Below are 56,999 nucleotides of genomic sequence, written 5' to 3' on the forward strand. Positions count from 1 at the left end.
GCTTCGCCGGCCTGATCTGGAGCCACCCGTGACCGACACCGCTCGCCGCGACGAGCTCGCCGCCAACCTCGACGCCGTACGCCGTCGCATCGCCGACGCCTGCGCAGGGGCCGGGCGCGACGCCGACGAGGTGTCCCTGGTCGTGGTCACCAAGTTCTTCCCGGCCGCCGACGTCAGGCTGCTCGCCGGGCTCGGCATCACCGACGTGGGGGAGAACCGCCACCAGGAGGCCGAGGCCAAGGCCGCCGAGTGCGCCGACCTCGGCCTGCGCTGGCACTTCATCGGCGGCCTCCAGTCCAACAAGGCGGCCGCGGTCGCCCGCTACGCCGACGTGGTGGAGTCGGTCGACCGTGCCAAGCTGGTCGCCCCCCTGTCGCGGGGCGCGCACGAGCGCTCGCGCGAGGTCGAGGTGCTGCTGCAGGTCAGCCTCGACCCCCCGGGGTCGGACCATCGCTCCGGCGCCGACCCGGCGACGCTCCCCGACCTGGCGGCACGCGTGGTCGACGCCGGGATGCTGCAGCTGCGTGGGCTGATGGTCGTCGCACCCCTCGGGGCGGACCCCGATGCCGCCTTCGCGCGGCTCGCGGAGATCCGCGCCGACCTCGTGCGCGAGCACCCCGGTGCGACCGTCCTCTCGGCCGGTATGAGCGGCGACCTCGAGGCAGCCGTCGCCCGCGGCGCGACACACGTGCGTGTCGGCTCCGCGATACTCGGTCCGAGGCCTGCTGTCCAGTAATGTCGACAACATTCACCTGGTGTCCGGACCCGGCCACCTCGTCTAGCGGAGGATCTGTCTCATGAGCGGCGCGATGCGCAAGATCGGCGAGTACCTCGGCCTGCTCGAGGACACGGGTCACTACGACGACTACGACGTCGACACCGAGACCTCCACCCACGACGCCGTCGACCAGCGCCCGGTCGTCCGCGACCGTCGCCCGGCCCCGGTGTCCGACCTCGCCGAGCGCCGTCGTCCGACGCCGGTCCAGACAGGAGTCGTGGCCGAGTTGAGCCGCATCACCACCCTGCACCCCCGCAACTACAACGAGGCCCGCCTCGTCGGCGAGAACTACCGCGACGGCACGCCCGTGATCATGAACCTCAGCGAGATGGACGACAACGACGCCAAGCGCCTCGTCGACTTCGCCGCCGGCCTCATCTTCGCCACCCGTGGGACGATCGAGCGGGTGACCAACAAGGTCTTCCTGCTCTCGCCGCCCAACGTCGCGGTGTCGGCCGAGGACAAGGAGCGGATCGCCGAGGACGGCTTCTTCAACCAGAGCTGACAGATACTTCAGCTGTGCAGATCATCGGCCAAACGCTCTACATCATCCTGTTCGTCTTCATCGGCCTGCTCTGGGTCCGGTTCGTCGTGGACTGGGTCCAGGTCTTCGCCCGCCAGTGGGAGCCTCGGGGCCCGCTGCTCGTGGCCCTCGAAGGCGTCTACTCCGCGACCGACCCGCCGATCGTGGCGTTGCGCCGCGTGATCCCGCCGCTGCGGATCGGCTCCGTCGCCCTCGACCTGAGCTTCCTGCTCGTGATGGTGGCAGCATGGTTGCTGCTCAACGTCGTACGCACCATCTTCAATCTCTGAACCATCCGTCACACGGGTCACTGTGCCCCGCGCGACCACGGGCGCTATTGTCTCCTGACAGCAGAGCCACCATGTGTCAACGATCGTGAAAGTTTGGGTGAGGTCATGCCGCTGACGCCTGAGGACGTGAGCAACAAGCGCTTTACACCTGTCCGTCTCCGTGAGGGCTACGACATGGGCGAGGTGGACCAGTTCCTCGACGAGGTCGAGGCCGAGCTCGCACGCCTCACCAAGGAGAACGACGACCTCAGGTCGAAGCTCTCGGCTGCTCAGTCCGGTGGCGGGGCCGCACCTGCTGCTGCCTCCTTCGCGCCGGCGGCACGCGAGCCGGAGCCCGAGCCGGAGCCCGAGCCCGAGCCGGAGCCCCAGCCGGTCGCCGCGGCTGCGCCCGCCGCCCCCGTGCAGACGATGCGCGTCGAGACCATTGCCGACGCCTCCAACGCGGCCGCCCGGCTGCTGGAGATCGCGACCCGCAACGCAGACGAGCTCGTCGAGGACGCCAAGAACGAGGCCGACCGCATCGTGGGCGCCGCCCGCACCAAGGCCGAGCGTCTCGAGACCGAGGCCAAGACCAAGGCCGATCGCATGGAGGCCGACGCGCGCCAGCGTTCGCAGATGCTCGACTCCGAGACCGCCGAGCGCCGCCAGCAGATGTTCGGCGACCTGGAGAAGGAGCGCGACAAGCTCAACAGCGACGTCGAGACCCTCCGCCAGTTCGAGCGCGAGTACCGCTCGCGCCTGAAGACCTACTTCACCCAGCAGCTCGAGGCGCTGGCCAACGGCGCCGAGAGCCAGGCTCCCGTCGACAGCGGCAACGCGCCCAAGCGGCTGCGCTCCGTGCTCGGTGACGACGAGGGCTGAGCTTCGAACAGGCCTGTGAAAAGCGAGGACGACCGCCCGTGAGGGTGGTCGTTCTCGCATTTCGGCGAGCCGAGGTTGGGTTCGGTCGGTGCCAGCGGCTAACCTCCGTGCCACCGTGTGGTTCCCACCACACCCGATGCATGGCTGGAGGCCCTCGGAGATGGCTGGCACCACGCGCAAGTCCCTGGCCGGCACTGCCGCCGCAGCAGCGAAGCGAGTGATCGGCCGGCGCTCCGCCTCGGCCACGAAGGCCACCGCGAAGTCCACCGCGAAGTCCGAGGCGACGGGCACCACCACAGCGGCCGCGAAGAAGGCAGCGCCCGCCACGAAGACCGCGCCCGCGAAGAACGCTGCGGCGAAGAAGGCCGCGCCCGCCACGAAGAACGCTTCGGCGAAGAAGGCTCCGGCCACGAAGGCCGCGCCGGCGAAGGCCACCCCGAAGAAAGCCACCACGAAGAAGGCCGCGCCGGCCAAGAAGGCAGCGCCCGCGAAGAACGCTTCGGCGAAGAAGGCTCCGGCGACGAAGGCGGCTCCCGCGAAGAAGGCGCCCGCGACGAAGGCSGCTCCTGCGAAGAAGGCGCCCGCGACGAAGGCCGCTCCTGCGAAGAAGGCGCCCGCCACAAAGGCCGCTCCTGCGAAGAAGGCGCCCGCGACGAAGGCCGCTCCTGCGAAGAAGTCGCCTGCCAAGAAGTCGCCTGCGAAGAAGCCATCCGCGCAGGCGCCGGCTACGAAGGCCCCTGCGAAGAAGGCTCCAGCCGCGAAGAAGGCTTCGGCCGACACGTTGACCCCTGCACCTACTGCTCCCGCGAAGAAGGCACCTGTGACCAAGGCTCCTGCGAAGAAGGCCGCCGCAGCGACGGCGACTGCTCCCGCCCCCCGCACCGCGACGGTGGCGAAGGCGGCGGCCAAGAAGGCTCCGCGCAAGGCCACGCCTGCCACGCTCGTGGTGCTGGAGGGTGAAGACCCCTGGACCCGCGCCGAGCTCAACGAGGTCGTCAAGGAGCTCACCGAGCACCAGGAGCGCCTCGAGACGTCGGTCGGGGAGGCCGAGGCCGAGCTCGCCGGGCTGATGCGCGACGCCGGCGACGGCGCCGGGCAGGACCAGGCCGACGTCGGCGCGACCACCTTCGAGCGCGACCACGAGCTCACCGTGCTCGCCAAGGAGCGCGAGACCCTGGTCCAGATCGAGCGGGCGCTGGCCCACATCGACGACGGCACCTACGGCGTCTGCGACTCCTGCGGCAACCCCATCGGCAAGAATCGGTTGATGGCGGTGCCGCATGCCACACTGTGCATGTCATGCAAGCAGCGCGAGGAGCGTCGCTGAATCCCAGCGACCCGGTCGATCACGACCCAGCCCGCCGCGGTCTCGATGCGCGGCTGGTCTTCGTCGCGATGGCGGTCGTCGCCTACGCCCTCGACCTCGGTTCGAAGGAGTGGGCGCTGCGGGCGCTCGCCGACGGCGACGTCCCGCTCATCGGTGACGTGCTCGTGCTGCACCTGACGTTCAACCCCGGTGCGGCGTTCAGCACCGGCACCGACTTCACCATCGTCTTCACCTGCCTCGCCATGCTCGCCGTGGTCGTGGTGCTGTGGCTGAGCCGCCGGATCGGCAGCACCGGCTGGGGCCTCGCGCTCGGGCTGCTGCTCGGCGGCGTCGCCGGCAACCTCACCGACCGCATCGTGCGTGAGCCCGAGCCCTTCCACGGCCACGTCGTCGACTTCCTGATGCTGCCGAACTGGCCGGTCTTCAACATCGCCGACATGTGCATCAACATCGCGGCCGGTCTCATCATCCTGCAGACGTTCCGTGGGATCGCGCTCGACGGGTCCCGTGAGCGCGACGCGGCCGCGGACGCCGGGCAGTGAGCGGGCCGGCATGACCACCAACGCCGACCAGCGCACCGTCTTCGTCCCTGACGGCCTCGCCGGGGAGCGGGTCGACGCCGCCATGGCGCGGATGTTCGGCTTCTCCCGCACGAAGGCGGCCGACCTCATCACCGACGGCCTCGTCCAGCTCGACGGGACCACGGTCGGCAAGAGCGACCGGGTGCACGCCGGCTCGATGCTCGACGTCACCATCCCGGCCGAGACCGACCCGCTGGCGATCGTCCCCGAGATCGTCGAGGGCATCCGGATCATCCACGACGACGACGCCATCGTGGTGATCGACAAGCCCGTCGGGGTCGCGGTGCACCCGTCGCCGGGCTGGTCGGGCCCGACCGTGGTGGGCCACCTGGCCGGCGCCGGCTTCCGGATCTCCACCAGCGGAGCCAGCGAGCGGCAGGGGATCGTCCAGCGCCTCGACGTCGGCACCAGCGGCGTGATGGTCATCTGCAAGTCCGAGCACGCATACTCGGTCCTCAAGAACGCCTTCCGCCACCGCACCGTCGACAAGACCTACCACGCCCTCGTGCAGGGTCACCCCGACCCGCTCGCGGGCACGGTGGACGCGCCGATCGGCCGGCACCCCCACCACGACTACAAGTTCGCCGTGATGGCCGACGGCCGGCACAGCGTGACCCACTACGAGACGCTCGAGGCCCACCGCTTCGCGAGCCTGCTGGAGGTCCACCTCGAGACGGGTCGCACGCACCAGATCCGCGTCCACATGAGCGCGCTCAAGCACCCGTGCGTGGGTGACCTGACCTATGGCGCAGACCCCACGCTCGCCAAGCGGCTCGGGCTGCAGCGTCAGTGGCTGCACGCGATGCGCCTCGGCTTCGAGCACCCCGAGACCGGCGACTACGTCACCTACGAGTCGACCTACCCCGACGACCTCGCCCACGCGCTCGACATCATCCGCGATGAGCGCTGACCTCGTCCTTCGCACTGCCACGGACGACGACCTGCCGGTGCTCGCCGAGATCCACCTCGCCTCCCGGGCGGGCGCCGGCGACGCGTTCCCGCCGGGAGCGCACGCCGACGACGAGGTGCGGGCCTGGGTGGCCGGCTGGGACCTCAGCGCGTACGACGTCCGCGCGGCGGTGCTGCACGGCCGCACCGTCGGCTACTCGCGGTCCACGCCCACGTGGCTCGACGACCTCTACGTCCTGCCCGATGCCCAGGGGCACGGGGTCGGCACCGCCCTGCTGCGCCAGGTCCTCGACGAGCACCCGGACGGCGTCGGGCTCTGGGTCTTCGAGTCCAACCGTACGGCTCGGGACTTCTACGCCCGGCACGGTTTCGTCGCCCTCGAGCGCACCGACGGATGGGCCAACGAGGAGCGCGCGCCCGACATCAAGCTGGTCTGGCCGGGGCACGACCCGCTCGCCTGCTTCCGCACGATGATCGACGAGGTCGACCTGGTGCTCGGCGACGTGCTGGCCCGGCGCACGGCGCTCACGCGGGCCGTGCAGGGCATCAAGCCGACGAGCGAGCGCGACCCGCGCCGCGAGGTCGAGATCGCGCAGCGGATCGCTGCGATCGTGCCCGAGCTTGGCGAGGAGCGCGTCGCGCGCATCGTGGACGTGATCATCGCCGAGTCGCTCGACGCCGCCCGCGGTTCCACCGGCGACGGTGGAGCCGAGGGCCGATAGACAGGGCCTCCCGCTCCACCGTCCGTCGGCGGTGCGCGGTCCGGCGCACTGGTGACGAAGTCAGTGAACTCCGCGTCGCGCTGACGTCCGTCCTGCACGTGTCCCCTCTACTGCCCTCACCCTGTCCGAGTCACGGCCCGGCCGCAGGGCTGCACGTCGGCCGGCGGAAGTTCGGGGGTGGCGACGTGTCGTCCTTCCGACCGGGCAGGATGGCGTCGTGCTGCTCCACGACGACGTGATCGAGGAGTACCTCGACTTCGCGACCTACGCCGCGGGCGACTCGCCCTGCTTCGAGGCGTGGGCGCTCGGCGTCGCCGGCGACGAGGAGGTGCTCGCGTGGCTCGGCACCCTGCCGGCGATCAAGCGCCAGCCCAACCTCGTCTTCGCCGCCGCTCGTTGGCACGGCGCACCTGCGCCCGGGCCGTACGCCCGTCTCCGGCAGGTCCTGCTCGAGCAGGAGCCGGCGGTCCGCGAGACCGTCATGGCGCGCGCGACCCAGACCAACGAGGTCGGCCGGCTGGCCACCCTCGTGCCGCTGCTCGCCCTGGTCGAGGGCCCGCTCGCGCTGGTCGAGGTCGGCGCCAGCGCCGGGCTCTGCCTCTTCCCGGACCGCTACGACTACGCCTGGCCCGCGCTCGGCGAGCTGCGGGGGAGCGGCGGCCCGCTCCTGACCGCCCGGGCGACGGGGCCGCTGCCGGTGCCGTCGGCCCACCCCGAGGTCGCGTGGCGTGGCGGGGTCGACCTGCACCCGCTCGACGTGACCGACCCGGACGCCATGGCGTGGCTGCAGAACCTCGTCTGGCCCGAGCAGGACGAGCGGCGGGAGCGGCTGCGTGATGCCGTGGAGGTGGCGCGCCGCGAGCCACCCCGGCTGCGGACGGGTGACCTGTTCGACCACGTCGAGGACCTCGTCGACGAGGCGTCGGGGCACGGCCCGCCGGTCGTTCTCCACTCGGCCGTGGTCGCCTACCTCGAGGAGCCGGACCGCGAGCGGTTCCACGACCTGATGACCGGTCTCGTGGCGGCGGGACGGTGCCGGTGGGTCAGCAACGAGGGGCGGCGGGTGCTGCCGCGCGTGACCGGTGACCGGGAGGTCCCCACGGGGCGCTTCGTGACCGCGCTCGACGGCGTCCCGGTGGCCTGGAGCCACGGCCACGGCCACGCGATCCACTGGCTGTCGTGAGGTCGACACCGACGTGGCGCGTCCTGTCGGTGGGGTCCGGCACACTGACGTAGGCTGACGTCCTTCCCCCTGAAGCGCTGGTTGCGGGCTCGCACCGACGCTGCTGACCCGTCAGCACCACCCCAGATCCAGACACCGTCAGCGACCCCCGAAAGGTGCGGAAGTCTCCTCCATGTCGTCCGGCTCCTCCGTCAACCAAGCGGACAACTTCGTGCACCTGCACGTGCACACCGAGTACTCCATGCTCGACGGGGCGTCCCTGCTCGACGGCCTGTTCGCGCGCACCAGCGAGCTCGGCATGCCCGCGATCGCGATGACCGACCACGGCAACCTCCACGGTGCCTACGACTTCTACAGCAAGGCCAAGAGGGCCGGCGTCAAGCCGATCATCGGCATCGAGGCCTACGTCACGCCCGGCACGATGCGCGGCGAGCGCCGCCGCGTGCGGTGGGGCCAGGGCGACCTGGCCGAGGAGGGTGGCAACGACGTCGCCGGCGGCGGCGCGTACACCCACATGACGATGTGGGCCGAGACCACCGAGGGCATGCACAACCTCTTCCGGCTGTCCTCGCGGTCCAGCCTCGAGGGTTACTTCTACAAGCCCCGCATGGACAAGGAGATCCTCGCCGAGCACAGCAAGGGACTCATCGTCAGCACCGGCTGCCCGAGCGGCGCGATCCAGACGCGGCTGCGACTGGGCCAGTACGACGAGGCCGTGCGGGAGGCCGGTGAGCTCCAGGACATCTTCGGCCGCGACAGCGTGTTCCTCGAGCTGATGGACCACGGCATCGACATCGAGAAGCGGGTCCGCGACGACCTGCTGCGGCTCGGCAAGGAGATGGGGATCGCCCCCATCGCCACCAACGACTCCCACTACAACAACCCCGAGGACGCCGCGGCCCACGACGCCCTGATCTGCGTCGCGTCCGGCAAGCGGCTCTCCGACACCAACCGCCTCAAGTTCGACGGCGGCGGCTACTACATCAAGTCCGCCGCGGAGATGCGCGCGCTGTGGGCCGACCAGTTCGGCATGCCCGAGGCGTGCGACAACACCCTCGCGATCGCAGAGCGCTGCGAGGTCGAGTTCACCGAGTCGACCGGCGGCTACATGGCGCGCGCCGACGTGCCCGCGGGCGAGACCGAGGACTCCTGGTTCCGCAAGGAGGTCTGGCGCGGCATCGAGGCCCGCTACCCCGGTGAGAAGACCACCCAGGAGGTCCGCGACCGGGTGGACATGGAGCTCGCGATCATCTCCCAGAAGGGCTACTGCGGCTACTACCTCGTGGTCGCCGACTTCATCAACTGGGCCAAGGACAACGGCATCCGGGTCGGCCCCGGCCGCGGCTCGGGCGCGGGTTCGATCGCCGCCTACGCCTTGCGCATCACCGACCTGTGCCCCCTCGAGCACGGCCTGTTCTTCGAGCGCTTCCTCAACCCCGAGCGCCCCTCGATGCCCGACTTCGACATCGACTTCGACGACGCCCGCCGTGGCGAGGTGATCTCCTACGTCAGCCAGAAGTACGGCGCCGACCGCGTCGCGCAGATCGCCACGTTCGGCCGGCTCAAGGCGAAGGCCGCCATCAAGGACGCCGCCCGCGTCCTCGACCACGGCTTCGCGATCGGAGACCGGATCACCAAGGCGTACCCCGCCGACGTGATGGGCAAGGGCGTCGCGCTCAAGGACATCTTCAACGCCGACCACAAGCGCTACAACGACGGTGGTGAGTTCCGCGCCCTCCACGGCCAGGACCCCGACGTCCGCACCATCTACGAGACCGCGGTCGGCCTCGAGGGGCAGATCCGCAACTGGGGCGTGCACGCCGCCGGCGTGATCATGTCGAGCGAGCCGCTCATCGACATCGTGCCGATCATGTCCCGCCCGCAGGACGGCGCGGTCATCACCCAGTTCGACTACCCGATGTGCGAGTCGCTCGGCCTGGTCAAGATGGACTTCCTCGGCCTGTCCAACCTCCGCATCCTCGACGACGCGATCAGCAACATCCAGGCGAACCGGGGCGAGGAGGTCGTCCTGGAGGACCTCGGCTTCGAGGACCGCGCGACCTACGAGCTGATGGGTCGCGGTGACACCCTCGGCGTGTTCCAGCTCGACGGCTCGGGCATGCGGTCGCTGCTCCGCTCGCTGCAGCCCGACGCGTTCGCCGACATCACGGCCGTCAGCGCGCTCTACCGCCCCGGTCCCATGGGTGCCGACTCGCACAACAAGTACGCCCGCCGCAAGAACGGCCGCGAGGCGATCGAGCCGATCCACCCGGCGCTCGCAGAGGCGCTCGAGCCGGTGCTGGGGGAGACCTACGGCCTGATCGTCTACCAAGAGCAGGTGATGGCCATCGCCCAGGTGCTGGCCGGCTTCACCCTGGGCGCCGCCGACAACCTGCGCCGCGCGATGGGCAAGAAGAAGAAGGAGGAGCTCGACAAGCAGTACGCCGGCTTCCAGGCCGGCATGCTCGAGCGGGGCTTCCCGCAGGTGGCGATCGACAAGCTCTGGGAGATCCTGCTCCCGTTCTCCGACTACGCCTTCAACAAGTCGCACTCCGCCGCCTACGGCGTCATCACCTACTGGACCGCCTACCTCAAGGCCAACTACCCGACCGAGTACATGGCCGCGCTCCTCACGTCCGTCAAGGACGACAAGGACAAGATGGCGATCTACCTCAACGAGTGCCGCCGGATGAAGATCCAGGTCCTCCCGCCCGACGTCAACGAGTCCCACGCCAACTTCACGCCGGTCGGCAACGACATCCGCTTCGGCCTCACGGCCGTGCGCAACGTCGGCCACAACGTCGTCGCCGGCATCGTGGCCGCACGCGAGGAGAAGGGTCGCTACCTCGACTTCAACGACTTCATGGAGAAGGTTCCCGCGCTGGTGTGCAACAAGCGCGTCGTGGAGTCGTTGATCAAGGCCGGCGCCTTCGACGACATGAAGCACCGGCGGCGCGCGCTGGCCGCGGTCCACGAGACGGCCGTCGACCAGTTCGTGGACCTCAAGAAGAACGAGGCGATCGGCCAGGACTCGCTCTTCGGCGGCCTGAGCGAGGACGACGCCGGGTTCGGGGTGAGCGTGACGATCCCCGACATCGAGGACTGGGACAAGATGACCCTGCTCGGCCACGAGCGGGAGATGCTCGGCCTCTACGTCTCCGACCACCCGCTGCTCGGGCTCGAGCACGTGCTGTCCCAGGGCACGGACTGCACGATCGGCCAGCTCCTGCTCGACGAGGACCGCCCGCACGGGTCGACGCTCACCGTCAGCGGCCTGATCACCTCGGTCCAGCGCAAGATCACCAAGCGCGGCGACCCGTGGGCCACGATCACGCTCGAGGACCTCGACGGTGCTGTCGACGTGCTGCTGTTCCCCAGCGCCTACACGCTCGCCTCCACCTTGCTGGTGGAGGACCAGATCGTGCGGATCAAGGGCCAGCTCTCCCGCGACAAGGACCAGCCCGAGCTGCGTGCGCAGGAGGTCACCGCCCCCGACCTCACCCAGGGGCCGACCGGTCCCGTCGTGATCAGCCTGCCCTCCACGCGCTGCACCCCGCCGGTCGTGGCGCAGCTCCGCGACGTGCTCGGCACCCACCCCGGCATGACCGAGGTGCAGCTCAAGCTGCTGACCCGCAGCTCGACCAAGGTGCTCAAGCTCGACGACAACCTGCGGGTCAGCCCGAGCCCGGCGCTGTTCGCCGACCTCAAGCAGCTGCTGGGGCCCGGGTGCCTGGCGGGGTGACCCCGGAGGACACGGCCGAGCGGCGCCCGTCCTGGTCCCCGCTCGTGCGGCTGGCCGTCGTGGTCGTGGTGTTCCTGGTCGCCGGCGCCGTCGCCGGGGTGGTCTGGGAGCGCTGGTGGGACGCGCCGAGCGGCGTGACCTACCAGGGCCACTGGTACCTCGAGCCCGCCGGTCCCGACGTCTCGTTCCAGGGCGTCGCGCTCTTCGTGCTGATCGCCTTCCCGCTGGGGATCGTCCTGGGGCTGCTGGCCGGCCTCCGGCGAGGGCACGAGACGGCGACGGCGCTCACGGTGCTCGTCGCGGCGAGCCTCGCCGGGGTGGTGATGTACGCCGTCGGGAGCAGCCTGTCGCCGCCCGACCCGCAGCCGCTGGCGGCGGGACAGCCCGACTACTCCACCGACATCCCGGGGCACCTCGGTCTCACCGCCCCCGACCACGGCCGGGTGCCGTGGCACTCGTCCGCGCTGGTGGCCCTGCCGACCGGGGCGATGGCTGGTCTGGTCGGCACCTACCTCTTGGGCAGCAAGCGATTGACGAGGCGTCCGCGCGGGTAGGGTGACGCCGACATGATGGAGGCGGTCCCGGCGAGGCCGGGGCCCGTGCAACGGGGGATCTTGACGAGATGAGCACGACACCGGGTGGTCCGGAATACCTGGACACGACGGGCCCGGCTGACGCCGCGCCCACCAACGACAACCGCAAGCGACTGATCGCGCTCGGTGCGCTCGGCGCGACCGCCGTCGTGGTCGCCGGCGGCGCTTGGGCGGCCACCAGCTTCTTCGCGACCGGCTCCCAGCCGGCCGAGGCGCTGCCGGACTCGACCATCGCCTACGCCAGCATCGACCTCGACCCCAGCGGCGGGCAGAAGATCGAGGCCATCAAGACGCTCCGCAAGTTCCCGGGGTTCACCGACAAGATCGACCTCCAGACCGACGACGACCTGCGCGAGCGGCTCTTCGAGGAGATCACCAAGTCCGGCGCCTGCGAGGGCCTCGACTACGCCAAGGACGTCAAGCCGTGGCTCGGCTCGCGCGCCGCGATGGCGGCCGTCGACCTCGGTGAGGACGAGCCCGCTGCCGTGGGCGTCATCCAGGTCACCGACGGCGCCAAGGCCGAGGACGGCATGAGCAAGCTCGTCGACACGTGTGGCGGCGGCGAGGACGCCGGGGGCGAGGTCGGCGGCTGGGTCGTCGACGGTGACTGGATGGTCATCTCGGAGACCAAGGAGATCGCGACCGAGGTCGTTGACGCGGCCGACGGCGGCTCGCTCGCCGACGACTCGGCCTTCGGCACCTGGACCGGCGAGGCCGGCGACGACGGCTTCATGTCCTTCTACCTCGCCAAGGGCGTCACCAAGTACGCCGAGGACTTCGCCGGCATGGGCTCGATGATGGGCGGCCCGTCGATGATGTCCGGTGCGGACACCAGTGCCGGCCCCGACGAGGACTGCATCGCCGAGGCGACCACCTCGGAGGAGATGCAGGCGTGCTTCGACGAGGCCACCGACGAGAGCTCGGACGACACCGGCTCCGAGGAGGTCCCGCCGGAGCTCCAGCAGCTGATCGACGACTTCGACGGCGCGGCCGCGACGGTGCGCTTCGACGACGGCGCGGTCGAGATCGAGTACGCCATGTCCAACTACCAGGAGGACATGACCAAGTACATGGAGAGCGACGAGGGCGTCTCCATGGTCGGCGGGCTCCCCGACGACACCGTCGCCGCGTTCGGCCTCGCGCTGACCGACGGTTGGGGTGAGGCGATGCTCGACTACCTCAAGACCACGATGCCCGAGGAGTCCGACACGATCGACGAGCAGCTCGCGGAGCTCGAGAGCGAGACCGGGCTGTCCATCCCCGCCGACCTGGAGACCCTGATGGGCGACGGGATGACCCTGTCGCTGGGCAGCGGGATCGACCCCGACGCGATCGCCAACGGCGGTCCCGGCGAGGTGCCGGTCGGGCTCAAGATCAAGGGCGACGCCGACGAGATCCAGGCCGTGCTCGACAAGATCGCCGCGCAGGCGCCGCCGGAGATGGCCGAGCTCATGCAGGTCACCGAGGGTGACGGCTACGCCGTGCTCGCCCTCCAGGACGACTACCGCAGCAAGCTCGAGTCCGCCGGTGACCTCGGTGACTCCGAGGACTACGAGAAGGTCGTCGAGTCCGACGACGCCCAGTCGGTGCTCTACGTCAACTTCGACGCCGACGACGACTGGCTGGTCCGGGTCACCGAGGACATGCCCGAGGTCAGCGAGAACGTCGAGCCGCTGTCGGCGTTCGGCATCAGTGGCTGGGTCGACGGCGACGTCGCGCACGGACTGTTCAAGCTGACGACCGACTGACGACTCGTCAGCCTCAGCGCCCGATGGTGGCGGTCACCGCTCCGGTGGCCGCCACCAGGTCGTTCGGGGCCAGCTCGAGGTCGAAGCCGCGGCGTCCCCCGGAGACCAGGATCGTGTCGTGGGCCAGCGCGGACTCGTCCAGCACGGTGGGGTGCGCGCGCTTCTGGCCGATGGGGGAGATCCCACCGGCAACGTAGCCGGTGGCCCGCTCCGCAGCGGCGACCTCGGCCATGACCGCCTTGCTGCCGCCGAGAGCGCGCGCCAGTGCCTTGAGGTCGAGGTGACCGGAGACCGGGACGATGCCCACCACGAGCGCGCCGTCGAGGGAGACCATGAGGGTCTTGAACACCCGGGCGGGATCGACCCCGAGGGCCTCGGCTGCCTCGAGTCCGTAGGACGCCGCACGCGGGTCGTGGTCGTAGGCCCGCACCTCGAAGGCGATGCCGGCCGCGGTCAGTGCGACGGTCGCCGGGGTGCCGCCTGCTCCACGGGCCTTCTTCGCCACGGTCAGTCCTCACGGTTGTGGTGGGGGGATCTCGACGCGCTCGTGCTACGTCGTTCCTCAGTCGCGTCGCTTGCTCAATCTGGCCGCGCCCACGCGGCGCGCTCGTACCTCGCCCGCCACTGCGCGTCTCAGTTGGGGGACCAGGCCGTGCGGGCCACCTGGGTCGCCGGGAGCGAGGGGATGACGTTGATGGCGCGCAGCTCGGCGGTGAGCAGCCGGGTGACCAGCTTGAGGCGCTCGGTGGCGTCGTCGGCCTCGAGGAGCGACTGCCGCTCGGCCATCGGCAGCGGCGCCAGCGCGGACAGGGTCCACGCGAGGTAGTCGGGGTCGCGCGGGAGCGTCCCGCTGAAGGGGTCGCCCTGCAGCTCGGCCATCGCCACCCGGAACGCGGTGAAGGTGGCCCGCGCCCGCTCCAGCAGCTCCTGCGGCACGTCGACCTCCGGCTCGGTGAGCACCTCGGCCACGCCGTGGGGGAACTCGTCGCCGCGCTGCATCTCCTCGAGCAGGAGCCGTTCGCGGGCCACCGCCACGATGTCGAACGTGCCGTCGTCGCGGCGGTCGACCTCGGTCAGCTGGAGGACGCAGCCGATCCGGTAGACCGACTGGGCGCCGTGGTCGCCCACCTCGTAGCCCTCGCGGATCGCCACCGTGCCGAACACGCGCTGGGCAGGGTCCTCGACCGTCAGCAGGTGCCGTACGAGCATGCGGTAGCGGTCCTCGAAGACGTGGAGGGGCACGCTCATCCCCGGGAACACCACGGTGTTCAGGGGGAACATCGGCAGCGGATCGCTCACGCTCCCAACCTAGCCCCCGCGTCGGCCCGGGCTGTCCATCCCACGCGGCCGCTGTCCGGGCGCGCCACCCCGGAACCTAGAATCGGGGCATGTCCCTGATCCGTCGCATCGACCTGAGGGGCGCCGACGCGGCGTCCGTCGACTACCGCACGAGCGTGCCTCGCGCCGAGTTCGACGTCGAGGCCGCCACGCATCAGGTGCAGCCGATCATCGACGCCGTCCGCGCCCGCGGCGTGGAGGCGATCACCGAGCTCTCCGCCCGCTTCGACGGCGTCGAGAGCGACGAGATCGCCGTGCCGCGTGAGGCCCTGCAGCAGGCGCTGGCCGACCTCGACCCCGCCGTCCGCGCCGGGTTGGAGGAGTCGGTCCGCCGCCTGCGGGCGACCTGCGAGGCAGAGCTCGAGCACGACGTGACGACCCAGGTGGCGCCCGGCGCCACGGTGACGCACCGCAAGGTGCCGATCGACCGCGTCGGCCTCTACGTCCCCGGCGGCCTGGCGCCGCTGGTGAGCAGCGTCGTGATGAACGTGGTGCCTGCCCAGGTGGCCGGTGTGCGTTCGATCGCCCTGGCCAGCCCGCCGCAGAAGAACCGCGACGGCCTGCCCGAGCCGACGATCATGGCGGCGTGCGCCCTCCTCGGCGTCGACGAGGTGTACGCCGTCGGCGGCGCGCAGGCGATCGCGATGTTCGCCCACGGTGCCGGGCCGTGCCAGCGCGTCGACCTGGTGACCGGTCCCGGCAACATCTACGTCGCCGCGGCAAAGCGCCTGCTGCGGGGTGTCGTCGGCATCGACTCCGAGGCCGGACCCACCGAGATCGCGATCCTCGCCGACGACAGCGCGGACGCCGCCTACGTCGCGGCCGACCTGATCAGCCAGGCCGAGCACGACCCGATGGCGGCCTCGGTCCTGGTCACCGACTCCCTCGACCTCGCCGACGCGGTGGAGGCCGAGCTCGACAAGCAGGTCTTCGCGACCCGGCACACCGAGCGGATCACCACGGCCCTCGGCGGGCAGCAGTCCGCGATCGTGCTGGTCGACGACATGGACCAGGGGGTCGACGTGGTCGACGCCTACGCGGCCGAGCACCTCGAGATCCACACCCGCGACGCCGCGGCCCACGCCGCCCGGGTCCGCAACGCCGGTGCGATCTTCGTCGGACCCTGGGCGCCGGTGTCGCTCGGCGACTACTGCGCGGGCTCCAACCACGTGCTGCCCACGGCCGGTTGTGCCTGCCACTCCAGCGGCTTGTCGGTCCGCGCGTTCACCCGGTCGGTCCACGTCGTCGACTACACGCAGGCGGCGCTGGCGGAGGTCGCCGACCACGTCGTCACCCTCGCCGAGGCCGAGGACCTGCCCGGTCACGGCCAGGCCGTGACGGTTCGATTCGAGCCCGGACGGTGAGCGCGACGTTCCCACCTCTGCGCGAGGAGCTGCAGGGGATCGAGCCCTATGGCGCGCCGCAGCTGGACGTGCCGGTCCAGCTCAACGTCAACGAGAACCCCTACGGGCCCTCGCGGGCGGCTGCGGCCGACATCGCGGAGGCGGTGGGCGCGGCCGCGACGACGCTCAACCGCTACCCCGACCGCGAGTTCACCGAGCTGCGCGAGGGCCTGGCGGCGTACCTCAACACCTCGGGTGGCTCCGGCATCACCGCCGACATGGTGTGGGCGGCCAACGGGTCCAACGAGGTGATGCTCCAGCTGCTGCAGGCCTTCGGCGGGCCGGGACGGTGTGCGCTGTCGTTCGCGCCGACGTACTCGATGTATCCCGAGTACGCCCGCGACGCGATGACCGAGTGGGTGACCGGTCACCGGGCCGAGGACTTCTCGCTCGACCTCGAGGCAGCGCGCGACCTGGTGCTCGAGCGCCGGCCGTCGGTGGTGCTGCTGCCCAGCCCCAACAACCCCACCGGGACGGCCCTGCCGCCGGAGGCGGTGTCGATGCTGTGCGAGGCCGCGGCGTCCTACGAGCCGGGTGGCATCGTGGTCGTCGACGAGGCCTACGGTGAGTTCCGCCGCTCGGGCACCCCCAGCGCGCTGGAGCTGCTCCCGGCGCACCGCAACCTCGTGGTGAGCCGGACGATGAGCAAGGCGTTCGCGCTCGCCGGCGCGCGCCTCGGCTACCTCGCCGCCGACCCGGCGATCTGCGACGCGATCCGGGTGGTGCGCCTGCCCTACCACCTCTCCGCGGTCACTCAGGCCACGGCGCTCGCTGCGCTGCGGCACGCACCGGAGCTGCTCGGCAAGGTGGCCGACCTCCGTGCCGAGCGCGACCGCACGGTGGCGTGGCTGCGCGAGCAGGGCCTCGAGGTCGCCGACTCTGACGCCAACTTCGCGTTGTTCGGCCGCTTCGCCGACCGGCACGCGGTCTGGCAGGGACTCCTCGACCACGGGGTGCTGATCCGGGAGACGGGTCCCGACGGCTGGCTGCGCGTCTCGATCGGCACGGCCGACGAGATGGCAGCATTCAGGCAGGCTCTGCTCGCCACCATGGAGACCGAGAAAGTCACCGGAGACATCACGGAGGACCACAGATGAGCCGCACCGCGAAGATCGAGCGCACCACCAAGGAGTCCCGGGTCGAGGTGCAGGTCGACCTCGACGGCTCGGGCCGCTCCGACGTCTCGACGGGCGTCGGGTTCTACGACCACATGCTCGACGCGTTCGCCCGCCACTCGCTCGTCGACCTCGTCGTGCACACCAGCGGCGACACGCACATCGACGCCCACCACACCGTCGAGGACACCGCCATCGTGCTCGGCCAGGCGCTGCGGGAGGCGCTGGGCGACAAGTCGGGCATCCGTCGCTTCGGCGACGCCACGGTCCCGCTCGACGAGGCGCTCGTGCAGGCCGTCGTCGACGTGTCCGGGCGCCCGTTCTGCGTGCACAGCGGTGAGCCGGAGGGCCAGCAGTACGTCGCGATCGGCGGCACCGGCGCGGCCTACCTGGGATCGCTGACCCGTCACGTCTTCGAGTCGATCTCCTTCCACGCCCACCTGGCGCTGCACGTGCGCGTCCTCGGGGGCCGCGACCCGCACCACATCGTCGAGGCGCAGTTCAAGGCGTTCGCGCGCGCCTTCCGCGACGCCGTCGCGCACGACCCGCGGGAGACCGGTGTGCCGTCGACGAAGGGCGCCCTGTGACGGCAGAGGTCGTCGTCCTCGACTACGGCTCGGGCAACCTGCGCTCGGCCGTGCGTGCCGTCGAGCGCGCCGGGGCGTCGGTCACCCTCACCGACGACTTCGACACCGCGCTCGAGGCCGACGGCCTCGTCGTGCCGGGCGTCGGCGCCTACGCCGCCTGCATGGAGGGCCTGCGCGCCATCAAGGGCGACCGGATCATCGGACGCCGACTGGCCGGCGGCCGTCCGGTCCTGGGCATCTGCGTGGGCATGCAGATCCTCTTCGCCGGCGGCGTCGAGCACGGCGTCGAGACCGCAGGGTGCGACGAGTGGCCCGGGCTGGTCACCCGCCTCGAGGCCGACGTGGTGCCGCACATGGGCTGGAACACCGTCGAGGTGCCGGAGGGGTCCACGCTCTTCGCCGGCGTCGAGGACGAGCGGTTCTACTTCGTGCACTCCTACGCCGCCCGCAGCTGGGACCTCGTCACCAACGACCGCACGGCCGCGCCGCTGGTGACCTGGGCCGAGCACGGTGGCGACAGGTTCGTCGCGGCGGTCGAGAACGGGCCGCTGTCGGCCACCCAGTTCCACCCCGAGAAGTCCGGCGACGCCGGCGCCGCCCTGCTGCGCAACTGGGTGCGGTCGCTGCGGCGCTGACTCAGCGGCTGTGGCGCACCCGCGGGCCGAGGGGGCCGATCAGCGAGTCGGTGGGCTGCGGGTCCGGCACGTAGCGGCGCCAGCTGTCGTACCGGTAGCGCTTGCCGACTGTCCGCGCGGACTGCAGGCCGACCTTCACCCAACGCGGCGAGCCGAGGCAGGAGCGCGGGACCACGACCGCGACGTAGTCCTCGCGTGACGACGCGCTGGTCGTCAGGCCCTCGCAGGGGACGCCGAAGTTCAGCGTGCCGGTGCCCCCGCACTCGTCCGCCGGTTCGGGGACGTCGGAGGCGTCCATCAGCCAGACGTCCTCGGGGTGCTTCGCGGGGTTGCGCGGGATCGTGACCGAGTAGGGGCGCCGGTCCGTCTGGATCTCGAAGGTGATCCACCGATCGCCCCACCCGGTGAGGTTGCGCAGGTGCGCGCGCATCTCGACGGTGTCGCCCTCGTGCCTGACCGACAGCCCGACGATGTCGGTCGACGCGTCCTGGGGCGTCGTCTCCTCCGCGAAGGTGCCGCACGGCGGCGGTTCGGGGGAGTACGACCACTGCTTCACGTCGCCGGCCCGGTCGGCGCCCCACCAGCGGTCGGCGGACGCCGAGCCGGCGGACAGCGCGAGCAGGGTCGCGGCGAGTGCCACGGTCGTGAGCGTGTGGGCGGCAACGTGCCTCATGTGGGTCCCCCTGGGTCGTCGACCGGATCCTCCCGGGTGGCAACAGACTTGTCCTGCGAAACGCCGGGACGGTCGCGAGGTTCCCCAGAAACTGGGTCGAGGGGGCGCCTCCGCGGCGGCTAGCGTCCCGGCATGGCAGAGCTGAGCATGAACCAGATCATCCATGCCGCGGTGCGCCGCGACGTGGCCCGCACCGAGCAGGCGCTGCGCCGACTGGGCGACGGGGACGTCGCCCGGGCCCGCCAGGTCCAGGCAGCGTGGCAGAACCTGGTGCGCGAGCTGACCCACCACCACGAGGCGGAGGACGAGATCCTCTGGCCGTTCCTCCTCGAGCGCGGGGTCGACGCAGACCTGCTCCACGAGATGGAGTCCGAGCACGTGGCGATGAAGGAGGCGCTCGGTTCGGCCTCGGCGGCGATCGACGAGGTGGCCGCGACGCCGACGATGGCGGGCGCGAGGTCGGCCGCGGACGTGGTGGCGCGCTCCAGCGAGGTGATCAACCGCCACCTCGACCACGAGGAGCGAGACGTCGAGGCACCGATGGGCGACCTGGAGTCCGACCCGGAGTTCAAGGCGCTCGGCAAGAAGCTGCGACCGGCCAGCATCGTCGACGCCGCGAACGCGCTGGCGTGGATGCAGGACGGGGCTGGGGAGCGGGAGCGCAGCGCGCTGCGCGCGACCATCCCGGGGCCCGTCGTGTCGATCCTGACCCTGCTGCTCGCCCGGCGCTACCGGCGCGAGGTCGCACCCGCCTGGCGCTGATCGCCCTCCGCGAGCTGCTTCAGCGTCAGCAGCTGCTTGCGGGCCATCACCAGGTCGCCGACCGAGAGCGCGGGCGCCAGCCACCGGCGCGGCCGGGCCACCACCTTGAGCACCAGGCGGCAACCTGCGGCGTGCGGCAGGACGACGTACGACATGTGGGCCCCCATGATCGTCGCGGTGAGCTCGCGACCCGGATCGACGGCGACCACCCGTCCCTGGTCCCTGCCGAGCGCGCGCGTGAACGGGTCGCCGACGCCCGGGTCCGCGACGTGGCGCAGCTCGCGGGGTGACCGTCGGCCGAGGTTGTCGACCAGGTCGTAGGAGTAGGGAGCGAGGCGGACCTGGCACAGCCGCCGCCAGACGGCGTCGGGCTCGGCGTGGACGGTGACCCCGCGCCAGGCCGCCATCGTCGGGTCCGGCACGTGGGCGTGGCAGCCGAAGCGGAGCCGGGTCTCGGCAGGCGTTACGCCCCAACGGTCACCGATCATGGAGCCACGCTACCGAGCGCGTGACGTACCCCTGCTGGGGGATTGTCGCGCGCAGGGCGCGGGCCTACGTTCGGCTCACGGTTCGCGGCACCGCCGCCGCGCCGGGAGGGATCGCCATGACGCAGCGCCGAACCCGCACGTTCGCCCTCGCCACCGCTGCGGCGCTGGCCCTCTGCCTGGCCGGGACCCAGACGGGTGCCGAGGCCGGAGGGCGCGGCGGCGGCCACGACCACGGTCACGGGCAGGTCGACCGGCCGACGAAGGTCGTGGTCATCGTCGTCGACTCCCTGAGCAAGGAGATCGTCGAGAAGTACGGCATGGGCAACGTCGAGGCGCTGATGGACGAGGGCGTCGACTCCCCGCGCTCCTACGTCGGGCACACCGGCTCCGTCACCGTGGTGACGCACAACGTGATCACGTCGGGCCAGCTGCCCCAGCACATGGGCTGGACCGACGAGGGCTACCGCGACGTCGACGGCGTGCTGGGCGACCCGGAGCCGGCCAACCCCGACCAGCTCTACATCACGAGCAACATGACGTCGGACCTCCTCAAGCTCCAGCAGCACGCGGGCTACCCGAAGCTGGCCGACTACCTCGGCGCGGCGGACCCGACCGCGAAGACGTTCACGATCAGCCCGAAGGGCTACGCCGGCTACGCGTTCGGCGGCGCCGGGTCGGACTCGATCATCACCTTCGGCAGCGGCCCGGAGTGCACGACGGGCGGGTCGTGGCGCAAGCCGACCGGCATCAACGTGCCGTCCTACATCCTCGGGGCTCCCTGCAGCCGGTTCTGGGTGCACAGCGGCTACCCCGCCTACGCCTACGACACCGCGAAGCTGCCGGCGATCCTCTACCCGCTCGACAGCGACCGCTACGTCACCGGCAAGGACCTCGCCCACCAGGGCGGTGACGTCTGGGCCGCCGACGCGGCCATCGAGGTGATGCGCAACGAGGCCAGCTGGAACGGCATCTTCGTGACGCTGCCCGGCGTCGACAAGGCCGCGCACATGTGGGGCGGCACCGCCGACCTCGGACCGACCGGCGCCGACGGCGACCCGATGACGCACATGGTCGCCGCCACCGCCGAGGCCGACCGCCAGGTCGGCAGGATCATGGCCGAGCTCGAGGCGCAGGACGTCCTCGACGACACCCTCGTCGTGCTGACCGCGGACCACGGCTCCGTCGCCGGGAAGACGTTCTACGGCAAGGAGGTCGCGGAGCGCGACTACGGCTACAACAACTGGTACTACGGCGACCCGGAGAACGACGGCGTCTACGACAAGCCCCAGGACGCGCTGCTGCCGCTGGTCGCCACCGGCAACGTCGGCCTGTCCTACAGCGACTCCATGGTGCGGGTGTGGCTCAAGGACCAGTCGCCCGCCAGGGTGCAGGAGGCCGCCGCGGCGATGGGCACCATGCCGAGCGTGACCGCGGTGTGGAGCCGCCACGGCGACCACTTCGACCGCGTGTCGCCGGTGCGGTGGGACCTGATGACGAGCGGCGGCGAGCGGGCGTGGTTCGCCCGCAAGGCGCAGGAGCTCGTCGACACGCAGGCCGCGGACTACGGGCCCGACCTGATCGCGACGCTGCCCGACGACACGACGTACTCCGTCAAGGGTGACCACGGCGGCATCCAGCGTGCGGCCCAGCAGATCCCGATCGTCTTCGCCGGCGCGGGTCTCTCCAGCCGCGACCTCCACGCCGAGGTCCGCTCAGTCGACATCATGCCGACGATCCTGCGGGCGATGGGGATCCGCCCGACCTTCCCGATGGACGGCATCGCCTACGACCTCCCCATGGCTCGGCGGAGCCGGCACTAGGGCGCATCCGGCTCGTCCCGTCAGCGGGGGAGCGAGGTGCCCCAGTCGTGCTGGGCGTCCTCCGGGCGGTAGTCCTGCTCGTCGACGGCGTGCTCGAGGACGAGCACGGCCATGTCATCGGCTGCGTCGGTGCTGCCCCTGGAGTGGTCACGGGTCAGGTCGAGGAGGCGGTCCGCCGCGGCGTCGACGTCGAGCCCGACGAGGTGGGGTGCCAGCTCGACGAGGTCGAGGAACTCGCCCTGTGCGTCGCGGGCCTCGCTGAGCCCGTCGGTGTAGAGCAGGAGCCGGTCGCCGGGCTCCCAGGTGAAGTCGTGCCGCGCGTAGCCGAAGCCGAGACCGAGGGGGAGGTCGTTGTCGACCTCGACGAACTCGCTGGATCCGTCGGGGTGGATGAGCAGCGGCGGCGGGTGACCCGCGGTGACGATGTGCGGCCGACTGGCGTCGGTCGTGTCGAGGAGGATCGCGGTGACGAACTCCTCGGGGTCGAAGAAGGGAAGCAGATAGCTGTTCATGTCGTCGGCGACGGCCTCGAGGTCCTGCTGGAACGCAGCGGCCTGCCGGAAGGAGCGGATCACGCGCGCCGCCTGCTCGACGGCACCGAGTCCCTTCCCACGGACGTCGCCCACCAGGAAGCGGGTGTGGTTGCGGGAGTGGTAGCAGTCGTAGAGGTCGCCGCCGATGACGGCGTCCTCGGTGGCTGAGCGGTAGCGCACGGCGATGTCGACGCGGCGGGCATGGGCGGGCAGGACCGGCAGGACGGCGCGCTGGGCAACCTCGGCGAGCCGGCTCACGTGCTGGAGCTCGTGCTCGCGCCGCACCCGGATGTGGGCCACGACAGCCGCGGTCGCGGAGAAGGCGACGACGCCGGCGACGCGTACGACGTGCTGGGCGAGGTTCGAGTCGTCGGTCCACCAGTGCGACGCGACCGCGGCCGACAGTGCGGCGACGCCGAAGGCGGCGGTGGGCTTCGGCGGGAGGACCGCGCAGGCGACCATGGGGGACAGGGCGAACAGGACGGCCAGGGACACCTGCGGGAAGAGCACGTCGAGCAGGACGAGCGACAGCAACGTGGCGCCGGCCAGCTCGACTCCCCCCTTGCGAAGCTCCGCGTTCACCTGTGACTGCCTTCCGTCCACCCGAGGGGACCTGCTCCGTGATGCGTCGTCCCAGCGTCACTGGCTCCTGCCCGCACCGCCCCAAGTTCCCCGCGCTGCCGGTAGGCATACCCTCCCCGATCCGGTGGCGGCTCGTGGCCACATTGCGGTGATCGTGACCTACCTGGCGCGTCAGGAGGACCGCTCAGCCGCCGCCGACACCAGCTCCCGCTCCTCCTCGTCGGTGAGCCCGGAGCCGTGGGGCTGCTCCCGGCCCCCCTCCCACGCCAGCACGTCGGCCAGCGTCTCGACGAGCGGACGCGGGGAGAGCCCCGCAGCACGGGCGCGCGTGGTCGGGCGCGACGCCAGCCCCGGGCTGTCCTCCGGCCCGACCCAGAGCGGCAGGGACCGCGGGCCGTACCACTGCGCGACCCCGTGCCCCGCCAGCCACTCGGGACCGACCTCGACGACGGGCCCGGTGTGCCCGGCCACCTCGCGTGCGGTGGCGAGGTGGTCGGCCAGCGGCGCCGCGTTGGCGATCACGTCGTGGGCACCCGTCGCCCCGGTCCCGGCGCAGTGCACCAGCCAGGCAGCCAGGTCGCGCACGTCGATGAGGGCGGTACGACATCCCGGGTCGACCGGCACGAGCACGCTGCCGTCGTCGGTGGCGGGGTGCGCGAAGCGCCACGGCCAGTAGCCGGTGCGCCCGGACAGGTCGCCCGGGCCGCCGATCAGTCCGGCCCGGGCCAGCAGCGACCGGTCGGGACCGAGCGCCGCCGTCACCGCCTGCTCGCACGCGACCTTGGCGTGGCCGTAGTCCTCCATCGAGCCCATCTCGTCGGCTGCCAGGGGCTCGAGCAGCTCGGCGGTCTCGTCCGCACCCTCGACGGAGTGGTCGGCGTAGACGCTGATGGTCGACACGTGGAGCCAGTGGTCGGTGCTGCCCGACAGGGCCGCGACCGCGCTCCGGACGTGACCCGGCTGGGTCGCCACGTCGATGACCGCGTCCCAGCGCTCGCCCGCCACGTCGTCGTACGCCTCCGGGGTGGTGCGGTCGGCCACGACGTGGCGCGCCCCGTGCGGTGGGGACCGCTTCGTGCCCCGGGCCAGGCACGTGACGTCGTGACCGCGGGCGAGGGCGTCGGTCGCGGTGGCCCGGCCGACGAAGTTGGTGCCACCGAGGATCAGGAGTCGCATGCCGCAGTGAACCACTCCGGCCCGCCGCGGGTCGCGCCGTTCTGCTCCCGGCGGAGCACCCGACGGCGGTGACCGGCGTCTCGCGCCACCACCGCCGCGTCCGGGTGCGCAGGGCGCGCTCCTAGGATCGGGTCATGCCCAGCACCCCGGACGACCGCTACCTCGAGCTCCTGCCCGCCGTCGACATCAAGGGCGGCCAGGCCGTCCAGCTCGTGCAGGGCGTGGACGGCTCCGAGAAGCGCTTCGGTGACCCGATCGAGGCGGCGCTGCGCTGGCAGGAGGCGGGCGCCGAGTGGATCCACCTCGTCGACCTCGACGCGGCGTTCGGCCACGGGCACAACCGGGAGCTGCAGGCCCGCATCGTCGGCACCCTCGACATCCAGGTCGAGATGAGCGGCGGCATCCGCGACGACGAGTCGCTCGAGGCGGCGATGGCCGCAGGCTGCCGGCGGGTCAACATCGGCACCGCAGCGCTCGAGCAGCCCGAGTGGTGTGCCCGGGCGATCGCGACGTACGGCGACCGGGTGGCCGTCGGACTCGACGTGCGGGGGACGACGCTGGCCGCCCGCGGCTGGACCCGCGACGGCGGCGACCTCTACGAGACGCTCGCCCGCCTCGACTCCGAGGGCTGCGCCCGCTACGTCGTCACCGACGTCAACAAGGACGGCATGCTCCAGGGCCCCAACCTGCAGCTCCTGCGCGACGTGTGCGCGGCCACCGACAAGCCGGTCGTGGCCAGCGGCGGCGTCACCACCCTCGACGACATCCGCGCCCTGATGACCCTCGTGGACGAGGGCGTCGAGGGCGCCATCGCCGGCACCGCGCTCTACGAGGGTCGGTTCAGCCTCGAGGACGCGCTTGCGCTGACCAGGCCTGGCCGGCCATGAGCCTCGCGATCCGCGTCATCCCCTGCCTCGACGTCGACGGTGGCCGGGTCGTCAAGGGCGTCAACTTCCAGGAGCTGCGCGACGCCGGCGACCCGGTCGAGCTGGCCCGCCTCTACGACGCCGAGGGCGCCGACGAGCTGACCTTCCTCGACATCTCCGCCTCCCACGAGGGCCGGGCGACCACGATGGAGGTCGTCAGCCGGTGTGCCGAGGAGGTCTTCATCCCGCTGACGGTGGGCGGCGGCGTCGGCAGCGTCGACGACGTCGACCGGCTGCTGCGCGCCGGCGCGGACAAGGTCGCCGTCAACACCGCCGCGATCAGGCGGCCCGAGCTGGTCGCCGAGATCGCCGGCCGCTTCGGCAACCAGGTGCTGGTGCTCAGCGTCGACGCCCGCCGGGCGCCGGGGACCGACAGCGGCTTCGAGGTCACCACGCACGGCGGCCGCCAGAGCGCCGGCCTCGACGCGATCGAGTGGGCGGTCCGTGCCGCCGAGCTGGGAGCCGGCGAGATCCTGCTCAACGCCATGGACGCCGACGGCACGACCGACGGCTTCGACCTCGAGCTCATCCGAGCCGTGCGCCGTGAGGTGTCCATCCCGGTCATCGCGAGCGGGGGAGCGGGTGCCGTCGAGCACTTCCCACCTGCCGTCGACGCCGGTGCCGACGCGGTGCTGGCGGCCACGGTGTTCCACTTCGGCACCCTCAGCATCCGCGACGTCAAGGCCGGTCTGTCCAAGGCGGGTCATCCGGTCCGCTGACGTCGGACGCGGCCGTAGGATTCGGCCATGCTCACGACCTCCCGGCTGAAGACCTCCCGGCCCCTCGCCGTCGCCGCGCTCGCCGCGACGCTCGCCCTCACCGCCTGCGCACCCACCGACGAGGCCGACAGCGGCACCGACGCCGCGAGCGAGACGTCGGGCTCCGCGGCTCCCGACGCCGAGACCTGCACGCCGGACACGATGGAGACCGTCACCGACGGCACCCTGACCATCGCCACCGACGACCCGGCCTACGAGCCGTGGTTCGTCGACAACGACCCGGCCAACGGGAAGGGCTACGAGTCCGCGGTGGCCTACGCGATCGCCGAGCAGCTCGGCTACACCCAGGACCAGGTCGCGTGGGTCACGGTGCCCTTCAACAAGGTCGTCCAGCCCGGCCCGAAGGACTTCGACCTCGACGTCAACCAGGTCTCGATCACCGAGGCCCGCCGCAAGGCCGTCGACTTCTCGACCGGCTACTACGACGTGGTCCAGGCGGTCATCACCAACAAGGGCAGCGCCATCGACGGCGCGACCAGCGTGGCCGACCTCGCCGACGCCAAGCTCGGTGCGCAGGTCGGCACGACGAGCTACACCGCGATCACCGACCAGGTCCAGCCCTCGCAGGAGCCGGCGGTCTTCGACACCAACGACCAGGCGGTGCAGGCGCTCAAGAACGGCCAGATCGACGGCATCGTCGTCGACCTGCCCACCGCCTACTACATGACCGCGGTCCAGCTCGACGACGGCATGATCGTCGGCCAGCTCCCGCTGCCCGAGGGCGAGCCGGAGCAGTTCGGCGCCGTGCTGGCCAAGGGCAGCTCGCTCACCGACTGCATCTCCACCGCGGTCGACGCGCTGCGCGAGGACGGCATCCTCGACCAGATCAACCAGGAGTGGCTGGCCCAGCAGGGCGCTCCCGAGCTGTCCTGATGGCCGACCAGGTGGCCGACGCGGCCCCTGAGGCCGAGGCCTGGCGCCCATCGCCGGTCCAGCGCGAGCGCGACGAGTGGCGGCGGCGCCGCACGCTCCGCAGCGCGGTGATCGCGGCGGGCAGCACGCTACTGCTGCTCGGCGCGATCGGCGGCGCGGTCGTCAGCTCGCCGGGGTGGGACCGCGTCCAGGAGACGTACTTCTCCTGGGACAAGGCGGTGTCGTCGTTCCCGGCGGTGCTGGACGGGCTGTGGCTGAACATCCGGGTGATGGTGGTGTGCTGGCTGCTGATCCTGGTGCTCAGCCTCACCGTCGCGGTGGTGCGCACCCTGCGTGGCCCCGTCGCCTTCCCACTGCGCCTGCTCGGCACGGCGTACGTCGACGTGTTCCGCGGCCTGCCGCTGCTGCTGGTGATCTTCCTGCTGGGCTTCGGCGGGCCGGCGCTGAGCCTCCAGGGGCTGCCGACGTCGCCGCTGTTCTGGGGCGGCAGCGCGCTCGTGCTGTCCTACTCCGCCTACGTCGCCGAGGTGTTCCGCGCCGGCATCGAGTCGGTCCACCCGAGCCAGCGGCTGGCCGGCCGGTCGCTCGGGCTGTCCTACGGCCAGACGCTGCGCCACGTGGTGCTGCCGCAGGCCTGGCGACGCGTGATCCCGCCGCTGATGAACGACCTGGTGTCGCTCCAGAAGGACTCCGGCCTGATCGCGGTGCTCGGCGTGTCCGACGCGATCCGCAAGGCGCAGATCGAGACCGCCCTCGACTTCAACTACACGCCCTACGTCGTCGCCGGCGTGCTGTTCTGCTGCCTCACCATCCCGATGGCGCGACTCACCGACCGGTACGCCCGCAAGAAGGGCTACCACGGCGCCGGAGGACATCTGTGAGCACGAGAGAAGGCACCGAGCTGTTGCGCCTCGACGGGGTCCGCAAGTCCTTCGGGGACAACGTGGTGCTCCGCGACGTCGACCTCGCCATCGAGCCCGGCCAGTGCGTCGTGCTGATCGGGGCGTCCGGGTCGGGCAAGTCCACCCTCCTGCGTTGCGTGAACCTCCTCGAGGTCGTCGACGACGGCGTCATCACCTTCGACGGCCGCGACATCACCGACCCCCGCGTGGACGGCGACGAGGTGCGCTCCCGGATGGGGATGGTCTTCCAGGCCTACAACCTCTTCCCGCACCTCGACGTGGTCGGCAACGTCACGCTCGCGCTGCGCCTGGTGCACGGCGTGGGCGCGGACGAGGCGCGGACGCGCGGCCTGGCGATGCTCGACCGGGTGGGGCTGGCGGAGAAGGCCGACGCCCGCCCCGACGACCTCTCCGGTGGCCAGCAGCAGCGGGTGGCCATCGCCCGCGCCCTCGTGGCCAACCCGCGCCTGATGCTGCTCGACGAGGTCACCTCGGCGCTCGACCCGGAGCTGGTGGGGGAGGTGCTCGACCTGCTGACCGAGCTCAAGGGCGAGGGCGTCACGATGCTGCTCAACACCCACGAGATGGGCTTCGCCCGTGACGTCGCCGACCAGGTCTGCTTCCTCCACGACGGGCGGATCCACGAACAGGGCCGGCCCGAGCAGGTGCTCGGGGACCCGCAGCAGGAGCGCACCCGGGCGTTCCTGTCGCGGATCCGTGCTTGACCTTCAAACGATTCGTCCATCGTCGGTGCCGAGGAATAGCCTGACCCCGCTGGATGGTTGCGCTCGGCAACCGACGGGCTGAGACGGACGGACGAGGGGGCGGGCGACACAGGTGGCTGAGGACGCGGAGCTGCGGGGCACCACCACTCTCGACGGCTTCCGGGTCCTGTGGGTCGGCATCAAGCGCGAGCCCACGGTCTTCACCGTCGCCACGCTGGGCGCGGTCCTCTTCGGCGTGCTGACCGTCGCCGACGCGTGGGTCCTCGGCTGGTCCACCCAGCACGTCCTGATCCCCGCGTTCGACACCGGCGAGATCGGCACCGACATGCTGGTGTGGGTCGTCGCGCTGTTCATGGGCGTGGCGATCCTGCGTGCCGTCGGCATCGTCGCGCGCCGCCTGGGCGGCGGGATCATGTACTACCGGATGCAGTCCCACACGCGTCGCGGGGTGACCCGCCAGTACCTCTCCCTGCCCATGGAGTGGCACCAGCGCCACCCGACGGGGCAGCTGCTCTCCAACGCCTACTCCGACGTGGAGGCGGCCTGGGCGCCGATCATGCCGCTGCCCATGGCGCTCGGGACGATCGTGATGATGGTCGTCGCCGTGGTGCAGATGTTCCTCGCCGACGTGGTGATGGCGCTGGTCGGGCTGCTGGTGTTCCCGGCCGTGGTCGTGGCCAACCTGCTCTACCAGCACTACTCCTCACCGCTGATGACCCGCGCGCAGGGCCTGCGTGCCGAGGTCAGCGAGATCGCCCACGAGTCCTTCGACGGCGCGATGGTCGTCAAGACCCTCGGTCGTGAGGTCGAGGAGACCGACCGCTTCCGGGCCAAGGCCCACGAGCTGCGTGACGTCAACATCCGCGCCGGCCGGTTCCGCGCGATCTTCGACCCCACCCTCGCCAGCCTCCCCAACCTCGGGGTGCTCGTCGTGCTGGCAGTGGGCGTCTCCCGGGTCGCGAGCGGGGCGACGGAGGCGGGCGACGTGGTCACCGTGGCCTACCTGCTGACCATCGTCTCCTTCCCGATCCGCGCGATCGGCTGGCTGCTCGGCGAGTTCCCGCGCTCGGTCGTGGGCTACCGCCGCGCCAAGGCGGTGCTCGACGCCCGCGGCACGATGACCTACGGCGAGGACCGGCTGCCGCCGGCCAGCGGCGGTGCCCTGCTCGAGGTCGACGACCTCCACTACTCCTACGACGCCGACGCGCCGCTCCTGCGCGGCGTGGACTTCGACGTCCAGCCCGGTCGCACGGTCGCCCTCGTCGGCGCCACCGCGTCGGGCAAGAGCACGCTCACCAGCCTGATGACGCGGCTCGTCGACCCCGACGCGGGCACGATCCGCATCGACGGGCACGACCTCACCGGCCTGCGCAAGGGCGAGCTGCCCCGCGACGTGGCGCTCGTCCCGCAGACCGCCTTCATGTTCGACGACACCGTCCGCGGCAACGTGACGCTCGGCGCCGACGTGCCCGACGACGTCGTCTGGGGCGCCCTGCGCACCTCCCAGGCCGACGGCTTCGTCGCGGCGCTGCCCGACGGCCTCGACACCAAGCTGGGCGAGCGCGGCACCTCGCTCTCGGGCGGCCAGCGCCAGCGGCTGTCCCTGGCCCGAGCGCTCGTGCGGCGGCCGCGGCTGCTGATCCTCGACGACGCCACGTCCGCGGTCGACCCGGAGGTCGAGGCGCGGATCCTCGCCTCGCTGCGCGACGAGCACTCCGCCGGGTCCGCGACGTCGCTGGTGGTCGTGGCCTACCGCAAGGCCACGATCTCCCTGGCCGACGAGGTGCTCCACCTCGACGGCGGCCGCATCGTCGGGCGCGGCACGCACGCCGAGCTGCTGGCCTCCAGCCCCGCCTACGCCCAGCTGGTCAACGCCTACGAGAACGCCGCGGCGATCGACGCCGAGTCCGCGTCGGTCGTCGACGGGGGGAGCCGACAGTGAGCACCACCACCGCGACGTCCGGCACGAGGATGGACACCGGCGAGGACATCGGCGCCCTCGCCACCCTGCGCCTCGGCATGACGTACTCTCCCGAGCTCCGTGAGGGCATCGGGCTCACGCTCGTGCTCGCCGTCGTGGCCTCGTGCGGCCAGGTCGTGGTGCCCATCGCGGTCCAGCAGACGCTCGACCGCGGCCTCAACGGCCCCGGCGGTCCGCGCCTCGACTACGTCGCCTGGATGGGACTCCTCGCGGCGGTTGCGATCGGCGTGACGAGCTGGGCCTCCTACCTCATGACCAGGCGGCTCTTCACCACCTCCGAACGCGGCCTGGCCACGCTGCGCACCAAGGCCTTCCGCCACGTCCACGACCTGCCGCTGCTGACCCAGAACACCGAGCGCCGCGGCGCTCTCGTCTCGCGGGTGACCTCCGACGTCGACCAGGTCAGCCAGTTCCTCGTCTTCGGCGGCCTGATCTTCGTGGTCAGCATGGGCCAGGTTCTCGTGGCGACGGTGCTGATGGTGGTCTACAGCTGGGAGCTCGCGCTGGTCGTCTGGCTCGCCTTCGCGCCGCTGTTCTTGTCGATCCGCTGGTTCCAGAAGAAGCTCTCGGCCGCCTACACCGTCGTCCGCCACCAGGTGGGCGTGCTGCTCGGCGCCATCTCCGAGCCGGTGGTCGGCGCCGCAGTGGTCCGCTCCTACGGCGTCGAGGACCGCACCCAGGCGCGCATCGACACCGCCATCCAGGACTGGCAGGACGCCTACACGCACGCCCAGACCTACACCGTGACGTCGTTCTCCCTCGGCGGGCTCTCGGCCGGCCTCGCCAACGCCGGCGTCATCGTGGTGGGCGTCCTGCTCGGCTTCACCGGCGACATGACCCCCGGCAAAGTGCTGGCCTTCGCGTTCCTGGTCACGCTCTTCGTCGGGCCGGTCCAGATGGGCACCCAGATCCTCACCGACGCCCAGAACGCCATCGCCAGCTGGCGCCGCGTCCTCGGCATCCTGGAGACCCCGGCCGACCTCGTCGACCCCGGCCCCGAGGGCGAGCAGCTGCCGCGGGGGCCGATCGACGTCCGGTTCCGCGACGTCACCTTCAGCTACCCCGACGGCCCGCCCGTGCTGCGCGACATCGACCTGGCCATCGAGGCGGGCACCCGGGTCGCGATCGTGGGCGAGACGGGTTCGGGCAAGTCCACCTTCGCCAAGCTGCTGACCCGCCTGATGGACCCCGTCGAGGGTGCGGTGCTCCTCGACGGCGTCGACGTACGCCGCATCGACGCCCGGTCGCTGCGGCGCAGCGTCGTGCTGGTGCCGCAGGAGGGCTTCCTGTTCGACGACACGATCACGGCCAACGTGCGCTACGGCAAGCTCGACGCCACCGAGGACGAGATCCGCGCCTCGGCGGCCGAGCTCGGCGTCGACGACTGGCTGGCCGGGCTGCCGCGCGGCCTCGACACGCAGGTCGGCCAGCGCGGCGAGTCGCTGTCTGCCGGCGAGCGCCAGCTCGTCGCCCTGCTCCGCGCCCACCTGGCGGATCCCGACCTGCTCGTGCTCGACGAGGCCACCAGCGCCGTCGACCCGTCGCTGGAGATGCAGATCGGCCGCGCACTCGAGCGGCTCATGCAGTCGCGCACGTCGGTGACGATCGCGCACCGGCTCTCCACGGCGGAGGGTGCCGACGAGGTGATCGTGGTCGACAAGGGCCGGGTCGTGCAGCGCGGCCCGCACGCGGTGCTCGTCGCGCAGGCCGGCAGCGTCTACGCCGGGCTGCACGCCAGCTGGGTGGCCCAGCACTCGCGTCTCTAGGCGTGCCGGGGGCCCGCGGCCGCGGGTCAGCAGGCCAGGCTCAGGAGGCCAGGCTCAGGAGGCCAGGCTCAGGAGGCCAGGACCTGGCTGATCAGCATGTCGACGTCGAAGTGCTCGGACTCGGTGCCCGGGCTGACCACCGCCGAGGAGCGCGTCAGGAAGTCGTCGACGTCCGAGGTGCGCGCCAGCAGGACGAGGTGGCCGTCGGGCGAGCTGAGCTCGATGCTGACCATGGCCCGGCCGGTGAAGCTGACGGCCGGGGAGACGTGCACGTCGCCATCGCCGGTGGGGGAGTGGGCGCCGCGCATCAGCAGGTCGCGACCGAAGGTCCACACGAGGTTGCCCTCGCCGGTGACGAAGGTCATCGACACGGCGAACGGGTCGGTGCGCCGGTAGCCGAGCACGGTGTCGATCTCGTGGCGGATGCCACGGTCGTCCATGCACTCGACGGTGATGTCCAACGCGACATCGGCGAGCGTGTGCCCGCCACCGGACATGTTCATCAAGGCTCCTTCGGGGGTTCCCTGTGTGGATGCTCATGAGACGACACCGGGAGGTCTTCGTGATGCGGAATGGCGAAAAATGATCCGGGGCGGTCCAGACAGGCGGATCGCCCTCGCCCATGACAACGAGCGCGCGCCGCGTTGGGTACGACCGCTAGGGTCTCCCCATGACGGGGGCAGCCAAGCGCATCGGTCTCGAGGTCCTCGGCTGGGCGCTGCTGCTGCTCGGCATCGCCATGATCTTCCTCCCTGGCCCCGGCCTCCTCGGCATCTTCGCCGGTCTTGCGCTGCTCTCCCAGCAGTACGACTGGGCCGAGCGCCGCGTCGAGCCGGTCCGGCTGCGGGCGCTCAAGGGCGCCGCTGAGGGCGTCGAGACCTGGCCGCGGATCGTCGCCTCGTGCGTGGGCGCCCTCGTGCTCGCCGGCTTGGGTGTGCTGTGGATCATGAAGCCGCCGTCGCCGGGGTGGTGGCCGCTGTCCGACACGTGGTGGCTGCCCGGGGGCATGTGGACGGGCATCACCCAGGTCCTGTCCGCGATGATCGCCCTGGCCCTGATCGTCTACAGCTACCGGCGCTTCCACGGTGACGACGACGCCGTCGACCAGCTCAGCCGTGAGATCGAGGAGAACGACAAGGAGCGTTCGGGACGCACGTGACCCCTGATTCCCGGTCCGGTCCCGCCATGGGATATCGTTCCGGCGTCTCGGGCGATTGGCGCAGTGGTAGCGCGCTTCGTTCACACCGAAGAGGTCACTGGTTCGAACCCAGTATCGCCCACCGAGAAGAAGACCGCCCCTGACCTGCGAGGATCGCAGATCGGGGGCGGTTCCGATTTCGGCTCCTGCCGCTCCGTGACGTCGGCTCAGGACGGGAGATCGACGGTGAAGTGCGTGCCGCTGAACCCGCTGCGCCACTCGGTGACCTCGGGCGCGACCGCCGCGGCGGACTCGGCGCCGGCGAGCGCGCGGTCGACGAACGAGGCGAGGGTGGGCATGTCGGCCGGTGTCATCCCGAGTCGGGCGATCTCGGGGGTACCGATGCGCAGCCCGTTGGTGTCGCCCTCGACCGGCGCTGCCGGCAGCCCGATGCCGCACGCGAGCAGGTTCGCGAGCCGCAGGTCCTGGGAGGCGCGCTGCCCGCCCCCGTACTGATGCGCCAGGATGGCGAGCTGGTGCGACGTGGTCGCGCCGCGGTCGGCCGCGAACAGGGGTGTGCCGAGCGCGTGCAGGCTGTCGGCGAGGGCACGCGCGGTGTCGACCATTGCTCGGGCGTAGGCGGCGCCGGCGACCTCCCAGTCGGCCAGCGTCACGGCGAGAGCGGCGGTCTTGCCGGCATCGAAGTTGGCCGTGAGACCCGGGTAGGCAATGGCATCCAGCCGTTGGGCCAGGTCGGCCTCGTTGGTGACGATGAGGCCGCTGGGCGGTCCGCCGAGACTCTTGTAGGTGCTCATCGTCATCAGGTGGGCACCCTCGGTGAGGGGGTTGGGCCACGCGCGTCCGGCGAACATGCCGCACTGGTGGGCGGCGTCGAAGAGGACCAGCGCGTCCACCTCGTCCGCGGCCTCGCGGATGGCCGCGACCGGGTGCGGAAAGAGGTTGAGGCTGCCGCCGATCGTGATCAGCCGAGGACGGACCTGCCGTGCGAGGGACCGCAGTGCCTCGACGTCGATGGTGTAGCCGTCGGGGTCCACCGGTGCGTGGACGACAGTCAGCCCGTACAACCCGGCGGCGCCTCCGAGGTGGTGCGTGACGTGGCCCCCGATGGTGGGGGGCGGAGCGATGATGGTGTCGCCCGGCTCGCAGGTCGCCATGAACGCGTACAGGTTGGCCAACGCCCCGGATCCCACGCGGACCTCTGCGTAGGTGGCCTCGAACACGCGGCAGGCGACGTCGGCGGCCAGCACTTCGATCTGCTCGATCGCCTCGAGGCCGGTCTCGTACTTGTCGCCCGGGTGTCCCAGCGATGCGCGGGACCCGAGCTTCGCCGAGAGCAGTGCCTCGGCTCGCGGATTCATGATGTTGGTCGCCGGGTTGAGGTTGAGGCAGGTGCGGTCGTGGATGCGGTGGTTCTCCTCGGCCAGTCGCTCGATCTCGTCCTGCAGCTCGCCTCCAGTGAGCCGGCGGGACGACACCTCGCTGATGCGCTCGGACACCGGAGCGGACAGCCAGGGACGGGTGACGGGGGGCTGCGACACGGGGTTCTCCTCACTCACGGGCATCGTCGGCATGACGTCGCGCTGCGAGGTGAACGGTAGGCAACTGACGGTGCCGCCGTCAGCGAACCTGTGACGTGACTTCCCGCGGGGTCTCCCGGCTCCCCGGGAGGATGATCGCCAGTCGATCGCGCAGGAGGTGTCGCTAGGGGGCCGGCGCGCAGGTCGCCTCCGGCGGCACCAGGGCGTGGAGGCGGGTCACCAGGTCGGCCAGCCGGAACGGCTTCGACAGGATGCCGTCGGCGCCCGCTGCGAGGCACTCCTCGTCGTGGGCCGGTCCGGAGCGTCCGCTCGCGATGAGGACCGGGCCGGCGAAGCCGTCGCGCCGTACCTCCCTGACCAGGTCGGCGCCGTCCGCGTCGGGAAGCCCGCGGTCAGTGATCAGGATGTCGACGTGGTGCGTCGCGAGGAGGTCGACGGCGTCGGCGCTGGTGCCGCACACGAGCACCTCGAAGCCGGCCCGCGACAACGAGATCGTCATCACGCGGACCAGGTCGGGCTCGTCCTCCACGAGGAGCACTGTCGTCGGCACTCTCGCAAGGTACACGGCGGAGTAACAACGGCGCGGCAGAACGGTAACAATGCTCCGCGCTGCGACGACGGACTACCGCCCGGCCATCCGCGTCACCATGACCGCCACCGAGTGGAGGTGGTCGATGTCCTCGGGGTCGACGCCCGCGGCGCGACCGGCCGCGGTGAGTGCCCCCAGGTCCGAGGCCGCCAGCTCCGCCACCGACCGGTCGCCCAGCAGGTCACGGAAGGCCTTGGCGCGGGAGGCGCCCCGGAGCTGCAGGGCAGGCGTGGCCATGATCGTGTCGGCGTCGGCGGACTCGATGTCGGCGGCCACCGCGTTGGCGAACGATCCCTTGATGACGTTGAGCTCCGCCCGGTTGAGCTCCTTGCCACCGGACGGCTGGACGCCCGGCGAGCAGGAGAACGCGAAGCTGCCGAAGGACGCGATGAACCGGCGGTGCGCCAGCGGGTCGACGGTCACCGTCCCGGCCGCGTCGATCCTCAGGTCGGCGAGCACCACCCAGGGCGAGCAGCAGTCGGGGCAGGGGCGGGTGCCGAGCTCGCGGATCCTGGGGCTGCACGAGATCGCCTCCCGGACCGCTTCCGACGCCCCCGTCCCGCGGACGTCGCCCTCGTCCGTCGCCGGCTCGGCGTCGTAGCAGTCGGGGAGCTCGTCGAGGATCGCCAGGGAGTACGTCTCACGGACCCGGCTGTACTCGCACGGGTCGTCGCCGCACCCGCAGCCGCAGCCGGCGGACCGCACCGGGCGGGTGGGCTGCTCGTCGTACCTGATGGCGAGGTAGTAGGTGCGGTCGGGGTCGCGACGCTCGCGCACGGGGGCGCACCACGGGTCGACGGGGGGCGCACACAGGTCGGCTCCCTCCGGTCGCGGCTGCCGGATGTCGATGGTCACCGCCGCTGGCACGCACACCTCGTCGCCACAGCCGGACAGGGCGTAGCCGGGGGTCACGGTCACCGACCACGGGATGCCCTCGCCGGTCACCGGGGACGTGGTCGCGCTGACGGCCAGGCCGCACGAGACTCCCCAGCCGTGGACCAGCCGGTTGTGCCGCCGGGACCGTCCCAGGACCCACTCCTGGAGGGCCTCGAGGTCGCCGGGACCGACCAGCTGGCCCGCGAACCAGCGCGGCCGTTCGGCCACGTCCGAGCAGCCCGTGCACCCGCGCGTGCCACCGCAGCCACCGCCGCAGCCACCGCCGCAGCCACCGCCGCAGCCGCCACCGCAGCCAGCGGCCAGGCCGGTGTCCCGCGTCCCCAGGTCGAGCGTCGTCATCATGTTCATCGTCGTCACCTGCTGTTGGTCGGTCGGGTGGTCATGGCCGAGTCACGGTGAAGGCCCAGTGGGCCAGGCCGCCCTCGGTGCCGTCGTAGAGCTGCTGGCCGCCGGTGGCGGTCAGGGGCAGTGCGGGGAGCCCGTTGAACGGGTCCCCGCTCCACAGCCGGAAGAGGTCCTGCGAGCCGAGGGCCGTGCCGGCGACGTCGGCGTCGAGGAGGACCGTGGGGTCGTCGCGCCCGATCGGGGACTCCGTCACCACGGGTGGGGTCGACCGGAGCTGCACCACGATCGTGTCGCGGCCGAACCAGCGCGGCGGCTGGATGCGGAACGCGTAGCGGACCTCGCCCCCCGGCAGGTCGGTCGCGGTGCCGGGCATCAGCTCGAGCTCCTCGATGCCGTAGAGGAACGGTCCGTCCTCGGTCCCGTGCCACGCCCTGAGCCACTCGCGCGGCCTGTCGGTGGCCTCCGTCGTGAGGGCGCGGGACACGGTGAGCTGGAGCTGTGGCTCCTCCAGGAACGTCTTCCACTCGAACGGGTCCCGGTCCTCGCCGAGCTCGGCCGCACCCTCCGGCCACACCGCGAGCAGCCGCGGCGGAGGCGCCACCTTCGACGGGCGGAGCAGCGCCACGTGCAGCTCGCCGCCCGCCGTGCCGTCGCCCGACGGCAGCGTCGGCAGCGGTGGCGGGTTCGCGGCCGCGGCGACGACGGCCCCCAGCCCGCTGTCGTGGCTCGCGGGCGCCATCGCCCACAGCGCGTCGCGGTCCTCCTCCGTGAGGCGGGTGCCCTCGAGGTCGGGGTCCAGCGCCAGCTGGTCGGACGCGGCAGCCCGCACGGGCCCCGGCGCGGTCGACCTCACCATGACGAGCACCAGGCTGCGCGACGTCGGCTTGGCCTCGCGCACGTCGACGTCGTACGCCGCCCCGTCGCCGCCGGGTGGCACGGCGACGTGCGTCAGGGCACCTGCCGCGCGGCGGAGCCGGAGGCGGCTCACCCGGCGGCGGTCGAGCAGCCAGACGCCGAGCCAGGGGTCGGGGTCGTCCAGGCCCTGCTCGGCGAGGTCGCGGTCGGCGGCGATCTCGAGGCGGCCGGTCTCGAGGAGCTCGTCCAGCGCGGCACCCTCGTCGTCGGGCCACGGCCACAGGCCGGTGATCCGCGGCGGCACGGCGGTCGGGAGCCTGCTGCAGCACTCGTCGACCCGGTCGGCGAGGCACAGGAGGAGGTCGAGCAGCTCGCGGTTGGAGCGGATGACGGTGCGCACGCCCGTGTCGAGGGCGCGCTCCTCGCCCAGGGCCACCGTGGCGAGGGGGATGCACGGCTCCCCGCAGGCGCATCGCCGGGGCGCCAGCCGGTCCAGGACCTCCCGGCGACCCTCGGCGTCGTGGGGGAAGGTGGCCTCCGAGCCCGGGTCCTCGCCGGACGTCGCCTCGCACTCGTCGCAGCCGAAGACCTGCTCGCAGAGGCCGTCCGGGAGGCCGACCCGCAGACCGGCACCCACGGTCACCGAGACGGCGTACGCCTCCCGGACCATCGAGGGGACGACCCGGGGCTCGTCGTCGCACCCCTCGGGGGGCATGCAGACGGGGTCGGTGCCGCACTCGTGGTAGCAGAGAGCGACGGTCGTGAAGCCCTCGTCGAGAGGGTCGCCGGCCGGGCGGCCGCAGGCGTCGGTGGGCCGCGCCGGGTCGACCTCCACCGAGCGTGGCACGACGACGATCCGACCGTGCCCGTCGACACCGACACCGGGTGAGATCACCACGCTCCCGGAGGTGGTCAGCCGCACCTCGAGGCCGCACAGCACCCCGCTCCCGAGGCCGAGCCGCGTGACCAGCTCGCGGGCGTGGCGGTGGTAGGACTGCTCGGCCTGCCAGTGGCGCACCTCCATGAGCTTGCGCGGGAAGAACAGGTTGCGCTCGAGCGCGTGGAGGGCGTCATGTCCCAGGTGGTGGTCGTCGCAGCCGCACCCCGCTGTCGTGAGGTCACCTCCGCGGCCGGTCACGGGGACGAGGTCCGTGGTCATCGTGTGTCTCCTGTCTGTGCCGACCCGGCGCCGGGCCGGTCGGGCGTGCGGTTCTCGGAGTGGATGCGGGCGGTGCCCAGCCGCTGCCCGGGCCCGTCGGCGTCGGGGCGGTGGGCGGTGTCGTTGCGGAGCCCGGTGGCCGGCTGGCCAGGGAGCCGGTCGACCTCGACCACCGTCGGAAGCGACGTACGCCGTGGGGTGGCGCAGGTCCGGGCCCACACGTGTGCGGGACGTTCTCGCTGCACCACCGCGTCGACGGCGGCGACCTGCTCGCTGGTGCCGTCGGCGACGTGGACGCAGATGCGGTGCGCGACGTGGCCGTGGACGGGGAGGCCGGCGTCTTCGGCGGTGATGAGCGCGGCTCCGTCGACGAGCGCCGTGGTGTCGAGCACCGGTGGTCCCGGGTCGGCGGCCACGAGGCCGGTGGTGGCGCCGAGCACGCTCGTGCGCCTGGTGCCGTCCAGCCGCCACACGGTCACGTCGAGGAGCGGCTCGACCACCTCGACGTCGAGGCCCGTCTCCCGGCGGACCTGGTCCTCGAGGCCCGCGCGGGTCCCGCGACGGCCGTGGCGGGCGACGGCGGTGGCGATCGACTCCCGCCGGCCGGCGTCGTCGCCGGGCAGCCGGCCCGGGTCGAGCGCGACCCACGTCGCGAGCCTCTCGAGCCATGGCGCGTCATCGCGGTCCGGGGCGACCGAGGGGCTGAGCAGGGAGGGGAGCTCCTTGATCAGGGACGACGTGTGCTCGAGGTGCGCACCGAGCAGCCCGACGTAGCGGCCGAGGACCCCGCTGCCGTCGTCGACGATGATCGCACCGTCGGTCGCGGGGTGGACGCCGGTCTCGCGGTAGGCGACGGGCAGCGCGGTGACGGGTCCGTCGTCGCCGGTCTCCACCAGGAGGTCGGCGACGGCCGGGGTGGTGGCGCCGGCACTGCCCAGCTCCACGGCGACCCACAGGTCGCCCTCGTCGCGGCACAGCACCCGGGCATCGAGGGCGTCCGGGGCTGCGGCCCGCCACACGCCCCTCCCGGTGTCGGGAGGCGCGTCGTCGGGGAGGTCGTGCGCAGCGTCCGGCGCCGGCGGGACGGCCCCCGCGGGCTCGATCCGCGTCCACATCCGCAGCCACGCCTGCGGCGGCAGCGGCTCGGCGAGGCGCACGACCACCCGCCGCCAGCGATCGGCGGTGTCGGAGTCGACCTGGGCAGGGTCGGGGCGCCCCGCCCGGACGACCGCCAGCCCGTGCCGCGCGAGACCGCCGCCCTGCGGTGCGAGACGCAGGTGCCCGGCCTCGACGACCGTGCGGGTGAGCAGCGCCGCTCCCCAGTCGCCCCCGGCGAGCCACCGGCGCGCGCTCATGACTGGAGGCCGATCCACTCGACCGACCAGCGGAGCGTGGTGGTGACCAGGTCCGTCAGGGCGGCGGAGCCGACGACGTCGGACGGGTTGACGTCGACCTGGGTGCCGTCGCCCCACCCGGTGCCCGGCGGCAGGGGGACGACGCACCGGAACCTGCCCGGCTCGGCCGCCTCGACGTACGGCGTCCCGTCGAGGAGTGCGGGTCGTCCGGTGGGCGAGAGCGCGGCATCCAGCATGCGCAGGCCGTCCAGGCGGGCGAGGTAGGCCGGGGTGTCGCCGAACCCGGCCTCGCTGGTGTCCACGTCCGCCACCACGGCGTACGGCAGCCCGGCGGGCCCGGTGCGCACCTGCCAGCCGGTGTCACCGCTGGCCGTGCGGCCGCACGCGGCGTACGGGGTGGGAGGTGGGTTGAGCAGCCGGCGGCTGGCGAGCTCGGGGGCGCCGGCGAGCGCGCACCCCTCCACCGCAGCGAGGGCGAGGACGATGTCGTGCCCGACACGGACCGCGGGCGGGTCGAGCCAGAGGACCTGCGGTGCATCGGACCGGCGCACGGCGCCCTCGGTGCCGCACGCGCCCGGCCGGTCCACCACGACGGCGTCCTCGTCGCTCGTCCAGCGAACGACGAGCGCGAAGCCCCGCGGTCGCCCGTCGGGTCCGGCGACCACCGGCGGCACCGGCACCGCGACGGGATCAGGCACCACGAGCTCGCGCCCGGTCGAGTCGAGGGCGTACCCGGCGCCGATGGACACCGTCGCGTCGCCCCTGCGCCCCGTCACGCCGAGGCCGGAGGCGATGCCCCAGCCGTGGAGCATGCGGTGGTGCAGGTGGCGGAGCCCGGTGTCGACGTCCTGGGCGGCGGTGAGGTCGTCGGCGGCGAGCACCTGGCCGGGGAAGTACAGCGGCCGGTCGGCGTGGGGCAGGGGCACTGCGGAGACGGTCATGTCCACTCCAGGGGTGGGAGCTCGGGTCGCTCGGCGGGCAGGAGGACCAGCCAGCTCAGGGCGAGGGGGGTGGTCTCGACGACGTCGCCGAGGGCGACGTCGCCGACGGGGACGTGGTTGCGGACCACGAGGTCGAGGCCGGTGGCGGAGACGGCCATGACCTCGACGGTCGTGCGGGCCGCGGCGGGCGTGTGCCCGGCCGGCGATGCGAAGGCCACGGGGACGTCCTCGAGCAGGTGGTGGCCGAGGTCGACGTGCGCCGCCCACTCGGAGTACGTGCCGGACGCCGGCTGACCGCGCGGCACGATGCCGCCGAGCCGTCTGGCCGGTCCCGGACGACGCAGCCACTGCCGGTCGCCGTCGCCTGCCCGGACCACTCCGGTGTCGTCGATCCTGGCCAGGGGCACGTCGAGCTCCTGGGCCCGGGCGCCCGTGCGGAGCACCACCCGCCCGTCCGGACCGTGACCGCGCAGACGCAGCGCGACGACGGTGCCGGTGGCCGCGGAGGTGGTGAGGCGGGCCGAGAACGTCTCGCTGAGGACGACGGTGCGACCGCAGCGATCCACGGCCGCTCCGGGGGTGACGACGAGCTCGTCGCCGGCGAGCATGACGCGCAGGCCCGTGGAGCAGCCCCACGTGCGGTGGGCCACGACATGGTGGTGGGCCAGGTGGAGGTCCTGGAGGCGCGGCTGGTCGCGGAGGTCCCGGGCCAGCAGCCAGCCGCCGGGGACCTGGCGGAGTCGGGTCTCGGTGGGCATCAACGGCCTCCGGCGCTCGCGGGGGTCAGCGTGATCGAGCCGGCGAGCACCAGCTCGGTCGCGCAGATCGTGAGGTCGCCGCACTCCTCGGCCGTGCCGTCGGCGCGCTCGCGGCGCAGGACCAGCCCCTCGACGCGGTCGACACCGGGCACCTGGTCCAGCAGCTGGAGCACCTCGCTGCGTCGCACGGGTCGGCCGAACGGCCAGCCGCGTCCGGCGGGTCCGCCGGTCACCGGGTGCAGGAACCGGTCGACGGCGTCCCGTGCTGCGTCCAGCACCGCCTCGACCCCGCCACCAGGGAGCACCACCACGGTGGCCGTCACCCCGACGCGCACGTAGCTCGGACCGACCACGAACACGCGCGTCCCCAGCGTGCGGACGCTCGCGAGGTCGGCGCGGACCCGCGCGAGCAGCTCGCGCGTCGGCTCGGGCCGGTCCACCGGCAGCCAGGGGACGACGGCCACGGTGAGGCACCCGTCGGCGACCAGGCCGGGCAGCCGCGGGTCGACGTCGGGAAGCGCGCGGGTCCGCCACAGCGACGTACCGGGTGTGGCGAGGACGCGCCGCTCGAAGTCGAGCGCGGTCACCGCGCGCTCGGGCACGCCGGCGCGGCGCACCACCTCGAGCGCGAGGTCGTCGAGGCTGCTGACCCGGTGCTTGTCGGCGAGCCCGGTGAGGCGGTCGTGCACCCACAGGGCGGCATCGACCCGGGCGGCGGTCGCGGCGACGTCCTCGCCCGGCGCTCCAGGGAGCAGGGAGCCGACCAGGTCCATCCGGGTCCCGGCGGCGTCCGTGGAGAGGAGCGCCACTGTCCGGGCGTCCTCGGCCAGCCGTACGTCGAGGGGCGGGCGCACCTCGCCGATGCCGGTGGTCGTGGTCCACGTCCCCGACACCAGGACGGTGCTGCCGGGCGGCAGGGTGGCGCCACAGCGCCCGTCGCCGAAGCGCACCGTGACCCCGTCCGCCTCGAGCACGGCTGCGTTGTCCTGCGCGCCGGCGACCGCGAGGTCGGCCACGACGTTGACGGGCACCGGCACGCCGCCCGGCGGCACGGCCCAGAGGCGCGGCGGTGCGTCGCACCAGGGCTGGGGAAGTCGGAGGACCTCGTCGGGCACGCCCAGCGCCACGCCGAGCACGGCGGCACCGACGACGAGGCGACCGGGGAGTGCCGCGGTGGGAGCCCGGAACGCGACGACGTCGACAGCGGGGAGCCCCGGCCAGTCGTCCGGGTCGGCGAAGCGCACCTCCTCGACCGTGCCGTCCCGGGCGCAGACCAGTGCCAGGGTGGCCACGTCCAGCGGTCCCGCGGGCAAGGGTGATCCGGTGACGGGCGTGCCGGGCGGCACCACCACGTCCATCGCGAAGGGCCCGGCGGCAGCGACCTCGCCGACGTCGGCGTGCAGGGCCGCGAGCGACGGTGGGGCGTCGTGCCGGCCCGACACGATGCGGCAGCGGAGCCACGCCAGGGCACGCCCGGCGAGGGCACCCGCATCCTGGTCGCCCAGCGTCGTGCGCGGAAGGGCAGGGACGACGAGCCTGACCCGCCCGCTGCGAGTCATGGCGGCGGTGCGGTCATCGGTGTCGGCCTCCGCGACCGCGACCCACGCGGACCCGTCCCACGTCTCCCACGTGGTGCGGACCGAGTGGTGCACGTCCCTCGGACCCGGAGCCTCCGGGACCCAGGGCCCGGGCGCGACCACGCACCAGAGGTCGATCGACCCCGCTGCGACCGTGCCGGCGGCCGTGAGGCCGACCAGGAGGCAGGTGCCGATGGTGGGGTCGTCGCCGAACGGCTGGACGGGCCGGCCCGCCCCGTGCTCACGGCTGAGGTCGTGGCACCCGGTGCGGTAGTCGTCCTCGGCGGCGGCTCCAGTGGCGTGCGCGACGGCCTCGACGGACAGACCTCGCACCACCACGTCGTCGCGCAGTGTCAGCGGCACGGTGCCGTCCGACCGGACGCCGGTCGCGACGAGGCCGGCGGGCACCCGGGTCCGTGACGACGTGAGCCGCACCAGCGCGCGGGCGGACCGTGGTCCGGCGGGGGCGAACCCGGTGAGCGAGAGCAGCAGCCGGCGTTCCCGGTCGGAGATCGCGCTCGAGCGGTAGCTGTCGACCTCCACGAGCCACGCCAGGAGCTCCAGCAGCGCGATGCCCGGGTCGCTGGTGTTCTGGTCGGTCCACCCGGGAGCCACGAGGGGGAGCTGGGAGCGCCCCTGCTCGACCAGGTCGCCCCAGCGGAGGGTGTCGGTGACAGGTGGGAACAGCGGCATCAGAGCCCTCCTCCCAGTCGTACGACGATGGGCCCGGCGCACACGACCTGGTCCGGCGCGGCGAGCACGGCGTCACCGACGGGCATGCCGTCGCGCGTCAGGACCAGGTCGGTGACCGCATCGACACCGGACACGGACTCGAGGACGCGGGCCACGTCGGAGAGGTGGCTGCCCTGGCCGAAGTCCCACCCCGTGCCGTCCGGCCCGCCCGCCAGCGGGTGCAGGAACACCTCGAGCGCCCGGACGACGCCCTCGCGGACCGCGCCGGCCTCGTCGGGGTACTGCGGGACGACGGTGACGGAGACGCCGACGGCGAGGTAGGCCGGACCCTCGACGGTGACGCGTCGCGTCGCCACTGCAGGGGAGGAGGCCACGATCGCGTCCTTGACGACGGCCAGCAGGGCCGGTCCCGGGCGGGGCTGCCGACTCCCGTCACGGGGTACGACGACCACCCGGACCGCTCCCGGCAGGGGTCGGCCGTGGCGGTCCTGCGCGCCGACCGCGCGGGCGCGCACGACGGCCGGCGACGACTCGGCGGCGATCGCCTCGACGTCGCGCTCGGTGAGGCTGAGACGGCGGTGCCGCAGCAGGGACGGCCCGCGCCGCAGGGCGGCAGCGAGCGGTTCGACCTCGGCGCCGCCGGACGCCGGCTCCGGGTTGGTCACCTCGCCCACGGCGACCGCGCTCAACAGCTTGTCGAGCCGGTGGGCGCCGACGTTGCCGACCTCGCCCTCGCAGGTCCGGTAGGAGCGCAGCCGCACGTTGTCGCGCCCGGCGGGCAGCGCCCTGCCGTGGCCCGCGCCGCCGAAGAGGAAGCGCCCCTTGGCGTGGTCGACCACGTAGACACGGTCGAAGGGGCCTGCGGCACCGAGCGACGTGGTGCCCGACCACGGCACCCACACCTCCGTGACCCGTCCGGTGCGCGGGTCGTGCTCGGTCCGCACGGCGGCGAGGTCGATGCCGTGCGCCTCGAGCGTGCGGCGCAGCACGTCGGCGTCCACGTCGGCGCGGTCGCCGTCGAGCTCGCGGACCTCCAGGACGGGGTCGCCCTCCACCGGGAACCGGCGCGCCACGAGTCGCTGACCGGGCGAGCCGTCGCCCGACCCCAGCAGCTCGTCGCGGATCGTCTCGACCTGGGCGACGGCCACGGCGTGGGCGGCGAGGGCGGACAGCCGGAGCGCAGGGGGTGGGCGCGTCGCGTCGAACAGGGCTCGGAGCCAGGTCCGGGGTGAGCCGAACCGGGCGGGCGGTGCGGTGACCAGCTGCGCGCCGGCGTAGGCGCGGGAGAGGGGTGCCCGGGTCGTCACCGTCTCCCCGGCGGCGGCATCGACGACGACGGGCTCCTGACCCTGGAGGTCGGCCAGCATGAGCCGGTCGCCGGCCCGGAAACGGAGGGCCGCGCCGAGCCCCACCAGTGAGATGGTCCTGCCGATCGCTCCGGACACGGTCACGCCCGGTGCCCCGGACGTGCCGGGCCAGAGGAGCCCGACGACCCCGCTGCGGCGCAGGCCGTCGGTGCCGTCGTCGGAGACCAGGCGCACCCAGGCGGTGCCGTCCCATCCCTCCCACACCGGCCGGTGCGCCACCGCCCACGGCGACGGGTCGGACGGCTGCAGCCAGAGGCTGACCCGCTCGGCGGGGAGCTCGCCGTCGAGACCGACGTAGAGCGTGGGCACGAGGTCGGGCATCGGCTCGAAGGGCACGGCGCCGGCGGCCGGCCACGTGACCGCGGGGGTGAGGTCGCGCCACTGGTGCACGTCGCGGACCAGCACGAGCTCCGCGTCGACCGCCGATGAGGTGTGGGTGTAGAACACCTCGACCCGGTCGAGCATCGGCGGGCGGGGCTCCACGACGGGGAGGAAGTTCACGATCCCGGAGGTGTCCGTCCAGCTCACCAGGCGCAGGCTTGAGAACGACCCCTCCGCCAGGCGGGCCCGCATCCACCGTCGTACGTCGCCGTCCACGTCGAGCTCGGCCATGTCGTCGGGCACGGTGAACCGCACCGACCCCGAGGCACGGAGCGCCAGCACGTCGGGGTCGCCCTCGGCGCCGAGCGGACGCCAGCGCTCACCGTCGTGGTAGTCCCACGAGACGACCGGTGGGTTCAGGTCGGTCGCAGCGGAGGGAACGATCTCGCCGGCGAGCGTGGCGGGGTTGATGTCCTTGAGCTTGTCGATCGCCTTGACCACGCCCTGCTGGGCCTTCTGGACGGCGGCGAGTGCGTCGGCGATCCGGTCCTCCACCTCGTCGACGAAGTCGTCGGGGTCCATCGCCAGGAACGCCGGGAGCTGGGTCGCAGGCAGCCAGGGCGTGGCCCCGGCGAGGAGGTTGACGAGGGAGCTGGCCAGGGGCTGTCGCTTGTTGCCGACCGTGATGAGGTTCGCGTCCGGGAGGCCGCTCTGCAGCTGGTTGCGCTCGTCGATCATGGACTGAGGCACGCCGGCCGCCAGGCGCTCGACTGCTTGGGCGATGTCGGCGAGCACCATCGCCACGGTGTTGCCGGCGTCGACGAGGGGAGGCAGCAACGCGAGCCCTACCGCGGGCCCGGTCAGCACCGGGGCGGGCGTCATGATCCCGACCTCGATGACCGTCGTGGTCACGTGGTCCCACGAGTCGTTGTCGTGCTTCGCGGCCTCCTTCAGGGCGTTCAGCGCCAGCTGCACCTGCTGTCGCACGGCGGCGTACCAGGCGGCGGCGTCCGAGCTGGTGAGCTTGGGGAGCGGATCACCGAGGATGCTGGCGGCGGTCGCCAGCGCCTGGGTCACCTCGGCGCCCTCGAGCAGCGCGATGGCCTCGTCGAGCCGGTCCTTGGCCGAGGTGACGATGCTGGACTGGACCCCGCTCAGCTCGTCGGCCTCCTCCGCGGCGGTGACCGGTCGCTCGATCTGGAGCGTGACGCGGCTGCCCGGCCGGTGGGTGGCGGGCGCACAGGCGAAGAGGAACGCCGAGCCGCGCACCGGCGAGGGTCCCATCGGTGCGAAGGTCTTCGACGGGTCCGCCGCCCGCCGGTCCGCGATCGCCTTGTCGAGCGGCAGCCCGCGGGAGACGGTCACCTCGACGCGCGACCCGGCGTCGGCCAGCACCCCGTGCGTCAGCTCGTCGTCGCTGTCGCAGGCGACCCGGCGCGGGGCGTCGCCGTCGTGCGGCCCGGCGGGGCGGGACGCCGCGGGGCTCACCCCGACCTGGACGGTGTGCCCCAGGACGGCGTTCAGCGGGACGCTCGCCCCCAGCGCGGTCGTGGGCGAGAAGCTCTTCGTCGCCGTGACGTAGCCGTCGAGGCGGGCGCCGGACGTGCGGTCGAGCACGTGGGCGGTGACGGGGGTCGTCGGGCCTTCGGGCCACCAGACCACGAGCTCCGGACCCGCCGGGTCGGCCGACACCGTGGTGCGGAGGCGCCGTTGCTCGTTGACAGCGGCGACGCGCAGTCGCGAGACGGTGGGCGGCGGCGTCCCTGCCGGCAGCTGCAGGGGGGCGCCGAGCCGGCCGCGCACCCAGTGCGTGGTCCGGCCGTCGAGCTCGACGGGCATCGCCTTGGCCCACGCCGCGACGAGGCGGATCGTGCCGGACCGCGTCAGCCCCTGGGTGCCGTCCACCGAGTCGTCGTCGCCGGCCTCGAGCGCCGACGCCGCGAACGCCGAGAAGGCGCGCCACTGCGCGCCGTCCCACCAGGACCACTCGATCGGCAGCGGGTCCGGGGCGGGGATGCCCATCCCGACCTGGAGCTCGACCACGGCCCGTCCGCTGAAGGCCAGCAGCTCCTGGTGGCCGACGAAGATCTCGCGGTCGACCCGGACGGTGCCGTCGAACAGGGTGAACGGCTCCCGGGCGAGGACGTCGGCGGAGTGGTCGCGCTCGGCGTCGGCTGCCGGCAGCACGCTGTGCACCTCGACGACCGAGGCGGGCGAGATGGCGACGGTGTCGAGGGTCTCGAACGTCACCGGCCGGTCGCGGCCGGGCACCGTCGCGCCGACCCGGGTGCCGCGCGGGACGCGTACGCCGCGGGTGCCGGGCACCGCCTTCATCGTCACGTGCGTGCGCGCGCCCTGCGCGGGCAGGAGGGCGACCCCGAGCATGTCGAGGAGGACCGCCTGGCGGTGGTCGGGGACCTTGGCCAGGCGCTCCTGCAGCAGCTCGAGATAGCCAGCGAGGATGTCCGCGACGCCGTGCCCCGGGCCGCCCTCGGCGGGCAGCCAGTCCGGGACGTACGCCGTGCGCGACGCGAGGATCTCCGCCAGGATCGCCGCGCGGTCCCGTCGCAGGATGAGGTCGGATCCCGGTGGCGCGGTCATGCGGCGCCCCCCTCCTGGAGGAAGAACGGGTAGACCAGGTTGTAGAAGGTGTTGCTCGCCCGGATCCGGTAGCCGATGGTGATGTCGAGCCGGCCACGACCCCGCTCGGCGACGTCGACGAGCACCTCGAGCACGTCGATGCGGGGTTCCCACTGCACGAGAGCCGTCTCCACCCGGTGGCGCAGGAGCGCGGCGGTCGTGCTGCTGAGCGGCTCGAAGAGGAAGTCCTCCAGGCCGGCGCCGAAGTCGGGCCTCATCGCGCGTTCGCCGCGGCGGGTCCCCAGGACCAGCAGGATCGACTGGCGCACCTTCTCGGCACCGGCCTCCAGCCGCGCCTCGCCCGTGCCGTCGACGCGGGCAGGCGCCGCCCAGCCGCGGCCCAGGATCCGCGCCTCGAGGTGCTCGCCGAGAGCCTGCCCGGTCATCTCAGCCCCCGATCAGCACGGTGATCTCGCCCATCACGATGGGCGCTCCGCACCCGGCCATGTCGCCCATCCGCAGCGCCGGGCGGTTGCCGACGAGCACGGTGCCGCTGCCCCCGGTGAACGGTGTCGGGGGGTGGCTGGCCGGCGGCGGGAAGGCGCAGGCGTGCATGTCTCCCATCACGGCCGCCGGCATCGTGCCGATGAGGACGGTGGGCACCCCCGGCCCGGTGACGGTGCCGGGGTGCGCGGTGGTGTCACCGACGCGGGCTGCTGCAGGCATGGCGGGCTCCTCGGGACTGGATGGGCCTAGTTGATGGTCACCAGGCCGCCACTGACCCGGCAGGTCGCGTCGGCCTTGAGCGTCGTCGTGGCACCGGACAGGTCGAGGGTGGCGTCGCCCGTGACCGAGGTGCTCGTGGAGCTGACCTCGACGGACACCTGGCCCGTGAGCTCCGCCTTGCCCGGGAGCGAGAGCGTCAGCTTGCCGGCGCCCTGGGCGAGCTCGATCGAGATCTCGGTCGAGGTCATGGTCAGGGTGTGGCCCGCGAGGTGGGTCAACGAGATCTCCTGCGTCATGTCGTCGAAGGAGAGCTCGTGGCCGTTGGGCGTCTTGAGGACGCGCTTGTTGATGGCGTCGGTCGGCAGGTCGACCGGAGGGGTGTTGCTGGAGTCCCACACGCTCCCGACGACCACGGGCCAGCTGAGGTCGCCGTTCTCGAAGGCGACCAGCACGATGTCGCCGACCTGCGGCATGCACCACAACCCGTAGCCGTCGCCGGCGAACGGGGTGCACACCGGGGCCCACGGCTCGATGTCCGGGATGGTGGGGATCTTCACCCGCACGCGTCCCTGCATCGTCAGGTCGAAGTTCTCGCTGACCTCGCCACGCACCAGGCCCAGCCGGCGGCTGTCGGTCTCCCGCGCCTCCGGGCCCTCCATGAAGTCGAACAACGCCACGACGCCTCCTACGCTCCCGAGGGCAGCGACAACAGGCCGCCCTGCACTCGTACGGCGCCCTGCGACGCCGGTGGGATCGACCCGAACCACAGCTCCTTGCGGGCGTCGAAGGTGGTGCGCCACCCGCTGCTGTCGAGCGTCTGGGTGACCGAGACGACCCGCCACAACCCGCCGTACGTCTCGCCGACACCTTCGACCTGGATGACGTGCCCGGCGCGGATCGCCGCGTTGCCCGCGCACGTCCCGCGGGCCGTCATCCGCTTGTTGAGCTTGGGCAGCAGCTTGCCGAGCACGACGCGTGCCGCGTTCGCGGGGGAGATCGGCTCGTCCACCAGCGTCATCTCGGTGCCCTTGCCGCCGCCGATCGGCAGCCCGAAGCCGGGGGTCACGTCGATCTCGAGGGACTGGCGGTCCCAGTCGTAGCCCACGGAGATGGTGAGCTCGAGGCGGATCGATGGCTGCCACACTCTCGCCGACACCTTGGCCACCTGGCCGACCGCGCTGATCCGCGGCGAGAAGTCGAGCAGCGAGGCGCCGTACTTCACGGTCACGTCGGGTGCGAGGTGCGCCGCGGGGGACATGAGGCTGACCACGAGGCCGGCCGGCTCGGCGCGGTGGTCGATCGCGACCTCCCACGCGTTCTCCACCGCGATCCGCTTCAGCAGGTCGAGGGAGCTCTCGCCCGCCTGCTTGCGCACGATGCGCTGGCGCAGCGTCGGGTCGTCCAGCGACATCAGCGTCTCAGCGGCGCCGAGCGCCGCGGCGAGCACGGAGCCGAGGGGGTCGACGGTCGCGAGCAGGCCGTGCTCGAGGGCGAGCTCCGGTGCCACGACGAGGTCGGGCAGCGGCATGACCCCGTAGGTCGGGACGGAGACGGCGAACCACCGCGAGGGCTGCGCGGCGGCGAGCCTGGTGCGTCGGTCCTGTGCCGCGACGGTCATGGTCGGGATGCCTCCGCTCGGGAACGTCGCGTCCGCGGCGACGACCTCGCCGGCGAAGACCCGTTCGGGCTGCTCGGGCGAGTAGCCCAGCCACAGCTCGACCGGCGTGTCGAGGTGGAACAGGTCGTTGTCGAGCCACCGCAACCCCTCGTTGGCGATCGACACCTCGAGGCGGTCGGCGTCGCCGAACCCGCACGTCGCGCTGACCGACGTGAGCGACGCGCGCAGCGCGGCGGGAGCCGGCCGGCCGGAGAACAGCAGCCGCAGCTCGGGGGCGTAATGGGGCGCGACCGTCACGACGCCTCCCGGCTGGGGCGGGCCTGGTGCACGACGCCGCTGGCATCGACGTACGGCAGCCGGGGCAGGGTGAGCCGGGCGCCCACGACGAGCGAGCGCGGGTCGGTGATGCCGTTGCAGACGGCGATGGCTCGCCACGCCGTGGCATCGGCGTACTCGCTGTGGGCGATCAGGGGCAGGCTGTCGCCCTCCGAGACGACGTGCACCTTGGTGTAGTCGACGGTCTGCCGCTTGATCTCCTTCGCCTCGAGCTCGACGTTGCGGTACTCGCTGAGGCTGACCGTGAGCCGCGCGCGCACCGGCGTGCCGTCGGGACGGAACATCACGAAGCGCTGCTGCACCCGGGTGAGCACGCACGTGAAGGTGAGGCTGCCCCACGCGAAGACGACCGGCGGCGGCGCGTGGAGCTCGGGGTTGATGTCCATCAGCGAGGTGATGTCCCGCACCAGGCGGCGTACGTCGCTGCCGGGGCCGCCGGCAGGGCTGGCCTCCGTGGTGTCGGCGAGCAGCTCCATCTCGGCCGTCTGCGCGTTCCCGGCGATGAACTGCACGAGCGGGGCGGAGAGCCCGGGAACCGCGAGCTGGGCGAAGGTCGTCGAGCGGTCGAGGGAGTACTCCTCCGGGTTGAACTGCACCGCCACCCGCCGGCCGGTCACCAGGTCGGTCAGCGTCGCCTTCTCGAGTCCGGTCATGCGGTCCACCCCCGACGCTCACGCGAGGCGACGAGCCGGCGGTCGATCTCCCGGACGACGTGGTCCACGACGCCGGGCACGTCGGCCGCCGTCAGGGGTGTCGCCCCGGGGGCCGACGCCACGACGCTCGGTCCGGCAGGGACGCGCCACGCCGCAGGACGGACCTCTGCTTCGCTCGCGCGGTGTGCCGTCGACCCCGGCGTCGACGCGGTGGCCGCATCCGGCTGGCGGTGCACGATCTCCACGCGTGTCGGTGCGGAGGGGCGGACGGTCGGCACGGGGGGCGCGGATGCGCTGCCGGTCACCGGGCGCGCCGTGCCACGGGCGGTCTGACGCGACCCGGTCCGCGGCGCCTCGCCGACCGGAGGAGGCGCGGCCGAGCCGGCGGCCCGGTCACGGAGGAGCAGGACCTGCGTGGCCGCACCCGCGGAGGCAGCGCCGGGGGAGCCCGCCGGGAGGGCGAGCACCCGGACCGGGTGCGCGGTCGCGACGACCCGCACCGGAACGGCGACGTGCAGGTGGAAGGTCGACGTCGAGAGGTGGTGGACGTGACGCACGAGCGGGCGCAGCGGTGCGAGCAGCACCTGCTCGACCGGCGGGACCGTGCGCAGGGCGCGACGGTGCCCGGTCCGGCGTCGGGTCGCTGTCCTCAGTGCCACGTCAGGCTCCTTGCGCTGCGGCGTTCAGGGTGCTGTTGATGGCCGAGACCTCGCCGACCCACGACCGGCGCTCCCGGTGGGGGAGGTCCATCAGCTCGGCGAGCGGCCAGTGGAGGTGGTAGGCGATGAAGGCCATCTCGTTCCTCAGGCGATCGACGGGATAGGCACGGATTCCCCCAGGCGCTCGCGGCCGGCGGCCAGGTCCTCTCCGCACGACGGGCACGCCGCGTGGTCCCGGTCGGCCGGGTCCTCCACGTCGTTGATCGCGTTGTAGAGGTCCTGCAGGTGGGCGAGGTCGGCCGCGAACAGGGACTCGATGGTGCGCGGGGTCACCGGCTCGACGCCGTCGAGGCGGGTGACCACCCGGCTCAGCAGGATGATCGTGAGGTACGCCGCGTTGCGCTGCACCCGCGGGTCCTGCAGCGGCAGGATCTCGTCGGCGGCCGTGGCGAGGCGCATCGTGCCCTCGCGGTGGAGCGCCCCGTCCTCGCCGAGGAGGCCGACGGGGAGGGTGAAGTCGTGCTCGAGCTGGAGCATGTCAGCTCACCCTCTCCAGGCCCTCGTGCACGAGCTCGACGGTCTCGATCGCGACGTCCGAGGCCTCGGCGTTGAGCGACGGCGCGGTGTACTTCGAGGGCCAGGCCCGCACGAAGTTCCAGCGGGCCACCTCGCTCCCGCGGCGGTCGAGCAGGACCACCGAGCCGTTGCGGCGGTCCACGGCCCCGTCGACGACGGTCTTGTGCCACTGGAAGAGCTGGGTGTCGATCGTCATGCCGTACTTGAGGACGATGTTGGCGTGCTTCGTCTGACCGGCGAGCTTGTGCGGGCTGGTGTTGCCCCCGCCCTCGCGGTGCTCGATCACGTCGATGGTCGAGTCGAGCCCGGTCACCTCCTGGAAGGCGCCTCGCGCGATGCCGTCGATCTCGACGAGGTAGTTGAAGCTGACGAAGGGATCCACTACTTGGGCTGTCATGGTGCTGCCTTTCTCCGGGTGCGTGTGGGGGACGTGCGTCAGACCTCGGCGACCTCGTTGCCGCCGTCCCAGATCCCGATCCGTACGACGATGAACTCGGCGGGGTAGACCGGCTGGACACCGATCTCCACGTAGAGCCGGCCGAGCTTGCGCGTCGAGGGCGGGTTGAGGACCTCGTCGATGCGCACGTAGAACGCGTCCTTCGCCGTCGCGCCGAAGAGCGCGCCGTCGCGCCAGACCCGGGTCAGGAACTCGGTGATGGTGCGCTTGAGCCGCTGCCACAGCGCGAGGTCGTTGGGCTCGAACACCGAGAGGCTGAGGCTCTCCTGGATGGACTCCTCCAGGAACAGGAAGAGCCGGCGGATGTTGACGTACTGCCAGTTCCGGTCGCCCGCGGTGGTCCGTGCGCCGTAGACCACCGGCATGCCCCGGCCGGGCAGGATCCGCAGCGCGTTGACCCCGTCGAGGTTGATGAAGCCCTGGTCCACGTCGGACAGTCGTCGCTCGAGGCCGACGGCGCCGGCGATCCCCACGTTGGCGGGCGCCTTGTGCACGCCCCGGGTGGTGTCGGTCTGCGCATAGATGCCCACCACGTGCCCGGAGGGCGGCTGGGAGACGACCCTGTTGCGCGAGGGGTCCTTCAGGGTGATCCACGGGTAGTAGAGCGCCGCGAAGCCCTTGTCGAGCTGGCCGGTGAGCGAGCCGCGCTGCTGCTTGACGGTGACCAGGTCCACGCCCTCCTTGGAGTCGAGGACCGCGAACCGGTCGAACATCGTCTCGCAGTGACGCACGACCTCCTGCTGCGCAGGGGTCGCCGTGCAGCCGGGGACGGCCACCAGGCTGATCTCGTCGATCGGGACGAGGAGCTTGAGCACCTCGCGGAGCTTCGTCTCGTCCTCGACGTCTCCCCAGGACGCGACCGGGTCGTCGTTCGTGGCGCCGGTGACCTGGAAGGTGCCCTCCGCGGGTCGCGGGTCGCCGTCGGGGAACACGTCGGGGTCCAGCACCACCCGGGCGTACGGGTCGGTGACCGCGGTGCCCCACCACCGCGGGTGCAGCGGCGACGTCGAGAGACCGGCGTAGGTCCGGGTGAGGTTGGCGGTGTCGGTGATGGCGAGGTCGATCTCGGCCGTGGCGACGGTCGTGGTGGCGACGGCGAGCGTGCCCGTCAGCGGGGTGGACAGCGTGAGGCTGTCCGCCCCGACCTCCGAGACCGTGTGCCACTCGGTCTTCGTGCCGTCGGTGAGGACGACTACGGAGCCGCTGGGCACGTGGGCGCGGAGGCTGACGGCAGCAGGTACGTCGACCCGGATGCGGCGGTCGCCGACGGCGAGGTCGTCGGTGCTCACCTTGTTCCACTCGGTGGAGGCCGTCCGTGCCGGTGCGTCGGAGGCGAGGCGGACCGCACCGGGCTCGACGGTGGCGACCGCCAGGCGCGGGGACTTCGTGGCGCCGCGGGAGAGGACGACGTGGTCGCCGACCGCGAAGACCGACGAGTCCGCGACGCTCAGCACCCGCCGGGTGGCGTCGATGCCCGTGACTGCGGGGGTCGCGCTGTGGGCCGGCACGGTGGTGCCGGCACCCTCGGCCGTGAGCGCCTCAGCGAGCGAGCTCGCGTCCGACACGACGACCGTGCCGCCGTCACCGGCGGCCCCGTCGGCGATGGCCACGACCTGCGCCAGGGGGACGGCTGCTGCGTCGCGACTGTCGAGGTCGGCGAACGCGGGGGTGGCGGTGCCGACGCGGACGACGTACGCCATCTTCCCGCCGTTGGCGAAGAACCCCTGGACCGCGAGCGGCAGGTAGTAGGGCTGGGGGCCGTCGAGCGGCCCCCCGAACGTCTCGGTGAACGCGTCGATGCTCGTCAGGAACCTGGCCTCGCCGATCGGGCCCTTCTCCGCGATGCCGATGAAGGCCGCGACGCTCGTCGAGACGCCCTCGATGGGCGAGGCGGGCGTGAACTCCTCGATGTAGACACCGGGGTAGGAGACCTGCACTGCCATGGTCTGGTCCTTTCGCTGGCTGGGTCAGGTGAACTGGAGCTCGAGGGGGCCGGCGGTGGCCGCCGGGAGGGTGACGCTGAGGGGCGCCGTCGGCGGCAGCGCGGTGGCGCGGGCGACGAGGTCGTACGTCCCGGGCGGGACGCCGTCGAGCACGAACCGGCCGTCGGCGTCCGTGAGCGCGCGGCTGAGCAGGCTCCCCGCGGGATCGGCCAGGGTCACCAGCGCCTCGCCGACGGGCACGGGCGCGGCAGCGTGGGCGCCGGTGGCGTCGAGGACCAGGCCCCCGACGCCGAGCAGCGTCTCGGGGTCCGGGGCGGGCCGCCCGCGGCCGGCGGAGGTGATGATCGTGGTGACCGTGCCGTCGACGAGCGTGGGCTCGGGGGCGACGGGGACGGTGACGGTGAGCCAGACGACGGGGCGCCACGGCGCCGCGCGGCCCATCGTCCCCCAGAACTCGGGGATCTTGGTGAACCCCTCCGGAGGCAGCACCTCGGTGTCGAAGGTGTCCTCGCGCCACGCCGACGGCAGACCGGCCAGCTCGGCCGGGACCAGCACCGCCGCGGGCGTCAGGGGAGCCCGCTCCACCAGCGTCCGCACGACACGGCCGAGCAGCCCGTGCTCGGCCGTCGTGGCCTGGACGGCGGAGGAGTCCTTGGCACTGTTCCAGGCGCTGAGCAGGTAGTCGCACCGCAGCAAGTACGGCGACAGCACGCGCCGCGTCGGGTGGTGCTCGATGCGGATCTCGTTCGAGCGGCGGTGCCGGTCCTCACGCAGGTCGACCAGCGCGCAGCTGAGCCACACGCCGGTGCCCGCGCCGACCCGCTGCCGCCACGCGTCGTCCGGCGGCTGGAAGCCGATCCGCGTCGCCAGCGAGGGGATCTCGGCGACCAGGGTCTGCCGGATGACGAGGTCGAGGGAGTCGATCATGGCGCGTCCCAGGTGGAGCCCGGCCGACGGGTCTTCTCGTCGCGGAAGACGTTGCGCAAGGTGGTCTTCGTGCCGTTGACGTCGACCTCGACGTCCAGGTTCACCCCGGGCTTCTTGAGGGCGGTGACCATGGTGGCGATCTCGGCGTCGCTCGCCTGGCCCAACGGGCGGCCGGCTCGGGTGTCCAGCGACGACATCGGATCGGTCTTGTCGTGCCCGGAGCGGAACCGGGCCTTCATCTCGTCGACCTTCTCGTGCCAGGACTTGCTGGCGGACTCGAGGTTCTTGGGGTCGTTGAGCTTGGTCGCGGCCGCTGCCTCCTTGGGCGGGACCCCCGCCTTCGCCATCCAGCGCCCCACCCGTTGCGGGATGCGGTGCTCGATCTCCGCCTGGAAGCGGCTCGGGATCTCGCCTGTCTTCGCAGCGTGGGCGAGCTCGGCATCCGTCATCCCACGGATCGGGTCGAGCTCGGCGGCCGCGCCCGGGAGCTTCGCCCCGCCCTTCGTCTTGCCCCAGTCGATCCGTCCGTCCTTGTCAGGCACCGGCGCACCCTTCGCCTGTTCCACCAGTTGCGCGTCGTACTCCGCGGTGCTCTTCGGCGCTGTGGACGTCCCGCCCGGTCTGCGTGCGGCGATCTCCTGCTTCGCCC

The 56,999-nt window shown here is 72.4% G+C and carries 55 protein-coding genes and 1 tRNA gene (2 of these 56 cut by a window edge); 28 read left to right on the forward strand and 28 right to left on the reverse strand.

Annotated features, from left to right (window positions below):
• The 13 genes from ASC64_RS04460 to ASC64_RS04520 form a co-directional block, all read left to right on the forward strand.
• Positions 1 to 32, forward strand: the final stretch of a protein-coding gene (locus tag ASC64_RS04460) for a polyphenol oxidase family protein (protein ID WP_156385020.1). Its footprint begins 682 nt before the window's first position; the window shows 32 of its 714 coding nt (coding positions 683-714); its start codon lies beyond the left edge, outside the window; the stop codon is at positions 30 to 32.
• A complete protein-coding gene (locus ASC64_RS04465) occupies positions 29 to 736 on the forward strand; it encodes a YggS family pyridoxal phosphate-dependent enzyme (RefSeq protein ID WP_056906344.1) in 708 nt (235 codons plus the stop codon). Before ASC64_RS04460 ends, ASC64_RS04465 begins: the two co-directional genes overlap by 4 nt.
• A 61-nt stretch (positions 737 to 797) precedes the next feature.
• Complete coding sequence (locus tag ASC64_RS04470; RefSeq protein WP_056906345.1) at positions 798 to 1,283, forward strand: cell division protein SepF; 486 nt, start codon at positions 798 to 800, stop codon at positions 1,281 to 1,283.
• A gap of 14 nt (positions 1,284 to 1,297) precedes the next feature.
• On the forward strand, positions 1,298 to 1,591 hold the full coding sequence (locus ASC64_RS04475; RefSeq protein ID WP_056906346.1) for a YggT family protein: 294 nt from the start codon (positions 1,298 to 1,300) through the stop codon (positions 1,589 to 1,591).
• Between the two features lie 105 nt (positions 1,592 to 1,696).
• Positions 1,697 to 2,452, forward strand: coding sequence for a DivIVA domain-containing protein (locus tag ASC64_RS04480; protein ID WP_056906347.1), 756 nt, complete (start codon positions 1,697 to 1,699; stop codon positions 2,450 to 2,452).
• 160 nt (positions 2,453 to 2,612) lie between these two features.
• Entirely contained in the window at positions 2,613 to 3,779 is a 1,167-nt protein-coding gene (locus ASC64_RS04485) for a TraR/DksA family transcriptional regulator (RefSeq protein WP_082550210.1), read from the forward strand.
• Positions 3,752 to 4,321, forward strand: a complete 570-nt coding sequence (lspA, locus tag ASC64_RS04490; protein WP_056906348.1) for a signal peptidase II — start codon at positions 3,752 to 3,754, stop codon at positions 4,319 to 4,321. The genes ASC64_RS04485 and lspA overlap by 28 nt, the downstream gene beginning before the upstream one ends.
• Before the next feature lie 10 nt (positions 4,322 to 4,331).
• Positions 4,332 to 5,270: an RluA family pseudouridine synthase gene (locus ASC64_RS04495; protein WP_056906408.1), complete on the forward strand. Its 939-nt coding sequence runs from the start codon at positions 4,332 to 4,334 to the stop codon at positions 5,268 to 5,270.
• Positions 5,260 to 5,991, forward strand: a complete 732-nt coding sequence (locus ASC64_RS04500) for a GNAT family N-acetyltransferase (protein ID WP_056906349.1) — start codon at positions 5,260 to 5,262, stop codon at positions 5,989 to 5,991. Before ASC64_RS04495 ends, ASC64_RS04500 begins: the two co-directional genes overlap by 11 nt.
• A gap of 217 nt (positions 5,992 to 6,208) precedes the next feature.
• The gene (locus ASC64_RS04505; protein WP_056906350.1) at positions 6,209 to 7,174 is read left to right on the forward strand and encodes a DUF2332 domain-containing protein; all 966 of its coding nucleotides are present in this window, start codon (positions 6,209 to 6,211) and stop codon (positions 7,172 to 7,174) included.
• Positions 7,175 to 7,346: 172 nt separating this feature from the next.
• Positions 7,347 to 10,916 carry a DNA polymerase III subunit alpha gene (dnaE, locus tag ASC64_RS04510; RefSeq protein ID WP_056906351.1) on the forward strand — a complete coding sequence of 1,190 codons (3,570 nt, stop codon included), beginning with the start codon at positions 7,347 to 7,349 and terminating at the stop codon, positions 10,914 to 10,916.
• A complete protein-coding gene (locus ASC64_RS04515; protein WP_056906352.1) occupies positions 10,913 to 11,470 on the forward strand; it encodes a hypothetical protein in 558 nt (185 codons plus the stop codon). Before dnaE ends, ASC64_RS04515 begins: the two co-directional genes overlap by 4 nt.
• 68 nt (positions 11,471 to 11,538) lie before the next feature.
• Complete coding sequence (locus ASC64_RS04520; protein WP_056906353.1) at positions 11,539 to 13,257, forward strand: DUF3352 domain-containing protein; 1,719 nt, start codon at positions 11,539 to 11,541, stop codon at positions 13,255 to 13,257.
• A 13-nt stretch (positions 13,258 to 13,270) separates the two neighbouring features.
• Here the strand turns inward: ASC64_RS04520 and ybaK are convergent, their stop codons facing one another.
• Both ybaK and ASC64_RS04530 read right to left on the reverse strand, forming a co-directional pair.
• A complete protein-coding gene (gene ybaK / locus ASC64_RS04525) occupies positions 13,271 to 13,762 on the reverse strand; it encodes a Cys-tRNA(Pro) deacylase (protein WP_056906354.1) in 492 nt (163 codons plus the stop codon).
• A 128-nt stretch (positions 13,763 to 13,890) separates the two neighbouring features.
• Positions 13,891 to 14,556 (reverse strand): LON peptidase substrate-binding domain-containing protein, encoded by a 666-nt coding sequence (locus ASC64_RS04530; RefSeq protein ID WP_056906355.1) that lies wholly within the window; start codon positions 14,554 to 14,556, stop codon positions 13,891 to 13,893.
• 95 nt (positions 14,557 to 14,651) lie between these two features.
• Between ASC64_RS04530 and hisD the strand changes: the two genes are divergently transcribed.
• Genes hisD through hisH form a run of 4 tightly spaced genes read left to right on the forward strand, consistent with a single transcriptional unit; the run spans position 14,652 to position 18,335 of the window.
• Positions 14,652 to 15,959: a histidinol dehydrogenase gene (gene hisD, locus ASC64_RS04535; protein WP_056906409.1), complete on the forward strand. Its 1,308-nt coding sequence runs from the start codon at positions 14,652 to 14,654 to the stop codon at positions 15,957 to 15,959.
• Positions 15,956 to 17,095 carry a histidinol-phosphate transaminase gene (locus ASC64_RS04540; RefSeq protein ID WP_056906356.1) on the forward strand — a complete coding sequence of 380 codons (1,140 nt, stop codon included), beginning with the start codon at positions 15,956 to 15,958 and terminating at the stop codon, positions 17,093 to 17,095. The genes hisD and ASC64_RS04540 overlap by 4 nt, the downstream gene beginning before the upstream one ends.
• Entirely contained in the window at positions 17,092 to 17,700 is a 609-nt protein-coding gene (hisB, locus tag ASC64_RS04545; protein ID WP_056906357.1) for an imidazoleglycerol-phosphate dehydratase HisB, read from the forward strand. Before ASC64_RS04540 ends, hisB begins: the two co-directional genes overlap by 4 nt.
• Complete coding sequence (gene hisH / locus ASC64_RS04550) at positions 17,697 to 18,335, forward strand: imidazole glycerol phosphate synthase subunit HisH (protein WP_056906358.1); 639 nt, start codon at positions 17,697 to 17,699, stop codon at positions 18,333 to 18,335. The genes hisB and hisH overlap by 4 nt, the downstream gene beginning before the upstream one ends.
• A 1-nt stretch (position 18,336) precedes the next feature.
• Here the strand turns inward: hisH and ASC64_RS04555 are convergent, their stop codons facing one another.
• On the reverse strand, positions 18,337 to 19,008 hold the full coding sequence (locus ASC64_RS04555) for a hypothetical protein (protein WP_056906359.1): 672 nt from the start codon (positions 19,006 to 19,008) through the stop codon (positions 18,337 to 18,339).
• A 132-nt stretch (positions 19,009 to 19,140) separates the two neighbouring features.
• Here ASC64_RS04555 and ASC64_RS04560 point away from each other — a divergent pair, with 132 nt between their 5' ends.
• Positions 19,141 to 19,770, forward strand: a complete 630-nt coding sequence (locus tag ASC64_RS04560) for a hemerythrin domain-containing protein (protein ID WP_056906360.1) — start codon at positions 19,141 to 19,143, stop codon at positions 19,768 to 19,770.
• On the opposite strand, the gene ASC64_RS04565 is transcribed toward ASC64_RS04560, so the two are convergent.
• Positions 19,737 to 20,258: a polyketide cyclase gene (locus ASC64_RS04565; protein ID WP_056906361.1), complete on the reverse strand. Its 522-nt coding sequence runs from the start codon at positions 20,256 to 20,258 to the stop codon at positions 19,737 to 19,739. The two genes, ASC64_RS04560 and ASC64_RS04565, sit on opposite strands and share 34 nt — an antisense overlap.
• A gap of 116 nt (positions 20,259 to 20,374) precedes the next feature.
• Here ASC64_RS04565 and ASC64_RS04570 point away from each other — a divergent pair, with 116 nt between their 5' ends.
• On the forward strand, positions 20,375 to 22,078 hold the full coding sequence (locus ASC64_RS04570) for an alkaline phosphatase family protein (protein ID WP_056906362.1): 1,704 nt from the start codon (positions 20,375 to 20,377) through the stop codon (positions 22,076 to 22,078).
• 20 nt (positions 22,079 to 22,098) lie between these two features.
• Here the strand turns inward: ASC64_RS04570 and ASC64_RS04575 are convergent, their stop codons facing one another.
• Both ASC64_RS04575 and ASC64_RS04580 read right to left on the reverse strand, forming a co-directional pair.
• Positions 22,099 to 23,193 (reverse strand): PP2C family protein-serine/threonine phosphatase, encoded by a 1,095-nt coding sequence (locus tag ASC64_RS04575; protein ID WP_056906363.1) that lies wholly within the window; start codon positions 23,191 to 23,193, stop codon positions 22,099 to 22,101.
• Positions 23,194 to 23,364: 171 nt separating this feature from the next.
• Entirely contained in the window at positions 23,365 to 24,369 is a 1,005-nt protein-coding gene (locus ASC64_RS04580) for an NAD-dependent epimerase/dehydratase family protein (protein WP_056906364.1), read from the reverse strand.
• A 134-nt stretch (positions 24,370 to 24,503) separates the two neighbouring features.
• Between ASC64_RS04580 and priA the strand changes: the two genes are divergently transcribed.
• The 7 genes from priA (at position 24,504) to ASC64_RS04615 (ending at position 32,321) form a co-directional block, all read left to right on the forward strand.
• Positions 24,504 to 25,256, forward strand: coding sequence for a bifunctional 1-(5-phosphoribosyl)-5-((5-phosphoribosylamino)methylideneamino)imidazole-4-carboxamide isomerase/phosphoribosylanthranilate isomerase PriA (gene priA, locus ASC64_RS04585; protein ID WP_056906365.1), 753 nt, complete (start codon positions 24,504 to 24,506; stop codon positions 25,254 to 25,256).
• Positions 25,253 to 26,014 carry an imidazole glycerol phosphate synthase subunit HisF gene (gene hisF / locus ASC64_RS04590; RefSeq protein WP_056906366.1) on the forward strand — a complete coding sequence of 254 codons (762 nt, stop codon included), beginning with the start codon at positions 25,253 to 25,255 and terminating at the stop codon, positions 26,012 to 26,014. The genes priA and hisF overlap by 4 nt, the downstream gene beginning before the upstream one ends.
• A 27-nt stretch (positions 26,015 to 26,041) precedes the next feature.
• A complete protein-coding gene (locus ASC64_RS04595) occupies positions 26,042 to 26,947 on the forward strand; it encodes an ABC transporter substrate-binding protein (protein ID WP_056906367.1) in 906 nt (301 codons plus the stop codon).
• Complete coding sequence (locus ASC64_RS04600; protein ID WP_056906368.1) at positions 26,947 to 27,828, forward strand: amino acid ABC transporter permease; 882 nt, start codon at positions 26,947 to 26,949, stop codon at positions 27,826 to 27,828. Before ASC64_RS04595 ends, ASC64_RS04600 begins: the two co-directional genes overlap by 1 nt.
• Positions 27,825 to 28,574 (forward strand): amino acid ABC transporter ATP-binding protein, encoded by a 750-nt coding sequence (locus tag ASC64_RS04605; protein ID WP_056906369.1) that lies wholly within the window; start codon positions 27,825 to 27,827, stop codon positions 28,572 to 28,574. The genes ASC64_RS04600 and ASC64_RS04605 overlap by 4 nt, the downstream gene beginning before the upstream one ends.
• Positions 28,575 to 28,686: 112 nt before the next feature.
• A complete protein-coding gene (locus ASC64_RS04610) occupies positions 28,687 to 30,516 on the forward strand; it encodes an ABC transporter ATP-binding protein (RefSeq protein WP_056906370.1) in 1,830 nt (609 codons plus the stop codon).
• Positions 30,513 to 32,321 carry an ABC transporter ATP-binding protein gene (locus ASC64_RS04615; RefSeq protein ID WP_308195207.1) on the forward strand — a complete coding sequence of 603 codons (1,809 nt, stop codon included), beginning with the start codon at positions 30,513 to 30,515 and terminating at the stop codon, positions 32,319 to 32,321. Before ASC64_RS04610 ends, ASC64_RS04615 begins: the two co-directional genes overlap by 4 nt.
• 68 nt (positions 32,322 to 32,389) lie before the next feature.
• On the opposite strand, the gene ASC64_RS04620 is transcribed toward ASC64_RS04615, so the two are convergent.
• The gene (locus ASC64_RS04620; protein ID WP_056906371.1) at positions 32,390 to 32,824 is read right to left on the reverse strand and encodes an SsgA family sporulation/cell division regulator; all 435 of its coding nucleotides are present in this window, start codon (positions 32,822 to 32,824) and stop codon (positions 32,390 to 32,392) included.
• A gap of 167 nt (positions 32,825 to 32,991) precedes the next feature.
• Between ASC64_RS04620 and ASC64_RS04625 the strand changes: the two genes are divergently transcribed.
• Both ASC64_RS04625 and ASC64_RS04630 read left to right on the forward strand, forming a co-directional pair.
• Positions 32,992 to 33,480 carry a PGPGW domain-containing protein gene (locus ASC64_RS04625; protein ID WP_056906372.1) on the forward strand — a complete coding sequence of 163 codons (489 nt, stop codon included), beginning with the start codon at positions 32,992 to 32,994 and terminating at the stop codon, positions 33,478 to 33,480.
• Between the two features lie 49 nt (positions 33,481 to 33,529).
• A tRNA-Val gene (locus tag ASC64_RS04630) sits at positions 33,530 to 33,601 on the forward strand.
• 85 nt (positions 33,602 to 33,686) lie between these two features.
• Here ASC64_RS04630 and glyA read toward each other — a convergent pair.
• The 21 genes from glyA to ASC64_RS04730 all read right to left on the reverse strand — a co-directional run.
• Positions 33,687 to 35,018, reverse strand: coding sequence for a serine hydroxymethyltransferase (gene glyA, locus ASC64_RS04635; RefSeq protein WP_056906411.1), 1,332 nt, complete (start codon positions 35,016 to 35,018; stop codon positions 33,687 to 33,689).
• A gap of 163 nt (positions 35,019 to 35,181) precedes the next feature.
• On the reverse strand, positions 35,182 to 35,568 hold the full coding sequence (locus ASC64_RS04640; RefSeq protein ID WP_156385021.1) for a response regulator transcription factor: 387 nt from the start codon (positions 35,566 to 35,568) through the stop codon (positions 35,182 to 35,184).
• Positions 35,569 to 35,640: 72 nt separating this feature from the next.
• Complete coding sequence (locus ASC64_RS22480) at positions 35,641 to 36,852, reverse strand: hypothetical protein (protein WP_056906374.1); 1,212 nt, start codon at positions 36,850 to 36,852, stop codon at positions 35,641 to 35,643.
• 31 nt (positions 36,853 to 36,883) lie between these two features.
• Positions 36,884 to 38,863 carry a hypothetical protein gene (locus tag ASC64_RS04650; RefSeq protein ID WP_056906375.1) on the reverse strand — a complete coding sequence of 660 codons (1,980 nt, stop codon included), beginning with the start codon at positions 38,861 to 38,863 and terminating at the stop codon, positions 36,884 to 36,886.
• Entirely contained in the window at positions 38,860 to 40,218 is a 1,359-nt protein-coding gene (locus ASC64_RS04655; protein WP_056906376.1) for a phage tail protein, read from the reverse strand. The genes ASC64_RS04650 and ASC64_RS04655 overlap by 4 nt, the downstream gene beginning before the upstream one ends.
• Complete coding sequence (locus ASC64_RS04660; RefSeq protein WP_056906377.1) at positions 40,215 to 41,159, reverse strand: hypothetical protein; 945 nt, start codon at positions 41,157 to 41,159, stop codon at positions 40,215 to 40,217. Before ASC64_RS04660 ends, ASC64_RS04655 begins: the two co-directional genes overlap by 4 nt.
• On the reverse strand, positions 41,156 to 41,917 hold the full coding sequence (locus tag ASC64_RS21930; protein ID WP_056906378.1) for a hypothetical protein: 762 nt from the start codon (positions 41,915 to 41,917) through the stop codon (positions 41,156 to 41,158). Before ASC64_RS21930 ends, ASC64_RS04660 begins: the two co-directional genes overlap by 4 nt.
• Positions 41,917 to 44,187, reverse strand: coding sequence for a baseplate J/gp47 family protein (locus tag ASC64_RS04670; protein ID WP_056906379.1), 2,271 nt, complete (start codon positions 44,185 to 44,187; stop codon positions 41,917 to 41,919). Before ASC64_RS04670 ends, ASC64_RS21930 begins: the two co-directional genes overlap by 1 nt.
• Positions 44,187 to 48,476, reverse strand: coding sequence for a hypothetical protein (locus tag ASC64_RS04675; RefSeq protein WP_056906380.1), 4,290 nt, complete (start codon positions 48,474 to 48,476; stop codon positions 44,187 to 44,189). Before ASC64_RS04675 ends, ASC64_RS04670 begins: the two co-directional genes overlap by 1 nt.
• A complete protein-coding gene (locus ASC64_RS04680; protein WP_056906381.1) occupies positions 48,473 to 48,901 on the reverse strand; it encodes a GPW/gp25 family protein in 429 nt (142 codons plus the stop codon). The genes ASC64_RS04675 and ASC64_RS04680 overlap by 4 nt, the downstream gene beginning before the upstream one ends.
• Before the next feature lies 1 nt (position 48,902).
• Positions 48,903 to 49,181 (reverse strand): PAAR domain-containing protein, encoded by a 279-nt coding sequence (locus ASC64_RS04685; RefSeq protein ID WP_056906382.1) that lies wholly within the window; start codon positions 49,179 to 49,181, stop codon positions 48,903 to 48,905.
• A 26-nt stretch (positions 49,182 to 49,207) separates the two neighbouring features.
• A complete protein-coding gene (locus ASC64_RS04690; RefSeq protein ID WP_056906383.1) occupies positions 49,208 to 49,858 on the reverse strand; it encodes a phage baseplate assembly protein V in 651 nt (216 codons plus the stop codon).
• Between the two features lie 8 nt (positions 49,859 to 49,866).
• Entirely contained in the window at positions 49,867 to 51,096 is a 1,230-nt protein-coding gene (locus ASC64_RS04695) for a phage late control D family protein (protein ID WP_056906384.1), read from the reverse strand.
• Positions 51,093 to 51,788, reverse strand: a complete 696-nt coding sequence (locus ASC64_RS04700; RefSeq protein WP_056906412.1) for a CIS tube protein — start codon at positions 51,786 to 51,788, stop codon at positions 51,093 to 51,095. The genes ASC64_RS04695 and ASC64_RS04700 overlap by 4 nt, the downstream gene beginning before the upstream one ends.
• A complete protein-coding gene (locus tag ASC64_RS04705; protein WP_056906385.1) occupies positions 51,785 to 52,447 on the reverse strand; it encodes a hypothetical protein in 663 nt (220 codons plus the stop codon). The genes ASC64_RS04700 and ASC64_RS04705 overlap by 4 nt, the downstream gene beginning before the upstream one ends.
• A gap of 1 nt (position 52,448) precedes the next feature.
• A complete protein-coding gene (locus ASC64_RS22965; protein ID WP_268788224.1) occupies positions 52,449 to 52,583 on the reverse strand; it encodes a DUF6760 family protein in 135 nt (44 codons plus the stop codon).
• Positions 52,584 to 52,591: 8 nt separating this feature from the next.
• Complete coding sequence (locus ASC64_RS04710; RefSeq protein WP_056906386.1) at positions 52,592 to 52,984, reverse strand: hypothetical protein; 393 nt, start codon at positions 52,982 to 52,984, stop codon at positions 52,592 to 52,594.
• A gap of 1 nt (position 52,985) precedes the next feature.
• A complete protein-coding gene (locus ASC64_RS04715) occupies positions 52,986 to 53,420 on the reverse strand; it encodes a phage tail protein (protein ID WP_056906387.1) in 435 nt (144 codons plus the stop codon).
• A 38-nt stretch (positions 53,421 to 53,458) separates the two neighbouring features.
• On the reverse strand, positions 53,459 to 55,423 hold the full coding sequence (locus ASC64_RS04720) for a phage tail sheath C-terminal domain-containing protein (protein WP_056906388.1): 1,965 nt from the start codon (positions 55,421 to 55,423) through the stop codon (positions 53,459 to 53,461).
• A gap of 24 nt (positions 55,424 to 55,447) precedes the next feature.
• A complete protein-coding gene (locus ASC64_RS04725) occupies positions 55,448 to 56,350 on the reverse strand; it encodes a Pvc16 family protein (RefSeq protein ID WP_056906389.1) in 903 nt (300 codons plus the stop codon).
• Positions 56,347 to 56,999, reverse strand: partial view of an eCIS core domain-containing protein gene (locus tag ASC64_RS04730; protein WP_082550212.1) — the 3' portion only. Its footprint extends 2,341 nt past the window's final position; the window shows 653 of its 2,994 coding nt (coding positions 2,342-2,994); the start codon falls outside the window, past its right edge; its stop codon occupies positions 56,347 to 56,349. Before ASC64_RS04730 ends, ASC64_RS04725 begins: the two co-directional genes overlap by 4 nt.

It is taken from the genome of Nocardioides sp. Root122 (assembly GCF_001425025.1).
Classification (GTDB): Bacteria; Actinomycetota; Actinomycetes; order Propionibacteriales; family Nocardioidaceae; genus Nocardioides.

Coding starts and splice junctions, on each gene's coding strand:
- ASC64_RS04560 (WP_056906360.1), top strand. CDS start 19,141: ATGGCAGAGCTGAGCATGAACCAGATCATCCATGCCGCGGTGCGCCGC.
- ASC64_RS04715 (WP_056906387.1), bottom strand. CDS start 53,420: ATGACAGCCCAAGTAGTGGATCCCTTCGTCAGCTTCAACTACCTCGTC.
- ASC64_RS04570 (WP_056906362.1), top strand. CDS start 20,375: ATGACGCAGCGCCGAACCCGCACGTTCGCCCTCGCCACCGCTGCGGCG.
- ASC64_RS04480 (WP_056906347.1), top strand. CDS start 1,697: ATGCCGCTGACGCCTGAGGACGTGAGCAACAAGCGCTTTACACCTGTC.
- ASC64_RS04725 (WP_056906389.1), bottom strand. CDS start 56,350: ATGATCGACTCCCTCGACCTCGTCATCCGGCAGACCCTGGTCGCCGAG.
- ASC64_RS04685 (WP_056906382.1), bottom strand. CDS start 49,181: ATGCCTGCAGCAGCCCGCGTCGGTGACACCACCGCGCACCCCGGCACC.
- ASC64_RS22480 (WP_056906374.1), bottom strand. CDS start 36,852: ATGAACATGATGACGACGCTCGACCTGGGGACGCGGGACACCGGCCTG.
- ASC64_RS04670 (WP_056906379.1), bottom strand. CDS start 44,187: ATGCCGCTGTTCCCACCTGTCACCGACACCCTCCGCTGGGGCGACCTG.
- ASC64_RS04555 (WP_056906359.1), bottom strand. CDS start 19,008: ATGAGGCACGTTGCCGCCCACACGCTCACGACCGTGGCACTCGCCGCG.
- ASC64_RS04495 (WP_056906408.1), top strand. CDS start 4,332: ATGACCACCAACGCCGACCAGCGCACCGTCTTCGTCCCTGACGGCCTC.
- lspA (WP_056906348.1), top strand. CDS start 3,752: ATGCAAGCAGCGCGAGGAGCGTCGCTGAATCCCAGCGACCCGGTCGAT.
- ASC64_RS04660 (WP_056906377.1), bottom strand. CDS start 41,159: ATGACCGTCTCCGCAGTGCCCCTGCCCCACGCCGACCGGCCGCTGTAC.
- ASC64_RS04520 (WP_056906353.1), top strand. CDS start 11,539: ATGAGCACGACACCGGGTGGTCCGGAATACCTGGACACGACGGGCCCG.
- ASC64_RS04700 (WP_056906412.1), bottom strand. CDS start 51,788: ATGACCGGACTCGAGAAGGCGACGCTGACCGACCTGGTGACCGGCCGG.
- ASC64_RS04580 (WP_056906364.1), bottom strand. CDS start 24,369: ATGCGACTCCTGATCCTCGGTGGCACCAACTTCGTCGGCCGGGCCACC.
- hisB (WP_056906357.1), top strand. CDS start 17,092: ATGAGCCGCACCGCGAAGATCGAGCGCACCACCAAGGAGTCCCGGGTC.
- ASC64_RS04600 (WP_056906368.1), top strand. CDS start 26,947: ATGGCCGACCAGGTGGCCGACGCGGCCCCTGAGGCCGAGGCCTGGCGC.
- priA (WP_056906365.1), top strand. CDS start 24,504: ATGCCCAGCACCCCGGACGACCGCTACCTCGAGCTCCTGCCCGCCGTC.
- ASC64_RS04650 (WP_056906375.1), bottom strand. CDS start 38,863: ATGACCACGGACCTCGTCCCCGTGACCGGCCGCGGAGGTGACCTCACG.
- ASC64_RS21930 (WP_056906378.1), bottom strand. CDS start 41,917: ATGCCCACCGAGACCCGACTCCGCCAGGTCCCCGGCGGCTGGCTGCTG.
- ASC64_RS04625 (WP_056906372.1), top strand. CDS start 32,992: ATGACGGGGGCAGCCAAGCGCATCGGTCTCGAGGTCCTCGGCTGGGCG.
- ASC64_RS04620 (WP_056906371.1), bottom strand. CDS start 32,824: ATGAACATGTCCGGTGGCGGGCACACGCTCGCCGATGTCGCGTTGGAC.
- ASC64_RS04680 (WP_056906381.1), bottom strand. CDS start 48,901: ATGACCGGGCAGGCTCTCGGCGAGCACCTCGAGGCGCGGATCCTGGGC.
- ASC64_RS04470 (WP_056906345.1), top strand. CDS start 798: ATGAGCGGCGCGATGCGCAAGATCGGCGAGTACCTCGGCCTGCTCGAG.
- ASC64_RS04675 (WP_056906380.1), bottom strand. CDS start 48,476: ATGACCGCGCCACCGGGATCCGACCTCATCCTGCGACGGGACCGCGCG.
- ASC64_RS04655 (WP_056906376.1), bottom strand. CDS start 40,218: ATGAGCGCGCGCCGGTGGCTCGCCGGGGGCGACTGGGGAGCGGCGCTG.
- ASC64_RS04565 (WP_056906361.1), bottom strand. CDS start 20,258: ATGATCGGTGACCGTTGGGGCGTAACGCCTGCCGAGACCCGGCTCCGC.
- ASC64_RS04500 (WP_056906349.1), top strand. CDS start 5,260: ATGAGCGCTGACCTCGTCCTTCGCACTGCCACGGACGACGACCTGCCG.
- dnaE (WP_056906351.1), top strand. CDS start 7,347: ATGTCGTCCGGCTCCTCCGTCAACCAAGCGGACAACTTCGTGCACCTG.
- ASC64_RS04595 (WP_056906367.1), top strand. CDS start 26,042: ATGCTCACGACCTCCCGGCTGAAGACCTCCCGGCCCCTCGCCGTCGCC.
- hisF (WP_056906366.1), top strand. CDS start 25,253: ATGAGCCTCGCGATCCGCGTCATCCCCTGCCTCGACGTCGACGGTGGC.
- ASC64_RS04710 (WP_056906386.1), bottom strand. CDS start 52,984: ATGCTCCAGCTCGAGCACGACTTCACCCTCCCCGTCGGCCTCCTCGGC.
- ASC64_RS22965 (WP_268788224.1), bottom strand. CDS start 52,583: ATGGCCTTCATCGCCTACCACCTCCACTGGCCGCTCGCCGAGCTGATG.
- ASC64_RS04720 (WP_056906388.1), bottom strand. CDS start 55,423: ATGGCAGTGCAGGTCTCCTACCCCGGTGTCTACATCGAGGAGTTCACG.